Source organism: Streptomyces globisporus C-1027, assembly GCF_000261345.2.
Classification (GTDB): Bacteria; Actinomycetota; Actinomycetes; order Streptomycetales; family Streptomycetaceae; genus Streptomyces; species Streptomyces pakalii.
On record NZ_CP013738.1, the window covers coordinates 1,538,035 to 1,594,578 of the forward strand.

A 56,544-nucleotide genomic window follows, 5' to 3' on the forward strand; every position below is an offset into this window, starting at 1 on the left:
GGCGGCGCCCGGCCAGGGCCTCGCGGACCAGCTCGGACAGCTCGTCCTGGTCGGCGCCGGGCGGGACCGCGATCCCGAGGAGGCCGAGGATCTCGCCTGCGGTGCGTTCGGTGGGGACCCGCTCGCCGTCGGGGTCGGTGAGACCGGCCCGGAGCACCCCGTCGGGATAGTCGCCGGAGCCCGTGCCCGCGACGGCCCAGGGCAGGGCGCCCGTGGCGGCCCGGGCGGCCTCGGCGGCGTCGGTTCCGGTGAGCGCCCCGGCCAGCTCCTCGGCGAGTGCGCTGCGGCCGGAGCCGGGGCGGCCCGCGATGAGCAGGACCCGGGCGCGGGGGGCCTTGCGGCCGGCCAGGGTGTCCAGTCCCGCGCGCTCGATGTCCGCCCTGAGATCCTTCAACTCCCGTTCGCGGCCGAAGAATCGGGGTGGGGTCGCGCCGGACGGCTCCTCGGCCCCCGGGGCCTTCACCGGGCCGCTGGTGTCCACCGCCTGATCGGTCACGAGCCACGCTCCACTTCGCTGCACGCGATGCCCGCCGGAACTCCGGTCGGGCGCGGTTCGAGCGTAGTTCAGCGGCAGGGGCGATCACTGCGGAGCGAGGCGGGACCGCCCCCGATATCCCCCGATCGGATCAGCATCTCGTATGACCGATCAGGGGCGGAGCGGGGCCGGACGGACTGTCAGGCCTCGAAGGGCCGGGCCGGCCACGGCGCTTCGGCGGGGCGCAGCGCGTCGGCGCCGTCGCCCGCGCGGACGGCGGTGAGCGCGAGCACCCCGACGACCAGGCAGTTGTTGTGCAGGTCCCCCGCGATGACCGAGCGGACCAGCTCGTCCAGCGGCACCCGGGCCTGCTCCATGTCGGCCTCCTCCTCGGCGACCGCGTACCGCTCGCCCTCCGCCTCGGAGAGATCCCGGGCCAGGAAGATCCGCACCGCCTCGTCGCAGCCGCCGGGCGTGGTGTAGACGTCGGTCAGCACCCGCCAGTCCTCGGCCTTGACGTGCGCCTCCTCGTACAGCTCGCGCTGGGCGGCGTGCAGGGGGTTCTCGCCCGGGATGTCGAGCAGTCCGGCCGGGATCTCCCAGAGCCGGTGGCGGACCGGGTGGCGGTACTGGCGCAGCACGAGGACCCGGTCCTCGTCGTCGATCGCGAGGACGGCGACGGAGCCCGGGTGGACCTGGTAGTCACGGCCGTGGACGGAGCCGTCGGGCATCACCACCTGGTCGGTGCGGACGCTGGTCTTGTTGCCGGTGAAGGGGGTCACCGTGCCGGTGACCTGCCACTCCTCGGGCGTGTCCTGGATACCCACTGCGTCCTCCCACGTACCACGAACAAAACGAGAAACCGGGGCACGGATCCGTCAAGGATCCGTACCCCGGTCAACCGTAATGCCTCGGGACTACTCGGCCGCGCCGGTCTTGCGCGCGACGGCGGCCTTCACCAGACCCGCGAAGAGCGGGTGCGGGCGGGTCGGGCGCGAGCGCAGCTCCGGGTGCGCCTGGGTGGCGACCAGGTAGGGGTGGACCTCGCGCGGGTACTCGACGTACTCGACGAGCTTGTTGTCCGGAGAGGTGCCGGAGAAGACCAGTCCGGCCTTCTTCTCCAGCTCGGCGCGGTAGCCGTTGTTGACCTCGTAGCGGTGGCGGTGGCGCTCCTCGACGTACGGCTCGCCCGCGTAGGCCTCCCGCACGACGGAGCCCTCGGCGAGCTTGGCCGGGTAGAGGCCGAGCCGCATGGTGCCGCCGAGGTCGCCCGCGCCCTCGACGTAGGCGAGCTGCTCCTCCATCGTCGAGATGACGGGGTGGGAGGTGGCGGCGTCGAACTCGGTGGAGTTGGCGTCGGGGATCTCGGCGAGGTTGCGCGCCGCCTCGATCACGATGCACTGGAGGCCGAGGCAGAGGCCGAGCAGCGGGACCTTGTTCTCACGGGCGTAGCGGATGGCGCCGACCTTGCCGTCGACGCCGCGCTCGCCGAAGCCGCCCGGGATGAGAATCGCGTCCACGTCACCGAGGTGCTCGGCCGCTCCGGCGGCGGTGCGGCAGTCGTCGGAGGTGACCCACTTGACCTTGACCCGGGCCTTGTTGGCGAAGCCGCCGGCACGGATCGCCTCGGTGACCGAGAGGTAGGCGTCGGGCAGGTCGATGTACTTGCCGACCAGGGCGACGGTGACCTCGTGGTCGGGGTTGTGGACCCGGTCCAGCAGGTCGTCCCAGGTGGTCCAGTCGACGTCGCGGAACGGCAGGTCGAGCTTGCGCACGACGTAGGCGTCCAGGCCCTCGGTGTGCAGCACCTTGGGGATGTCGTAGATCGACTTGGCGTCGATGGCGGCGACCACGGCGGCCTCGTCGACGTCGCACATCAGCGAGATCTTGCGCTTGATGGCGGTGGGGACCTCGCGGTCGGCGCGCAGGACGATGGCGTCCGGCTGGATACCGATGTTGCGCAGGGCGGCGACCGAGTGCTGGGTGGGCTTGGTCTTCAGCTCGCCGGAGGGACCGATGTAGGGCAGCAGCGAGATGTGCACGACGAAGACGTTGTCGCGGCCGACCTCGTGGCGGACCTGGCGGACGGTCTCCAGGAACGGCAGCGACTCGATGTCGCCGACCGTGCCGCCGACCTCGGTGATGACGACGTCCACGTCGTCGGTGGCCATGCGGCGGATGCGGTGCTTGATCTCGTTGGTGATGTGCGGGATGACCTGGACGGTGTCGCCCAGGTACTCGCCGCGCCGCTCCTTGGCGATGACCTGGGAGTAGACCTGGCCGGTCGTCACGTTGGCGGAGCCGTCGAGGTCGACGTCGAGGAAGCGCTCGTAGTGGCCGATGTCCAGGTCGGTCTCGGCGCCGTCGTTGGTGACGAACACCTCACCGTGCTGGAACGGGTTCATCGTGCCGGGGTCGACGTTGAGGTAGGGGTCGAGCTTCTGCATGGTGACCCGCAGGCCCCGTGCCTTGAGCAGGGCACCCAGGCTGGAGGCAGTCAGACCCTTGCCGAGGGAGGAGGCGACACCCCCGGTGACGAAGATGTGCTTGGTCGTCGTGGATGTGGGCTGCATAGCCAAAGGGGGCTCCCGTGGTCGCGGTTCTGAGGTGCGAACGGCAGCCGAACCGGGGATTCCGGGGGTGCCGTCGCTGCGGTTCGGGGGCCTCGTCCGCTGTCAGAGACGACCACCGTCCACGGGCTACCAGGGTAACAGCGACGGCGGGAGGCTGCTTCCGGCCACACCCTGCACAGAGACCTCACACCATCACCTCAGGCATTTCACGTCCCACCCGATCAGCTCAGAGATCTTGCGGACACCGTCGCGCGGATCTTCATCGTGCGTCGTATCCTGCTCAAACACTCGCTGCCGAGACGGCCGGGCGGCGGCACCACCCAGGCCGCCCACCGGTACAGGAACTCGTCGGATCTTCCCGGGTGAAAGACCCTACGACCCCCTTGACCCGCAGTAAGCGCCCTTTGACGGGGCGACATGGCCGTTCGACTGGAGACGCACGTGGCCGGGCGCATCGAGGATTACGCACTCATCGGAGACATGCAGACCGCAGCCCTGGTCTGCCGGGACGGCACAGCGGACTGGCTGTGCCTCCCCCGCTTCGACTCGCACGCCGTCTTCGCGGGGCTGCTGGGCACCGAGGAGCACGGCTTCTGGCGCCTGGGCCCCGCGAGAGCGGAGGGAACGGAACCAGCCTCCGCCGACCGGCGGCGCTACCGCGGTGACTCCCTCATCCTGGAATCGGAGTGGGACACACCGCGCGGCACCGTACGGGTGACCGATTTCATGCCCCCGCGTGACGGCGCGCCCCAGCTCATCCGGATCGTGGAGGGTGTCAGCGGCCGGGTGCCGATGCGCTCGGAGTTGCGGATGCGGTTCAGCTACGGCCGGGTGACGCCGTGGGTGCACAAGGTCGACAACCGTACGGTCGCGGTCGCCGGGCCCGACTCGGTCTGGCTGGACACCGAAGCGGAAACGTATGGCCAGAATCTGACCACGTACTCCGACTTCACGGTGGGCCCCGGCGACCGGGTGGCGTTCACGATCAGCTGGCAGCCCTCGCACCACGAGCCGCCCGCCCTCCCCGAGCCGGAGAACTCGCTGGAGGCGACGGAGAACTTCTGGCGCGAATGGGTCGAGCAGTGTACGTACCACGGGCCCTACCGGGAAGCGGTCGTCCGCTCCCTGATCACGCTCAAAGCCCTCACGTACGCGCCGACCGGCGGTATCGTCGCCGCGCCGACGACGTCGCTGCCCGAGGAGATCGGGGGCGTACGGAACTGGGACTACCGCTACACCTGGCTGCGGGACGCCGCGATCACCCTCTCCTCGCTGCTGCGCACCGGCTACCGGGAAGAGGCCCGCGCGTGGCGCGAGTGGCTGCTGCGGGCGGTGGCGGGCGACCCGGAGAACCTCCAGATCATGTACGGCATCGCCGGCGAGCGTGAGCTCGGCGAGGCGGAGCTGGACTGGCTGCCCGGTTACGAGAACTCCACCCCGGTCCGCGTCGGCAACGGCGCCGCCAACCAGCTCCAGCTGGACGTGTACGGCGAGGTCACCGAGGCGCTGCACCTGGCGCACATGACCGGTCTGACCCGCAACGACTACGCCATGGGCCTCCAGCTGAAGCTGATCGAGTATCTGGAGAAGCACTGGGAGGAGCCCGACGAGGGCATCTGGGAGGTACGCGGGCCGCGCCGCCACTTCGTGCACTCGAAGGTGATGGCGTGGGTGGCGGTCGACCGGACGATCAAGCTGGTCGAGTCCGGTGACGTGGATGGTCCGCTGGAGCGGTGGTACGAGCTCCGCGACGACATCCACCGGGACGTCTGCGAGCGCGGTTACGACAAGGAGCGCAACACCTTCACCCAGTCCTACGGGTCGAAGGAGCTGGACGCCTCCCTGCTGCTCATCCCGCAGATGGGCTTCCTGCCGCCGGACGACAAGCGGGTCATCGGCACGATCGAGGCGATCCAGCGGGAGCTGTCCACGGAGGACGGCTTCATCCTGCGCTATCCCACCGAGGGCGAGGACGCGGGCGTCGACGGTCTGGAGGGCGACGAGGGCGCGTTCCTGGCCTGCTCGTTCTGGATGGCCGACGACCTCGCGATGATCGGCCGGGTCGACGAGGCGCGCCAGCTGTTCGAGAAGCTGCTGTCGCTCCGCAACGACCTGGGCCTGCTGGCCGAGGAGTGGGACTCGAACCTCCAGCGCCAGGTGGGGAACTTCCCGCAGGCGTTCAGCCACGTCCCGCTGATCGACACGGCCCTGCGGCTGACGGCCAGCGGCGCGTACGTGGGCTGAGGCTGAGGCGTGACCGAACCGCCCATCGCGCTCCTCAGGGCGCGGTGGGCGGTTCGGCTGTGTACGCCCGGTGCAGCGTCTGAAGGAACCGGGGCGCCGCGGGCAGGTCGGTGGAGCCGATGCGGTGGACGGGGATCCCCGGGGTCCAGGAGTTCATGACGGCCGCACCGGCGAGGGAAGGCAGGTCGGCCGGGGTGACCGGGACGACCCGCTGGCCGATGCCGAGCGCCTCCAGTTGCCTGCGGACGATGCCCAGGGTCGTACCGGTCAGGATCCGGGCCTCGGGCCACACCACCGCGTCGCCGTCCCAGAACACCAGGTTCCAGATGGTCGCCTCGCTGAACCGGCCCTCCCGGTCCAGGAAGGCGGCGTCGTCGAAGCCGTCGGCGACGGCCTGCCGGAGCAGGTGTGTCTTGGCCACCTCGCCGACGTGCTTGATGTGCGGCAGGAACCGTTCGTGTTCCACCGCTGCCAGCGCGAGCGGGCCGTCGGGGCCGGAGGACGGCGGTCCGGTCCGCACCAGCAGCGTCGGCTCCCCCTCGGCCGCGGAGAACTCGCCGGCCGTGGAGAAGACCGTGGCCGTCAGCGACAGGTCGGCCGGTCCGTCGTGAAGTGCTTTACGGAGGTGGGCGCGCACCACGTCCTCGGGCAGGGCCCGGCCGAACAGCTCCACCGACGCGGACCGCAGCCGCTCCAGATGGAGGTCCAGGCCCCGGATCCGCCCGTCGCGGATCTGTGCGGCGGTGAAGTGGGCATGGCCCGAGAAGGCGAGCGGTGCCAGGTCGTCGGTGGTCGCCGGACGGCCGTCGAGGTGCGCGATGTGCGGGGAATCTTCGTTCATGGCCCGGACGTTAGGCGTTGACACCGGTGTCAAGGTCAAGCGTCGAGGGCGGGGCAGGCATGCTGATCGGGGAGTTGTCGCGGCGGACGGGCGTCAGCGCACGCTCTTTGCGGTATTACGAGGCGCAGGGGCTGCTGGAGGCGCGGCGGGGGACGAACGGCTATCGCGCGTACGACGAGGACGCGGTCGCCTCCGTACGGAAGATCCGGGCCCTGCTGCGGGCCGGGCTCTCCACCGAGGTGATCCGTCAGGTGCTGCCGTGTGCCCGGGGCGAGCAGGCAGGCTTCGACTGGTGTGCGGAGCTGCGGGCGATCCTGGACGGGGAGCTGGCGGACCTGGACGAGCAGATCGAGGCGTTACGGCGGAGCCGGGGGGCGTTGGTGGGGCTGCTGGCCGAGCGGTGACGGCCCGGCCACGGCATCCGGGCCTCCCCTGCCATGCGCAACCGGCTCCCCGGGCGGTAGCGTCCTGAACAGGACAGTCCGGATCAGGACGACCGCCCGGGAAGCGGGCAGGGCACCAGGGGAAAGCGGGCCGGGTACGTGGAGAGCCACAGCGGAATCACCGTGCAGCGGGCGCTGGAGCTGCCGGGGCTGCGCGCCGGGCTCCCGGAAGTGGTGGCCGGCGCCGACCGGCTGAACCGTACGGTGCGCTGGGTGCACGCGGGCGAGGTCCCGAACATCGCCTCGCTCCTCAAGGGCGGCGAGCTGCTCCTGACGACCGGTCTCGGCCTGGGCACCCGCCCCGCCGAACAGCGCGCCTTCGTCCGCCGTCTCGCCGACCGGGGCATCGCGGCCCTGGTGGTGGAGCTGGGCCCGCGCTTCGGCCGGCTGCCCGCCTCCATCGTGGACGCCGCCCGCGCGGCCGGCCTTCCGCTGGTCCAGCTGCACCGCGAGGTGCCGTTCGTCGCGGTGACGGAGGAGGTGCACACCGAGATCGTCAACGGGCACTACGCGCTGCTCCAGCAGGCGGAGGAGGTGCACCGGCGCGCCACCCGGGCGCTGCTCGACGGGGGCGGGGTGCCGCAGGTCCTCGGGATCCTCGCCGACTTCACCGCCAACCCGGTCTTCCTGGAGACGCCCGACGGCCAGCTCCTGTACGCGGCGTCCACCGGGACAGGACCGGTCGGCGCGGACCCGCTCCAGGTCTGGGAGGGTATGCGCGGCGACCGGGCGGCCCGGGAGTCCCCGCCGGCCGGTGCGCTGCTGGTGGACGTGCCCGGTGGCGGGCCCGAGACCGGTTCGGTGCGGGCGCGGCTGGTGCTGCTCGCGGTGGCCGGACCGCTGGCGACCGTGCACCGGATGGCGGCGGAGCGTGCGGCGGGCCTCCTGGCGGTCGTGCTGATGCAGGCCCGGCAGGAGGAGGAGCTGGCCGCCCGGGGCCGGGGCGACTTCCTGACCGACCTGGCGGAGGGCCGGATCGCCCCGGAGGACGCCCCCGCCCAGGCCCGGGTGCTCGGCTTCCGCCCCGGCGGGACACCGCTGCTCCCGGTCGTGATGCGGCTGGCCCCCGAGCTGTCCCCGTCGGGCAACTGGGCGCTGCTGGCCCGTGCGGTCCTGGAGGAGCTGGCCTCGGTCGGGGTGCCGGTGCTGCTCGGCGTACGCCCCGTGGAGGGGCGGGTTCCGCTGCTGCTGGGGCTGCGGTCGGAGGGCGAGCGCACCGCGGTCGCGGACCGGGTGGCGGCGGCGCTGCGGGCGGGCGTGGAGCGGGCCGGTCTCGACCGGGCCGGATCGCAGCAGCCGGTGGTCGTGGTCGGCGTCGCGGGCGGCTGGGCGGCGGCGGGCGCCGGGCTGCGGCACGCGTCGGAGACGGCGACGGCCGCGCAGGGCCTGGACGACCGGCCCTGGTACGACGCCCGGCGGCTCGACATCGATCTGCTGCTGTGGCGGCTGCGGGACCATCCGGACCTGGCGGCGTTCGTGAACCGGGCGATCGGCCCGCTGCGCGAGCACGACCGCACCTCGCGCCCGCCGCTGCTGCCGACGCTCCAGGCGTATCTGGCGCACGCGGGCCGCAAGGCGGAGACCGCCCGCGAGCTGCACCTCAACCGCCAGACCCTCTACAACCGGCTGGCCCGGATCGGCGAGCTGCTGGGCACGGACCTGGACGACCCGCAGACGGTTCTGGCGCTGAGCCTGGCGCTACGGGCCCGCCGCCACACGAGCTGACGGCACCTGCCCGCCGCCACACGACCTGACGGCAACGGCGTGCCGCCCGCGCCGGGAAGCAGCAGCGGGCTCAGCCGCCTCGCCGGTCCCGTCAGCGGCCGCGCCCCGTCGCCAGCGGCTGCGCCAACTCGTCGTAGACGCTGAGCACATGGGCGATCGTGTCGTCCTCGGTGGGCCAGCCCGCCGCCTGCACCCGCCCGGCCTCGGCGAGCCGGGTCCGCTCCGCCGGATTCCCGAGCAGCCGCGCGACCGTACGGGCGAGAGCCTCGGCGTTGCCGTACGGCACCAGCTCAGCCGCCTCACCGACCAGTTCGGGCACACCACCGACCGCGGTCGCCACCAGCGGCACCCCGGACCGCAGCGCCTCCTGGGCCAGCAGGGAGCGGCCCTCCCACCGGCTCGGCAGCAGGGCCAGATCGGCGGCGGCGACCAACTCCCCCACCCCCTCGCGCGACCCGATGAGGGAGACGGGCAACTCCTCGTCCCTGATCCGTCGTTGCAGGGCCTCCCGGTCGCGCCCCTCCCCCGCGATGACGAGCAGCGGCACGGGGTCCAGCCGCCGCCAGGCGCGGGCCGCGTCCAGCAGGGTGCCGAAGCCGTGATGCGGTACGAGACTGCCGACAGCCATCAGCAACGGCCGGTCCACCGCTCCCAGTTCGGCCCGCACCTTGCCCGCGTCGACGGCTCCGTCCGGGTGCGCGGGCGGGACGGCGGCGGGGGCGAGCCGGGCGTCGCGGGCGCCCCGCTCCCGGGCCAGGTCCACCAGGTCGGAGGAGGGGGCGAGGACCACGGCCGCCGCCCGTGCGGCGCGCCGTTCCAGCAGGTGCAGGATCTGGCGGCGGGCACCTTCCGCGTACCGCCGGGTGTGCCAGGTCGTCACGAGGGGCACGGTGCGTCCGCTCAGCGCGAGGGCGGTGCGGGCGGCCGCGTGGAGCCCGTGGGCGTGGACGACGTCCGCCCCCGTGCAGGCGGCCCGCAACGCGGCGACGGCGGCCGGGTCGCTGCGGCGGGGCACCGGCAGGAAGCGGGCTCCGGTCGCCGTGAAGTCGTAGGCGCGGTCCACGGCGGCCGGCGCGCAGACGGTCACCTGCACCCCGCGCGCCACCAGCCCGGCGGCCAGCGAACCGACGTGCGCGCTGCTGCCCGCACTGCCGCCGCCCAGGACTTGGACCGTACGCAGCTGTGACACGTTGATTGGCTCCCCGGGGCTCCGGAGTCGGCGGAACAAGGACAGCGCCAAGGATGCCAGCCCGTACGCACGTTCCGGCACTGGCGGAACGTTGCTGCCGCATCCACGGCGACAACCGACCACACCGCTGCACCCTCACGGGTGAATGACGGGACGCGGGGTTGACGTCATCCGGGGAGGGGGCGGGCACCGGCGAAAGAATCCCGCCCGCACCCGCACCATCACACCGGACCGAACCGGACCGGACCGGACCGGAGCACGCCGCGCCGGACGGCACCGCGCCCCCGGACCTCACCCGTCGGTGCGCGCCGTGGCCAGCAGCTCCTCGGCGTGGGCGCGGGCCGTCTCGGAGTCCTCCTGGCCCGCCAGCATCCGGGACAGCTCCCGGACCCGGTCCTCGCCCTCCAGAACGGTGACGCCGCTGCGGGTCACCGAGCCGTCCACGGTCTTCTCGACCAGCAACTGCCGGTCGGCGAAGGCCGCGACCTGCGGCAGGTGGGTCACGACGACCACCTGCGCGGACCTGGCGAGCTTGGCGAGCCGGCGGCCGACCTCGACCGCCGCCTTGCCGCCGACGCCCGCGTCGACCTCGTCGAAGAGATACGTCGGTACGGGGTCGGAGCCCGCGAAGACGACCTCGACCGCGAGCATCACCCGGGACAGCTCACCGCCCGACGCACCCTTGGCGATCGGCCGGGGCTGCGCGCCCGGGTGCGGGGCGAGGAGCAGTTCCACCTCGTCGGCGCCCGAAGGGCCGTAGAGGACGCTCCGCCCGCCGATGTCGATGCCGGACGCCTCGTCCGCCGTCTCCGTCTGCCGGATGGCGAAGGAGACCCGGGCGTGCGGCATGGCCAGCGAGGCCAGCTCCTCGGTCACCGCATCGGCGAACCGCGCGGCGGCCTCCGTACGCGCGTCGGTCAAGGCCTGCCCGAGCACGGAGAGTTCGGCCCGCAGCGCATCGCGCTCGGCGGTCAGCTCGCCGATCCGCTCGTCGTCGCCCTCCAGCTCGGTGAGCCGGCCGGCGCCCTCCTGGGCCCAGGCCAGCACGGCCGCGATGTCCTCGCCGTACTTACGGGTCAGAGCGGTCAGAGCCGCCCGGCGCTCCTCCACGACGGCCAGCCGCACCGGGTCGGCGTCGAGCTGGTCGGCGTACCCGGCCAGCTCGCCGGAGACATCGGCGAGCAGGATCGAGATCTCCCCCACCCGGTCCGCCAGCGCGGCGAGTGCCGGGTCGTGGGCTCGGACCCCGTCCAGGGCCTGCCCGGCGGCGGCGACCACGGTGGTGGCGTCGACGCTCTCCGGGTCCTCCGGGTTCCCCGCCAGCGCGGTGTGCGCGAGGGAGGCGGCGGAGGCGAGGGCCTCGGCGTGCCCGAGCCGCTCCGCCTCGGCGGCCAGCTCGACGTCCTCCCCCGGCAACGGCTCGACGGCGGCGACCTCGTTCAGCCCGAAGCGCAGCAGGTCCGCCTCCTGGGCCCGTTCCCGGGCCCGGGTGGTCAGCTCGTCGAGCTCCGTGGCGACGGCGCGCAGCCGCCGGTAGGCCGCCGCGTACTTGGCGTGCGGGACCTCGACACCGTCCCCGGCGTACCGGTCCAGGGCGCCCCGCTGCCGGGCGGGCTTGAGCAGGCCCTGCTGGTCGGTCTGGCCGTGCACGGCGACGAGTTCGTCCGCCAGCTCGGTCAGGACCCCCACCGGCACGGATCTGCCGCCGAGGTGGGCCCGTGAGCGTCCTTCGGCGGAGACGGTACGGCTGATGAGCAGCGCACCGTCGTCGAGTTCCGCCCCGGCCTCCTCGGCCCGCAGCGCCGCCGTGTCACCCTCGGACACGGTGATCCGGCCCTCGACGACCGCGGCCTTGGCCCCGACCCGTACGAGAGCGGGGTCCGCGCGCCCGCCGAGCAGCAGCCCGAGGCTCGTGACGACCATGGTCTTGCCCGCGCCCGTCTCACCCGTGACCGCGGTGAAACCGGGTGACAGCTCCACCACCGCGTCGTCGATGACTCCGAGCGACCGTATCCGCATCTCCTCCAACACGGACATGACCTTACGAGGTCCCGGGCCGGACGCGCGACGGCCCCCGCTCCCGGATTCACTCTCCCGGGTAGGACGGGGGCCGTGGGCGCTGCTTGTGACCGTCAGTGCGGCAGCCCCCGCCACCCCGAGACGGGCAGCGCGAACTTCGCCACCAGACGGTCGGTGAACGAGGCCTGGTGCAGTCGTGCCAGCCGTACGGGCACCGCACCGCGCCGCACCTCGACGCGGGCGCCGGCGGGCAGCTCCACGGTCCGCCGGCCGTCGCACCACAGGACCCCGTGCGGGGTGTGCGGCTGGACCTCGACCGCGAGCACGGACGTGGGCGAGGTCACCAGCGGCTTGGCGAACAGCGCGTGGGCGCTGATCGGGACCATCAGCAGCGCCTCGACCTCGGGCCAGACGACGGGCCCGCCCGCCGAGAAGGCGTACGCCGTCGAACCGGTCGGGGTCGCGCAGACGATCCCGTCGCAGCCGAACCCGGTGACGGGACGCCCGTCGATCTCCAGGACGACTTCGAGCATCCGCTCGGGCGACACCTTCTGCACGGCCGCCTCGTTGAGCGCCCAGTCGCTGTGCACGACATCGCCGTTGCTGTGCACGAGGACGTCGATCGTCATGCGCTCCTCGACCTCGTAGTCGCGGGTGACGACCCGGGAGACCACCTTGTCGAGGTCGTCGCGCTCGGCCTCGGCGAGGAAGCCGACGCGTCCGAGGTTGACGCCGAGCATCGGTACCCCGGAGGCGCGGGAGAACTCCGCGCCGCGCAGCAGGGTGCCGTCACCGCCGAGGACGATCAGCAGCTCGCAGCCGTCCACGGCGGAGGGGCTGGTGTCGGTGACCGTCTCCACGGCGTCCGGCAGCGGCAGATCGGCCGCCTCGGCCGCCGAGACCCGTACGCCGAGCCCGTTGCGCAGCAGCCCCTGCACGACGAGCTCCGCGCTGCGGATCGCGGCCGGGCGGCCGGTGTGCGCCAGCAGGAAGACAGTTCGTGCCGTCTCGGTCGTCACATTCGTCGTCAACGGGGCCCCTCCGCCACTGCACGGTCGACATCCGCGGGATCCAGCTCGGGTGCGCCGGCCCGCAGCCACAGAAAGTACTCGACGTTGCCCGAAGGACCGGGCAGCGGACTCGCCGTCACCGCGCGGACGCCGAGCCCGAGCTCCCAGGCCCGCCGCGCCACTTCCCGTACGGCTTCGGCGCGCAGCTCCGGGCTCCGCACCACTCCGCCGCTGCCGAGCCGCTCCTTGCCCACCTCGAACTGCGGCTTGACCATGAGGACCAGGTCCGCGTCGGGTGCGGCACAGCGGGCGAGGGCGGGCAGCACGAGGCCCAGCGGAATGAAGGACAGATCCCCCACCACCAGGTCGACCGCCTCCCCGTCGATGTCCTCCAAGGTCAACTCCCGCACGTTGGTGCGGTCCTTGACGACGACCCGTTCATCGGACTGCAGCGACCAGGCGAGCTGCCCGTAGCCGACGTCCACGGCGACGACCTGCCGGGCGCCGGCCCGCAGCAGCACATCGGTGAACCCGCCGGTGGAGGCCCCGGCGTCCAGCGCCCGCCGCCCTTCCACCGTCAGCCCGAGCGGGACGAAGGCGGCGAGCGCCCCGGCCAGCTTGTGCCCGCCGCGCGAGACGTAGTCCGGATCGTCGTCGTCCTGGGTGACGACGATCGCGGCCGCCGTCTCGACCTGGGTGGCGGATTTGGTCGCGGTGGTCCGGCCGACGGTGACGCGCCCCGCGGCGATCAGCTGGCTCGCGTGCTCGCGCGAGCGGGCGAGCTTGCGGCGTACCAGCTCGGCGTCGAGGCGGCGACGTGCCACTCCTGCCACGTTCGGTTCAGCTCCTGTGGTCGTGCGTGTTGTCGTACGCGGATCGGGCTCCGGGTGCGGCTGCGGTCCCGGGCGGCCCGGGTGCGGCGGCCGGACGGGCGTCCAGCGAGGTCAGCTCGGCCCGCAGCCCACGGTGTACATCCTCGTACACCTCGATGTGCCCGTCCGCCGGGAGGTGGTCGGCGTCGGCGAGCCGCTCCAGCCGGGCGTCCACCGCGGCATGGCCGGTGGGGGTGCGCACGACCCCGAGGGGCGCGGGCCCGGCGGGCTCGAAGGAGGGGGCAGCGGCGGCCGGCTCCCCGCCCGCCGGCTCATCGGGCGTGCTCACGGGCGGGTTCCCCGCCTCCGGCGTCCAGTCGCTCATGCCGAAACGCTACCGCGACCGGCCGGTGTACCGTCGAGCACGATGGCGACCATGGCGGAGTGCCGCAGCGCACTCGACAAACTCTCCGACAACCTCGCAGCCGCCGAGGGCGACGTGCGCAGCGCGGCTGCCCTCGACCGCTCGCTGAGCTGTCACATCAAGGATCTCGACATCACGTTCACCGGCCGGCTGGCCGATGGCCGGATCCGGGTGGCGGACACGGTCGAGGGACCGCCCAGGGAGAAGGCCGAGATCAGGCTCGCGATGACGAGCGACGACCTGGTGGCCCTGGTGGACGGCGACCTGAACTTCGCGAAGGCGTGGGCATCGGGCCGCGTACGTTTGGAGGCGGGCTTCAGGGACCTGCTGAAACTGAGATCGCTGCTGTAGGAAGCTGCAGGAACCCAAGCCCGTCCGCCCGCGCATCAAGGACGTACGGGCGCCCCATCAAGCCCGCCCGGCGATTGAGGACAAAGCGCCCGCCGGTACGCACCCCGGCACTACGCTCACCGAGCCCTCAGGCCGCAACCTTCCGCGCCTTGCGTGCCGCCGGCACGACCAGCGGCGTCCCCGTCTCCGGATCGTCGATCACCTGGCACCGCATCCCGAACACCTGCTCCACCAGCTCCGCGTCGACGATGTCCGATGGCGCCCCCTCGGCGACGATCGCCCCGTCCCGCATCGCGATGAGATGCGTGGCGTACCGCGCGGCGTGGTTCAGATCGTGGAGCACGGCGACCAGGGTGCGTCCCTGCGTCTCGTGCAGCTCGGCGCAGAGGTCGAGGACATCGATCTGGTGCTGGATGTCGAGGTACGTCGTCGGCTCGTCGAGCAGCAGCAGCGGCGTCTGCTGGGCCAGCGCCATGGCGATCCAGACCCGCTGGCGCTGACCGCCGGACAGCTCGTCGACGTAGCGCTCCGCCAGCTCGGCGACGCCGGTGGACTCCATGGACTCGTTCACCACCCGCTCGTCCTCCGGCGACCACTGCCGCAGCAGCCCCTGGTGGGGGTAGCGGCCGCGGGCGACGAGGTCGGCGACGGTGATCCCGTCGGGGGCTATGGAGGACTGCGGCAGCAGCCCCAGCGTCCGGGCGACCTTCTTCGCGGGCAGCTGGTGGATGGTCTGCCCGTCGAGCAGCACCTGCCCCTGGCTCGGCTTCAGCATCCGGCCGAGGGCCCGCAGCAGGGTCGACTTGCCGCAGGCGTTGGGGCCGACGATCACGGTGAAGGAGTTGTCGGGAATCTCGACCGAGAGGTTCTCGGTGATGACCCGCTGGTCGTAGCCGAGGGTCACCGATTCCGCGGTGAGGCGCTGCATGGTCGTACTCCCGGAGTCGGTGAGGTGAAGCGGTACGGCGCGGGGCACGGGCGGACCACCGGGCAGCACCAGGTTAGGTCAACCTATCTTCCTCTTTGCGCCACGGGTCCCGGCGACCGCCCCACACGCTCAACGCCCTGACGAAGAAGGGCCGTCCGGTTCAGAACTGAAGGCCGGTTCAGAGCTGGAGCCCGGCGATGGCCTTCCCCGTCTCCAGCTCGCACACACCCGCACCGGCGAAGGCCCAGGCCGCCGCACAGAGTGCCCGCAGCCCGTCGAGCGCGTCGCCTTCCCCGTCCAGGGCCAACGCGTCCCCGCGCACGGCGGCCGTCCAGCCCCCGCAGCGGTACGCGTCCCCGGCCAAGGTCACCTCGGGCTGCCCGGTCAGCAGCCCCCGCAGGTCCCGGTCCACATAGGTCGGCCGGTGCTCCGGCGGGGCGGCGAGCAGCTGGGCCGCGTCGGTCACCCCGGTCAGCACGAGCAGCGAGTCCACGCCTCCGTTGAACGCCCCCTCGATGTCCGTGTCCAGCCGGTCCCCGACGACGATCGGCCGCCTCGCCCCGGTCCGCAGCACGGTCTCGCGGTGCATCGGCGGCAGCGGCTTCCCCGCCACCTGCGGCTCGGCCCCGGTGGCGATCCGGACGACCTCGACCGCGGCCCCGTTGCCGGGGGCGATGCCCCGGGCGCTCGGGATGGTCAGGTCGGTGTTGGACGCGAACCACGGCAGCCCGCGCCGAATGGCGAAACTCGCCTCGGCGAACCGCCCCCACGTCATGTCCGGCCCGCCGTACCCCTGGACCACGGCGGCCGGGTCGTCGTCCGCCGACTCCACCGGCTCAAGACCCCGCTCCCGCAGCGCGACCCGCAGCCCTTCGCCGCCGATCGCCAGCACCCGTGCCCCGGGAGGCAGTTGGTCGGCCACCAGCCGGGCGACAGCCTGGGCGGAGGTGATCACGTCGGAGGGTTCGGCGGGCACGCCCAGCTCCGTCAGGTGCTCCGCCACCGCGTCCGGCGTCCGCAGGGCGTTGTTGGTGACGTACGCGAGGTGCATGCCCCCGGCCCGCGCGGTGGCCAGCGATTCCACGGCGTGGACGATGGCCTCGCCGCCCGCGTACACCACCCCGTCGAGGTCGAGGAGAGCGGTGTCGTACGCCTCGCTCAGCGCCGTGGCACTCCCCGACGGCCGAACGCCGTCCTGCTGGTGGCTCATATGGTTCGCTCCTCTTCGCTCTGCTTCTGCCCCGATCATCGCGTATGCCCCAGGCACACATACGATGCCCTGATGAACACTTCAGGTCCCGTCGACCAGGGGCTGCGGCTGATCCCGTTCCGCGGGCTGCGTTACGTCCCCGAGCGGGTCGGCAGCCTTGCCGCCGTGACCTCGCCCCCGTACGACGTGGTCGTCCGGCCGGACGGGCTGCACCACCTGGAGTCCGCGGATCCGCACAACATCGTGCGCCTCATCCTCCCCCAGGCCGACACGGCCCAAGACCGGCACCGGCAGGCGGCCGACACGCTGGACCGCTGGCTGGCCGAGGGGGTCATCGCCCCCGACCCGGACCCGGTGCTGTACGTCTACGAGCAGCGCAACGACGAGATCCTCCAGCGGGGCCTGATCGGCGCGCTGGCCCTCTCCCCCGCCGCCGAGGGCATCGTGCTGCCCCACGAGGACGTCATGGACGACGTCGTCGCGGACCGCGCGGAGCTGATGCGTACGACAGGGGCCCATCTGGAGCCGCTGCTGCTGACGTACCGCGGCGACGGGGGTACGCCGACGGGCGCGGGCTCGGTGATCGACCGCACGGTTCTGCGGGAACCGCTGTTCGCCACGACGACGGAGGACGGCTTCCGGCACCGGCTCTGGGCGGTGACGGACCCGTCGGACCGGCGCGAGATCGAGACAGACCTGGCCGGGCACCAGGCGCTCATCGCGGACGGCCACCACCGCTGGGCCACCTATCTCCGGCTCCAGCGGGAGCAGAGCGCCCCGGGACCGTGGGACTACGGCCTGGTCCTTCTCGTCGACACGGCCCGCCACCCGCTCCAGGTCCGCGCCATCCACCGGCTCCTGCGCGGCCTGCCGGTCTCCCGGGCCCTGAAGGCGCTCACCGGCCACTTCCGCGTCCAGCGGGTCGAAGGGCCGCTCCCCCGGGCCCTCGACGCCCTGGCCGAGGCTGCGACCGCCGGCAACGCGTTCCTCCTCGCCGGCGACGGAGGCTTCCACCTGGTGGACCGCCCCGACCCGGCCCTCCTGGCCCGCACCGTCCGGGCGGACCGCCCCGACGCCTGGCGCACCCTGGACGCGACGGTCCTGCACTCCGCGCTGCTCGACGAGGTGTGGCGGATCCCCGACGCTCCCGAGCACATCGGCTACATCCACGACACGGCGGCAGCCGTCGAACAGGCGGAACGCCTCGACGCCACGGCGGTCCTGATGCATCCCGTACGCGAAGAGGTCGTCCGGGACCTGGCCCGGCAGGGCGTGACGATGCCCCGCAAGTCGACGTCGTTCGGCCCGAAGCCGGCCACGGGCCTGGTCATGCGGAGCCTCGCCCTCGACTGACCACCCGCTGACGAAGCCGACGAAGCTCACGAAGAAGGGGCGGCACTCCGGTCGGAGTGCCGCCCCTTCTTCTCATGTCAGTCTTCTCATGTCAGCGATCAGGCCTTGTCGGAACCGTCCGCGGGGCCGTCCTCGTCACGGGGCGCGGCCTCGTCGGCCGTGTCCGTCTCGTCGGCACCGAGGACGTCGACGAATTCCACGCCGTCCAGCTCGGCGAGCCGGTCCGACGCGTCCGTGGCACCGTCCTTGTCGGCCTCCAGCGCCTTCCCGAACCACTCCCGGGCCTCGTCCTCGCGTCCGGCCTCCAGCAGGGCGTCCGCGTACGCGTACCGCAGACGAGGGGTCCACGGCTGCACGGAGCTGGACGCCAGCTCGGGGCTCTGGAGCGTCACGATGGCGGCGTCGATCTGGCCCATGTCGCGTCGGGCCCCGGCGGCCACGAGCCGCATCTCGACCTGCCCGGCCTTGTCCAGCTTCTGCACCTCGGGCTCGCCGGCCATCGCCATCGCCCGCTCGGGCCGCCCGAGCCCGCGCTCGCAGTCCGCCATGACGGGCCACAGCTCCACGGACCCGGTCATCCGCCGGGCCGCCCGGAACTCGGCGAGCGCCTCGGCGTACTTCTGCGTCGCGTACGCCGCGAACCCGGCCGCCTCACGGACGGCGGCGACGCGGGACGCGAGCCGGAGGGCGATCCGGGAGTACGCGTACGCCTCCTCGGGGTCCTCGTCGATCAGCCGGGCCACCATGACGAGGTTGCGCGCGACATCCTCGGCCAGGGTCTTCGGCAGGCTCATGAGCTCCTGGCGTACGTCCTTGTCGATCTCGTCACCCGTGACGTCGTCCGGAATCGGCAGCCGCTTGATCGGCTCGCGGTCACGGTCCCGGTCATCGCGCCCCCGGAATCCGCCACGGTCCCGGTCGTCACGCTGGCCCCCGCGGTACCCACCCCGGTCGTCTCGGCGGAACCCACCGCCCCGGTTGTCGTCCCGACGGAACCCGCCACCGCGGCTGTCGTCACGGCGGAAGCCACCACCGGAACCGCCCCGGTCCCGGTCATCACGGCGGAAGCCGCCACCGGAAGGCCGGTCGTCGTCACGACGGGGACCACGCGGGCGGTCGTCACGCCGGTCGAAGCCACCACTGGGGCGGCTACCCCGGTACCCACCACGGTCGTCATCACGACGGGGCCCACGATCCCGGTCCCGATCCCGGTCGTCGCGGCGGAAGCCGCTACCGGAGGGCCGGTCGTCGTCACGACGGGGACCGCGCGGGCGGTCGTCACGGCGATCGAAGCCACCACTGGGCCGGCCACCCCGGTCGTCACGCCGGTCGAAGCCACCGCCACGGTTGTCGTCCCGACGGAACCCACCGCCGGAGCCACCGCCACGGCTGTCATCACGGCGGAAGCCGCCGCCGGAGGGCCGGTCGTCATCGCGACGGGGACCGCGCGGGCGGTCGTCACGGCGATCGAAGCCACCACTGGGCCGGCCACCCCGGTCGTCACGCCGGTCGAAGCCACCGCCACGGTTGTCGTCCCGACGGAACCCACCGCCGGAGCCACCGCCACGGCTGTCATCACGGCGGAAGCCGCCGCCGGAGGGCCGGTCGTCATCGCGACGGGGACCGCGCGGGCGGTCGTCACGCCGGTCGAAGCCACCGCCACGGTTGTCGTCCCGACGGAACCCACCGCCGGAGCCACCGCCACGGCTGTCATCACGGCGGAAGCCGCCGCCGGAGGGCCGGTCGTCATCGCGACGGGGACCGCGCGGGCGGTCGTCACGCCGGTCGAAGCCACCGCCACGGTTGTCGTCCCGACGGAACCCACCGCCGGAGCCACCGCCACGGCTGTCATCACGGCGGAAGCCGCCGCCGGAGGGCCGGTCGTCATCGCGACGGGGACCGCGCGGGCGGTCGTCACGCCGGTCGAAGCCACCGCTGGGGCGGCTACCCCGGTACCCACCACGGTCGTCATCACGACGGGGCCCACGATCCCGGTCGTCGCGGCGGAAGCCGCCACCGGAAGGCCGGGTGTCGTCCCGACGGAAGCCACCGCCGGAACCACCACCACGGTTGTCATCGCGACGGAAGCCACCGCCGGAACCACCACCACGGCTGTCATCACGGCGGAAGCCGCCACTGCTCGGCCGGCTGTCGTCACGGCGCGGGCCGCGGTCGCGATCCCGGTCATCGCGGCGGAAGCCGCCACGGTCGTTGTCGCGTCGAGGTGCGCCGGAACCGGACCGGTCGTCACGACCACCGCGGTAACCGCCCCTGTCACCGCCGTCCCGGCGACGCGGCTCGCGCTCCGGACGGTCGTCGGGAGAGTTGGTGGACATGGGTGTGACTCCTGTCTTCGGGTACCACAGACATTCTCGCGCAGCCGACCGGCCGACGCGCTTCGGAAAAAACAAAAGGACCCCTGGTCCCAGCGTGAACGCTGGGACCAGGGGTCCTTGAAAGATTGTTCGGCGACGTCCTACTCTCCCACAGGGTCCCCCCTGCAGTACCATCGGCGCTGAAAGGCTTAGCTTCCGGGTTCGGAATGTAACCGGGCGTTTCCCTAACGCAATGACCACCGAAACCCTATCGGGTTCTAGCGAACAAGCACACTCTTCAATTAAGTAGTGAAACTGTTCAACCGGTGCGATAACTGTTCGCAACCCGGGAACAACACAGTGGACGCGAGCAACTGAGGACAAGCCCTCGGCCTATTAGTACCAGTCAGCTCCACCCGTTACCGGGCTTCCACATCTGGCCTATCAACCCAGTCGTCTACTGGGAGCCTTAACCCCTCAAGAGGGTGGGAATACTCATCTCGAAGCAGGCTTCCCGCTTAGATGCTTTCAGCGGTTATCCTTTCCGAACGTAGCCAACCAGCCATGCCCTTGGCAGGACAACTGGCACACCAGAGGTTCGTCCGTCCCGGTCCTCTCGTACTAGGGACAGCCCTTCTCAATATTCCTACGCGCACAGCGGATAGGGACCGAACTGTCTCACGACGTTCTAAACCCAGCTCGCGTACCGCTTTAATGGGCGAACAGCCCAACCCTTGGGACCGACTCCAGCCCCAGGATGCGACGAGCCGACATCGAGGTGCCAAACCATCCCGTCGATATGGACTCTTGGGGAAGATCAGCCTGTTATCCCCGGGGTACCTTTTATCCGTTGAGCGACAGCGCTTCCACAAGCCACTGCCGGATCACTAGTCCCGACTTTCGTCCCTGCTCGACCCGTCGGTCTCACAGTCAAGCTCCCTTGTGCACTTACACTCAACACCTGATTACCAACCAGGCTGAGGGAACCTTTGGGCGCCTCCGTTACTCTTTAGGAGGCAACCGCCCCAGTTAAACTACCCATCAGACACTGTCCCTGATCCGGATCACGGACCCAGGTTAGACATCCAGCACGACCAGAGTGGTATTTCAACGACGACTCCACAACCACTGGCGTGGCCGCTTCAAAGTCTCCCACCTATCCTACACAAGCCGAACCGAACACCAATATCAAACTATAGTAAAGGTCCCGGGGTCTTTCCGTCCTGCTGCGCGAAACGAGCATCTTTACTCGTAGTGCAATTTCACCGGGCCTATGGTTGAGACAGTCGAGAAGTCGTTACGCCATTCGTGCAGGTCGGAACTTACCCGACAAGGAATTTCGCTACCTTAGGATGGTTATAGTTACCACCGCCGTTTACTGGCGCTTAAGTTCTCAGCTTCGCCACCCCGAAAGGCAGCTAACCGGTCCCCTTAACGTTCCAGCACCGGGCAGGCGTCAGTCCGTATACATCGCCTTACGGCTTCGCACGGACCTGTGTTTTTAGTAAACAGTCGCTTCTCGCTGGTCTCTGCGGCCACCCCCAGCTCAAGCAGCAAGTGCTATCACCGGTGATGGCCCCCCTTCTCCCGAAGTTACGGGGGCATTTTGCCGAGTTCCTTAACCATAGTTCACCCGAACGCCTCGGTATTCTCTACCTGACCACCTGAGTCGGTTTAGGGTACGGGCCGCCATGAAACTCGCTAGAGGCTTTTCTCGACAGCATAGGATCATCCACTTCACCACAATCGGCTCGGCATCAGGTCTCAGACTATATGCACGACGGATTTGCCTACCGTGCGTCCTACACCCTTACCCCGGGACAACCACCGCCCGGGCTGGACTACCTTCCTGCGTCACCCCATCGCTTACCTACTACAAGTCTGGTTCATCGGCTCCACCACTACCCTCAACTCCGAAGAGATCGGGCCGGCTTCACGGACTTAGCATCGCCTGATTCAGTACTGGGCGTTTCAAAGCGGGTACCGGAATATCAACCGGTTGTCCATCGACTACGCCTGTCGGCCTCGCCTTAGGTCCCGACTTACCCTGGGCAGATCAGCTTGACCCAGGAACCCTTAGTCAATCGGCGCACACGTTTCTCACGTGTGTATCGCTACTCATGCCTGCATTCTCACTCGTGAACCGTCCACAACTCGCTTCCGCGGCTGCTTCACCCGGCACACGACGCTCCCCTACCCATCCGTACTCCCGTTGGGGATATATGTACGAATGACACGACTTCGGCGGTACGCTTGAGCCCCGCTACATTGTCGGCGCGGAATCACTTGACCAGTGAGCTATTACGCACTCTTTCAAGGGTGGCTGCTTCTAAGCCAACCTCCTGGTTGTCTCTGCGACTCCACATCCTTTCCCACTTAGCGTACGCTTAGGGGCCTTAGTCGATGCTCTGGGCTGTTTCCCTCTCGACCATGGAGCTTATCCCCCACAGTCTCACTGCCGCGCTCTCACTTACCGGCATTCGGAGTTTGGCTAAGGTCAGTAACCCGGTAGGGCCCATCGCCTATCCAGTGCTCTACCTCCGGCAAGAAACACACGACGCTGCACCTAAATGCATTTCGGGGAGAACCAGCTATCACGGAGTTTGATTGGCCTTTCACCCCTAACCACAGGTCATCCCCCAGGTTTTCAACCCTGGTGGGTTCGGTCCTCCACGAAGTCTTACCTCCGCTTCAACCTGCCCATGGCTAGATCACTCCGCTTCGGGTCTAGAGCGTGCAACTCAAACGCCCTGTTCGGACTCGCTTTCGCTACGGCTTCCCCACACGGGTTAACCTCGCTACACACCGCTAACTCGCAGGCTCATTCTTCAAAAGGCACGCAGTCACGACTGACAGCACAAGTGCTGCCAGCGACGCTCCCACGGCTTGTAGGCACACGGTTTCAGGTACTATTTCACTCCGCTCCCGCGGTACTTTTCACCATTCCCTCACGGTACTATCCGCTATCGGTCACCAGGGAATATTTAGGCTTAGCGGGTGGTCCCGCCAGATTCACACGGGATTTCTCGGGCCCCGTGCTACTTGGGTGTCTCTCAAACGAGCCGTTAATGTTTCAGCTACGGGGGTCTTACCCTCTACGCCGGACCTTTCGCATGTCCTTCGCCTACATCAACGGTTTCTGACTCGTCTCACAGCCGGCAGACTATGAAAAAGAGATCCCACAACCCCGCATGCGCAACCCCTGCCGGGTATCACACGCATACGGTTTGGCCTCATCCAGTTTCGCTCGCCACTACTCCCGGAATCACGGTTGTTTTCTCTTCCTGAGGGTACTGAGATGTTTCACTTCCCCTCGTTCCCTCCACACTGCCTATGTGTTCAGCAGCGGGTGACAGCCCATGACGACTGCCGGGTTTCCCCATTCGGAAACCCCCGGATCAAAGCTTGGTTGACAGCTCCCCGGGGACTATCGTGGCCTCCCACGTCCTTCATCGGTTCCTGGTGCCAAGGCATCCACCGTGCGCCCTTAAAAACTTGGCCACAGATGCTCGCGTCCACTGTGCAGTTCTCAAGCAACGACCAGCCACCCATCACCTCGTCCTGGGACGAGTTCACTGGGGCCGGCGTCGAAGGCAGCCTTGTTCGGCCGTACCTTCAGACACCCAACAGCGCGCCCAGTACCCGGAATTCATTCGGTTCGTTTTCCACACTCCGAGGAGCAGTACTCACGTCCCGGTTGAACCACCAGGTACTGAATAGTCAACGTTCCACCCATGAGCTGACCACCGTCGAACATTTGCCGACGTAGTGGCTCTGGATTCCTTACGGAATCTAGATGCTCCTTAGAAAGGAGGTGATCCAGCCGCACCTTCCGGTACGGCTACCTTGTTACGACTTCGTCCCAATCGCCAGTCCCACCTTCGACAGCTCCCTCCCACAAGGGGTTGGGCCACCGGCTTCGGGTGTTACCGACTTTCGTGACGTGACGGGCGGTGTGTACAAGGCCCGGGAACGTATTCACCGCAGCAATGCTGATCTGCGATTACTAGCAACTCCGACTTCATGGGGTCGAGTTGCAGACCCCAATCCGAACTGAGACCGGCTTTTTGAGATTCGCTCCGCCTCGCGGCATCGCAGCTCATTGTACCGGCCATTGTAGCACGTGTGCAGCCCAAGACATAAGGGGCATGATGACTTGACGTCGTCCCCACCTTCCTCCGAGTTGACCCCGGCAGTCTCCTGTGAGTCCCCATCACCCCGAAGGGCATGCTGGCAACACAGAACAAGGGTTGCGCTCGTTGCGGGACTTAACCCAACATCTCACGACACGAGCTGACGACAGCCATGCACCACCTGTATACCGACCACAAGGGGGGCACCATCTCTGATGCTTTCCGGTATATGTCAAGCCTTGGTAAGGTTCTTCGCGTTGCGTCGAATTAAGCCACATGCTCCGCTGCTTGTGCGGGCCCCCGTCAATTCCTTTGAGTTTTAGCCTTGCGGCCGTACTCCCCAGGCGGGGAACTTAATGCGTTAGCTGCGGCACCGACGACGTGGAATGTCGCCAACACCTAGTTCCCAACGTTTACGGCGTGGACTACCAGGGTATCTAATCCTGTTCGCTCCCCACGCTTTCGCTCCTCAGCGTCAGTAATGGCCCAGAGATCCGCCTTCGCCACCGGTGTTCCTCCTGATATCTGCGCATTTCACCGCTACACCAGGAATTCCGATCTCCCCTACCACACTCTAGCTAGCCCGTATCGAATGCAGACCCGGGGTTAAGCCCCGGGCTTTCACATCCGACGTGACAAGCCGCCTACGAGCTCTTTACGCCCAATAATTCCGGACAACGCTTGCGCCCTACGTATTACCGCGGCTGCTGGCACGTAGTTAGCCGGCGCTTCTTCTGCAGGTACCGTCACTTTCGCTTCTTCCCTGCTGAAAGAGGTTTACAACCCGAAGGCCGTCATCCCTCACGCGGCGTCGCTGCATCAGGCTTTCGCCCATTGTGCAATATTCCCCACTGCTGCCTCCCGTAGGAGTCTGGGCCGTGTCTCAGTCCCAGTGTGGCCGGTCGCCCTCTCAGGCCGGCTACCCGTCGTCGCCTTGGTAGGCCATTACCCCACCAACAAGCTGATAGGCCGCGGGCTCATCCTTCACCGCCGGAGCTTTCAACCCCGTCCCATGCGGGACAGAGTGTTATCCGGTATTAGACCCCGTTTCCAGGGCTTGTCCCAGAGTGAAGGGCAGATTGCCCACGTGTTACTCACCCGTTCGCCACTAATCCACCCCGAAGGGCTTCATCGTTCGACTTGCATGTGTTAAGCACGCCGCCAGCGTTCGTCCTGAGCCAGGATCAAACTCTCCGTGAATGTTTACCCGTAATCGGGTGCACACACACGAGAGCGGAACAACCGGTCGGAATAAGACCCGTTGTTCACAGCGTCCTCGCTGTGTATTTCAAAAGGAACCGCGTCCCAGCGTGATGCTGGAGACGGGGTATCAACATATCTGGCGTTGACTTTTGGCACGCTGTTGAGTTCTCAAGGAACGGACGCTTCCTTCGGTCCCGTATCACCGGGGCCCTCCGGGCGCTTCCCTTCGTCTTTACTTCTTTGTCCTGCTGTCTTGCGTTTCCGACTCTATCAGACTCTTTCGTGTCCGATTCCCGGTCGAAGCGGGCCCTTCAGTTTCGCTTTCCAGGTCCTTCGCTTTCGCGTTTTCCCTTTCCGGCGGTTCCAACTTTACCAGACTCTTTTTCGTTCCGTTTCCGGTCCGAATTCGATTTCCGGTGGCCTGTGGAGTGGCCTTGCCTTTCGGCGTGTCCACTACGTTAACCGATTCTCTTGGCAGCTCATAATCGAGCCGATAGGGCGAATTACGGGCATGCCGAATTCGCACCCGCCAGGGTGAGTCGTAGGTAGTGGTGTGGCCGCTTCGAGTGGCTCGGTCCGGTCCGATGGACTGTGCCGAGAGCTGTACCCGTGTCAAGTGGCTCGGACTACATTAGGGGTCCGCCGAGGGCGCGTCAAGTCGCCTTGCGGCTCCGCCGATGGCGTGGCGCGTGGGCGCGGTACGGACTCACCGTGGGGTCCCCCTCGATCCAGAAGCGCCACGGCTGGTGGGCTCCGTCGCCGCCCACTCCGGTGCGGGGGCCGCTCCGTACGAGGTCACGGGGCGGCGGGGTGCCGTGCAGGATGGACAGCGCCGGGGTGGGACCGTCGAAGAGATCGCTGCCGTTCAGGTCGCGGTCGACGTCGAGGGCGGTGGCGAGGCGGGCCGGGCCTTTGGCCAGTTCCTTGTCGTTGCGGGCCGAGATGCGTCGGTCGCGGGCCAGGTGGGCGCCGACGTTGATCTCGCCGGCCCGGAGCAGGACTCCACTGGCACGTCCCTCCGGGCCGCAGACCAGGTTGAGGCAGTGCCACATCCCGTACGTGAAGTAGACGTACGTGTGGCCGGGTGGGCCGAACATCACGCTGTTACGTGCCGTGCGGCCGCGGAAGGCGTGCGAACCCGGGTCGATCTCGCCCGCGTACGCCTCCACCTCGGTCAGGCGCAGTTCGATCGTGCCCGTCGGCTCCCGTCGTACGAGGGTGCGGCCGAGCAGGTCCGGGGCGACCTCCAGGACATCGCGGGCGAAGAAGTCTCGCGTCAGTGGAGTGCGGTCCGGGCTTTTGGTCATGGGGTCCGAGGGTACTGGGATCGCTCCGGCGGGAACCGGCTACCGTCGTGGCGCGTATGTAGGGGTCAGGACCAAGAAGGAGTGACTATGGGCTTCAAGCGGCTGCTCGCGAGCATGGGTGCCGGCGGTGCCTCGGTGGAGACCGAGCTCACCGAGGTGAATGTCGTCCCCGGTGGGGTCGTCCAGGGCGAGGTGCGGATCCAGGGCGGTTCGGTCGCCCAGCAGATCGAGGGACTCAACGTCGGGCTCCAGGCGCGGGTCGAGGTGGAGAGCGCGGACCAGGAGACCAAGCAGGACATCGAGTTCACCAAGCTGAACCTCGGCGGCGCCTTCGAGGTGCAGGCGGGCGCGGTGCACGTGGTGCCGTTCGGTCTGGAGATCCCGTGGGAGACGCCGATCACGATGTTCGGCGGCCAGCAGCTGCGCGGGATGAATATCGGGGTGACCACCGAGCTGGAGATCGCCCGCGCGCTGGACTCCGGTGACCTGGACCCGATCAACGTGCACCCGCTGCCGGCGCAGGAGGCCATCCTCAACGCCTTCCGGCAGCTGGGCTTCGGCTTCCGCAGCGCGGACATGGAGCGCGGGCACATCCGCGGGACGCGTCAGCGGCTGCCGTTCTACCAGGAGATCGAGTTCGTCCCGCCGGCGCAGTACCGCGGGCTGAACCAGGTGGAACTGACCTTCGTCGCCGACGACCGGGAGATGGACGTCGTCCTGGAGATGGACAAGAAGCCGGGGCTGTTCAGCGAGGGCAGCGACTCCTACCGCGCGTTCAAGGTGGGGCTGCACGACTACCAGCAGACCGACTGGGCGGCGTACCTCAACCAGTGGCTCGCCCAGGTCGGCGGTCAGCGCAACTGGCTCTAGGCGGCGGTACGCCCTCCGGAACGAGGGCGGTACGCCCCCTACAGTCGGGGAAGAAGGCAGACGAACCGATCAGGAGAGGTGCGAGACGTGACCGAGCCGAACAGGGCCCCGCTGCCGCATGACTTCCATCCGGAGGTGCCGGCGTTCACCGTGGTGAGCGACGACCTCGAGCCCGGGGCCGTGCTGGGCGACGCTCAGGTGCTTGCGGCCGGGAACACTTCGCCGCAGCTGCGGTGGGAGGGTTTCCCCGAGGGGACCAAGAGCTTCGCCGTGACGTGTTTCGACCCGGACGCGCCGACGGGCAGCGGGTTCTGGCACTGGGTGCTCTTCGATCTCCCGGCCTCGGTGACCGAGCTGCCGGCCGGTGCGGGCAGCGGGGAGTTCAAGGGGCTGCCGGAGGGTGCCGTTCAGGCGCGTAACGACTACGGGTCCAAGGAGTTCGGCGGCGCCGCGCCGCCGGCCGGCGAGAATCACCGGTACGTGTTCACCGTGTACGCGGTGGACACCGAGACGCTCGGGATCGACAGTGATTCCTCGCCCGCGGTGGTCGGGTTCAACCTCCGGTTCCACACGCTCGGGCGTGCGCAGCTGATCGGTGAGTACGAGGCTCCCGCCGGCGATTAGTTCGTCTGCTGTTTGCCCTGCTCTGGTCTTGGAGAGATCAGAGCAGGGCATTTTTTATTGCGTTGTCCATCGCGGCCTGCCCAGCCAGAGTTGATCCGGGCCTGCCAGGGGGCGGGCGGCACACGGGAGGTGGGCAGGATGCGTGACACGTTGGTTCTCAACGCGAGCTTCGAGCCGCTGTCGACAGTGACGCTCAACCGTGCGGTGGTCCTGATCCTGACGGACAAGGCCGTCGTCGAGCAGTCGCATCCCGAGCTCCGTATGCGTGGTGCCGCCGTGGACATTCCGGCGCCCCGGGTGATCAGGCTCTGCCGGTACGTACGGGTGCCTTTCCGAAGACAGGCCCCGTGGTCCAGGAGGGGTGTGCTCATACGGGACCAGCACCGGTGCGCGTACTGCGGGCGGCGGGCGTCCACCGTCGACCATGTGGTGCCGCGTGCCCAGGGCGGGCAGGACACCTGGCTGAACACGGTGGCCTCCTGCGCCGAGGACAACCACCGCAAGGCGGCCCGGACGCCCGAGCAGGCGGGGATGCCGCTGCTGAAGCAGCCGTTCGTCCCCTCACCCGCCGAGGCGATGCTGCTCGCGATGGGGGCCGGCGACCGGGCGGGGCTGCCCGAGTGGCTGGACCGGGCGGCCGCGGCGGCGTAGTCGGCGTACGCCTGGTGATGGATGTACGGGCCCGTCCCCTGGAGGGGGCGGGCCCACGTGTGTCAGCGGAGCAGCAGCTGGACGATGGCCATCGTGCCGACGGCCACGATGAGGGCGCGCAGAACGGTGGGGCTCAGACGTCGGCCGACCTTGGCGCCTATCTGGCCGCCGATGGCCGAGCCGACCGCGATGAGGACGACGGCCGTCCAGTCGAAGTGGGCGACGAAGAGGAAGAACAGCGCGGCGATGCTGTTGACGATGGCGGCCAGGACGTTCTTGACGGCGTTGAGGCGCTGCATCGTGTCGTCGAGCAGCATGCCCATCAGCGAGAGGTAGATGATCCCCTGGGCGGCGGTGAAGTAGCCGCCGTAGACGCTGGCGAGCATCAGGCCGGTGAACAGGAGCGGGCCGCCGTCGGTGCGGGCCACGGTGCCGGTGTGTTCGCGGCGGCGCTGTACGGCTTTGCTGATGCGTGGTTGCAGGATGACGAGGACGAGCGCCAGGGCGACCAGGACCGGGACGATCGTCTCGAAGGCCGTGGAGGGCAGGGCGAGCAGCAGTGTGGCTCCGGTGAGACCGCCGATGGCGGCTCCGATGCCCAGTCTGATGATCCGGCGGCGCTGGCCGGCCAGTTCCTTGCGGTAGCCGATGGCTCCGCTGATGGAGCCGGGGATGAGGCCCAGCGCGTTCGAGACCGTCGCCGTGACCGGGGGGAGGCCGGTGGCGAGGAGGACGGGGAAGGTGATCAGGGTGCCCGAGCCGACGATCGTGTTGATCGTGCCCGCGCCGACTCCGGCCGCGAAGACGGCGAGTATTTCCCAGATGGACAAGGCCATCTCCTTCGGTGGTCAGTGACGCCTCCCCGCCATGAAGGTCGAGGGGCCTCACTGATCATGCACGAAGGGCATTCCGGGTCAGGAGACCGGGGGTTCCTCGCGTCGTTCCACCGCGGGGGCAGGGATGCCGCCCTTGGGTCCCCCGCCGTTGCCGCCGTCGCCGCCGGTGTTGAAGCCGGGCACGCCGCCGCCGAGGTTGCCGAAGGCTCCGCTGAGGCCCTTGAGGGCGTCGCCGATCTCGCTGGGCACGATCCAGAGCTTGTTGGCGTCACCCTCGGCGATCTTCGGGAGCATCTGGAGGTACTGGTACGAGAGGAGCTTCTGGTCCGGGTCTCCGGCGTGGATGGCCTCGAAGACCGTGCGGACGGCCTGGGCTTCACCCTCGGCGCGCAGGGCGGCGGCCTTGGCCTCACCCTCGGCGCGCAGGATCGCGGACTGCTTCTCACCCTCGGCGGTGAGGATCTGGGACTGCCGGATGCCCTCGGCGGTGAGGATCGCGGCGCGCTTGTCGCGGTCGGCGCGCATCTGCTTCTCCATCGAGTCCTGGATGGAGGTCGGCGGCTCGATCGCCTTGAGCTCGACGCGGTTGACGCGGATGCCCCACTTGCCGGTGGCCTCGTCGAGGACGCCGCGCAGGGCCGCGTTGATCTCCTCGCGGGAGGTGAGGGTCCGCTCCAGGTCCATGCCTCCGATGATGTTGCGGAGGGTGGTGACGGTGAGCTGCTCGATCGCCTGGATGTAGCTGGCCACTTCGTAGGTCGCGGCGCGGGCGTCGGTCACCTGGTAGTAGATGACGGTGTCGATGTTGACGACCAGGTTGTCCTGGGTGATCACCGGCTGCGGCGGGAAGGGCACGACCTGTTCACGGAGGTCGATCCGGTTGCGGATCGAGTCGATGAACGGGACGACGATGTTCAGGCCCGCGTTCAGGGTGCGGGTGTAGCGGCCGAATCGCTCGACGATGGCGGCGCTGGCCTGCGGGATGACCTGAATCGTCTTGATCAGGGCGATGAAGACGAGCACCACCAGAATGATCAGAACGATGATGATCGGTTGCATCGTGTCTCTCGTGCCCTTCGGTTGGCCGGTGGATCGCGGTGATCGGGGTCGGCGGTCATGTGCGGCCGGTGGTCGGCGAGTTATGGGCCGGGCCGGAGTCCCATGATGATCGACATGATCGACTTCGAGTCTGGCAGACGGGGGCCCGCGCCGTGCACGCTTCGGTCACATGACGACGGCCGTCGCTCCGTCGATGTCGATGACATCGACCTGGGTGCCGGGCTCGAAGACCTGTTCGGCGTCGTAGGAACGGGCGGACCAGACCTCGCCGGCGAGCTTGATGCGGCCGCCGTCGGCCGATACCCGTTCGAGCACGGCTGCCTGGCGGCCCTTCAGGGCGTCGATGCCGCTGGCCTGTCCGGTCTGTCCGGCCCGGTGTCTGGCGGCGATCGGGCGCACGACGGCGATCAGCGCGACCGAGACCAGGACGAAGACCAGCACCTGGGCGACGATTCCGCCGCCGAGGGCCGCGACGGCCGAGGCCGCCACCGCCCCGACGGCGAACATGCCGAATTCGGGCATCGCGGTCAGGACGAGGGGGATGCCCAGTCCCACCGCGCCGATCAGCCACCACACCCATGCATCGATGTCCACATGGTCATCGTAGGACTGTCGGTGCGTCACCGACAGGGCGCACGGAGGTCAACTCCGGTGAAATGCCTGCCGATCGGGGTGTGACGGTCAGGAGAGCGGGAGGCCGTGGGCGGTGTAGCGGTCGCCGGTGTGCTCGACGATGAGGGGCAGGCCGAAGCAGAGGGAGAGGTTGCGGGAGCTGAGCTCGGTCTCCATGGGGCCGGCCGCGAGGATCTTGCCCTGGCGGATCATCAGGACGTGGGTGAACCCGGGTGCGATCTCCTCGACATGGTGGGTGACCATGATCATGGAGGGGGCGAACGGGTCGCGGGCAAGGCGGCCGAGGCGGCGGACGAGATCCTCGCGCCCGCCGAGGTCGAGCCCGGCGGCGGGCTCGTCGAGGAGCAGCAGCTCGGGGTCGGTCATCATGGCGCGGGCGATGAGCGTGCGCTTGCGCTCTCCCTCGGAGAGCGTGCCGAACTTGCGGTCCAGGTACTCGGTCATGCCGAGGCGGTCGAGGAAGGCGCGGGCGCGCTCCTCGTCGACGGCTTCGTAGTTCTCGTGCCAGGTGGCGGTCATGCCGTACGCGGCGGTGAGGACCGTCTGCAGGACGGTCTGGCGCTTGGGCAGCTTGTCGGCCATCGCGACGCCCGCCATGCCGATGCGGGGGCGGAGCTCGAAGACGTCGGTGCCGACGCCGCCCAGCTTCTCGCCGAGGACGGTGGCCGTTCCCTTGCTCGGGAAGAGGTAGCTGGACGCGAGGTTGAGGAGGGTCGTCTTGCCGGCGCCGTTGGGGCCCAGGATGACCCAGCGCTCCCCCTCCTTGACCGACCAGGAGACGTCTTCCACCAGAGCGCGTCCGTCGCGGACCACGGATACGTCCACCAGCTCCAGTACATCGCTCATGGCGCGTTGTCTCCCCATGCAGTCTCGTCGATCGTCGCGTGCCGGTGGGCACGGCTCCCAGGGAAAACCTACGCCACCGCGTGAGTGGTTCGGGCGTGAGGTCCGGACCCCGGGCTCGGCCCGGGCGTTCCTTAGGCTGTCGGCATGCTTGTCGAACCACGTTCAGGGTTGTTGGCCGCTTGGGGAAACGCGCTTCTGGCGGGACTCGTCTCGCCGGACGAGGCGGCCCTCGCGATTGTCGGAGAGGACGCGGTGCACCGCGTCGAGGGGCTGCCGGGTGAGGCGGGGCCGGTCGGGCTCACGCTGGCGCTCGGCCGGCTGAGGGGTCTGGGGGCCACCGGTTTCCGGGTGGCGCTGCCGGTGCCGGGGCATCCTCTGGGGCTGAGCGGTCCGCCGGACTTCAACGCGCGGGCGCTGGAGGCGGAGGAGGCGGTCGTCGCGTACGGGGTGCCGTACGGGCTGGTGCCGGAGGTGAGCGAGGCCGGTCCTGAGGGGGATCTGCACATCGAGGTGGTGTGGCGGGTGCTGCCGGTGCGGGAGGCGCCGCCCGCGGATGTGCCGTCGCTGGGCGAGGCGGAGCGGGAGCTGGCGGAGGCGTTGCGGGATGCGACGGCGGTGCTGTCGCGGCTGGACGTGGCGGGTTCCGGGCCGGTGGCGGAGGCGGCGGTGGACGCGTACCGGGCGCGGGTGGAGCGGGGGCGCGAGGTGCTGGCGCCCGGGTATCCGCCGCGGGCGGTGCGGGTGCTGGAGATGGCGCAGCGGGTGGGGCTGCTGGTCTCGGTGGCGTACGAGAACGGGCACGGCGGTGCGGTGAGCTCGTCGGAGATCGCGGCGCGGGGGGAGGCGTTGCGGCCGGTGGAGCGGGTGGCTCGGCGGGCGCTTGTCGCCGCGTACAACGCGTATGTGGAGGGCGGGGAGGTGCGGCGCTAGGGGCGCGGGCCTTTTGTCCTCAAGCGCCGGACGGGCTGGGGGTGTCCGGACGGGCTGGGTGAGATGCCCTGACGGGCTGGGATGCCCCGGGCGGGGAGCCCGCTGGTGTGCGGGAGCCCCGCCTGGGCGGTTCCGTCCTCAACCGCCGGACGGGCTGAAATGTCTAAGGCTTCAGTGGTTCAGGCCCAGGTTGCCGAAGGCCGGGTTGAGCAGGCCCACGACGTTGACCGTGTTGCCGACCACGTTCACCGGGACGGCGACCGGGACCTGCACCAGGTTGCCGCTGGCGACGCCCGGGGAGCCGATGGCCGCGCCGTGGGCGTCGGCACCGCTGTGGCCGGTGGCGGAGGCGGCGCCGGCGCCGGCGGCGATGAGCCCGCCCGCGATCATCGTGACGGCGGCGGCCTTCTTCAGGTTCTTCACTTCAGGATCCTCCTAGAAAGGGCTGCGGCAGGCCGCCGCAGCACGTCCTGGAGAACGCCGTGGCGCCCGGAAGGGTGCGCCGTTCGGGTGACATACACCCGACAGTATGAATCTCAGTCCGGACGGGAACCCGCACCCGCGGCCGCGGCGTCAGCCCACCGCTCCGTGGCGTACCGCCCACAGCGCCGCCTGGGTGCGGTCGGCCAGGTCGAGCTTCATCAGGATGTTCGAGACATGGGTCTTGACCGTCTTCTCGGAGAGGACGAGGGCTCGGGCGATCTCCCGGTTCGAACGGCCGTCCGCGATGAGGCCGAGGACCTCGCGTTCCCGCTCGGTGAGGGTGCTCCCCCGGCCCGTGCCGGTGCCCGCGTCCTCCTGGGCGAGGAGGGCCCCGGCGACCTCGGGCTGGAGCAGGACGTGTCCGGCGTGGACGGAGCGGATGGCGCCGGCCAGGGCGTCCGGGTCGACGTCCTTGTAGACGTAACCGGAGGCTCCGGCGCGCAGGGCGGGGACCACGGTGCGCTGTTCGGTGAAGCTGGTGACGATGAGGACCTTGGCCGGGTTGTCGAGCTCGCGCAGGCGGCGCAGCGCCTCGATGCCGTCGGTGCCGGGCATCTTGATGTCCATCAGCACGACGTCGGGGCGCAGCTCCTCGGCCCTGGCCACGCCCTCCGCGCCGTCGGACGCCTCGCCGACGACCTCTATGTCCTCCTGGATCTCCAGGAAGGTGCGCAGTCCGCGGCGGACCACCTGATGGTCGTCGACCAGCAGCACCCTGATGATCTTGTCAGCCACCGGGGACCTCCATCTCGATCGTGGCGCCCTTGCCGGGCTCCGATGCAACGGTGAGTCGGCCGCCGACGCTGCTCGCCCGGTGGCGCATGGAGACGAGGCCGAGGTGACGGCCCGCACGCCGGACGGCGGTGGGGTCGAACCCGCCCCCGTCGTCGGTGACGCGCAGGACGGTGGCGGTGCCGCGCCGGGCCAGGGTGACGCTCACGCGCTCCGCCCCGGAGTGACGCAGGGCGTTGTGGAGGGCTTCCTGCGCGACCCGGAGCAGCGCCTCCTCCTGGGCGGCGGGCAGTGCGCGCACTCCGCAGCTCTCGAAGGCGACCTCGGCGGTGTGCGCCCGGTCCAGGACCTGGATCTGGGTGCGGAGGGTGGCGATCAGACCGTCCTCGTCGAGGGCCGCCGGACGCAGCTCCACCACCGCCGCCCGCAGTTCGTCGACGGCTTCGGCGGCGAGGACGGCGACCTGCTGGAGCTCACCCTTGGCGCGTACGGGGTCGCGGTCGACGAGTGCGGCGGCTGCCTGGGCGGTGAGGCGGAGCGAGAACAGTTTCTGGCTGACCGCGTCGTGCAGCTCGTGGGCGAGGCGGGAGCGTTCCTCGGCGATGGTCAGCTCGCGGCTGCGTTCGTAGAGGCGGGCGTTGGTGAGGGCGATAGCTGCGTGCTGGGCGAGGATCTGGAGCAGTTCCTCGTCCTCGGCGGTGAAGCCGCAGCCGCCGTCGGGCTTGGGGCACATCTTGTTGGCGAGGAAGAGCGCGCCGATGATCTCGTCGCCGTCCGTGATGGGCAGGCCGAGGAAGTCGGACATGTCGGGGTGGGCGTCGGGCCAGCCCTCGAAGCGGGGGTCCTCGCGGACGTCGGCGAGGCGTTCGGGCTTCGCCTGGTGGAGCATCGCGGCGAGGATGCCGTGCTGGCGGGGCAGCGGGCCGATGGCCTTCCACTGTTCGTCGCTGACGCCGTCGACCACGAACTGGGCGAAGCCGCCGTGGTCGTCCGGCACGCCGAGGGCCGCGTACTGGGCGTCGAGCAGCTCGCGGGCGGAGGCGACGATCGTCTTCAGGACGTCGCCCACTTCGAGGTGCCGGCTCATGGCGAGCAGCGCGGCACTCACCGCGGCGAGGCCCGACGGTGGGCGATGACTCATGGGATCACCGTACCGGCGGGGGCCGGGCGGTCGTATCGGGCCCGGGTCGGTGCTCGGCGCGCCGGGGCCTAGGCCCCGGCGGCCGGCCCCTCGGCCGGAGGTCGTAGGACTGCCCGGACCTACGCCGAAGTGCCGGGTACGGGTGCGCCTCCCGGGCGAGGCGCGGTGCGGCCGGGCCTTCCTACGGTGACATCGCCGGGGTCTCCCGGCGGACGCCGAGGGTACGAAGGGGACGGTCACCATGCCGGTCGCGATGATCACGGGTGGTTCGAAGGGGCTGGGACGGGCGTTGGCGGGGGCCCTGGCCGGGGAGGGCTGGGACCTGGTGCTGGACGCCCGGACCGCCGGGGTGCTGGAGGAGACGGCACGGGAGCTGCGCGGGCGGTACGGGACGCGGGTGGTGGCCGTGCCGGGGGACGTCACGGACGCGGCGCACCGGGCGGATCTGGTGGCGGCGGCCGGTTCGCTGGGCGGGCTCGACCTGTTGGTGAGCAACGCGAGCGTGCTGGGCGCGGAGCCGTTGGTCCGGCTGGACGCACTGCCGCTGGAGGGGCTCCGGCGGGCGCTGGAGACGAACGTGGTGGCGGCGCTCGGTCTCGTACAGGAGGCGTTGCCGTCGCTGCGGGCCTCGGAGGCGGGGGCGGTGGTGGTGATCAGCTCGGACGCGGCGGCGGAGCCGTATCCGACGTGGGGCGGTTACGGGGCGTCGAAGGCGGCGCTGGACCAGCTGGCGGCGGTGCTGGGTGAGGAGGAGCCGGGGCTGCGGGTGTGGGCGGTCGACCCGGGTGACATGGCGACGGACCTGTACGCCGCGGCGGTGCCGGAGGACGCGGACGCGGCGCGGCCGTCGCCGGAGAGCGTGGCTCCCGCGTTCCTGCGGCTGGTGCGGGAGCGGCCGGCCGGCGGCCGGTACGCGGCTCCGGCCCTGCTGGAGGGGCCGGCGAGGCAGGGCGGGGGTGCGCGATGACCGCGCGGGGGCGGTGCGAGGGAGGCGACGTGGCCCTCGCCGTGCCGGGGGCGGGCGGGGCGGAGCCGGCGACGGCCGCCGCGGATCCCCCGGCCCTGGACGAGCGCCCGGGCCGGGCCGGGACTGCCGTAGTAGCGGAGGTCACCGCCCTGGAGGCTCTGCGGGTGCCGGACGCGTTGTCGGCCCGGGTGCCGGCCGAGCAGCGCGGGGCGGGGCGTGACGACGTACGGCTGCTCGTGTCCCGGGGGCGGGCGGTCACGCACCATGCGTTCCGGGAGCTGCCGGAGCAGTTGCGGGCCGGGGACGTGCTGGTGGTGAACACGTCCATGACGCTGCCCGCCGCGGTGAACGGGCGCGTCGGCGGGGAGCGGGTCGTCGTGCACTTCTCGACGCGGGGTGCGGACGGGCGGTGGGCGGTGGAGTTGCGGGCGCCCAGGGGGGCGGGTGTCACCGGGCCGCGGCCGGGTGGTCCGGCGGGGGCCGTGGTGCGGCTGCCGGGCGGGCGGGCCCTGGTGCTGGAGGAGCCGCTGGGGCCCGCGGCCGGGGCCCGGCTGTGGTGGGCACAGGCGCCGGAGCGGGTGCCCGAGCTGTTGCGCAGGTACGGGCGGCCCATTCGGTACGGGTACACGGACCGGGATCAGCCGCTGTCGGCGTACCGCACGGTGTTCGCGGTGGACTCCCCGGACGGGAGCGGTTCGGCGGAGATGCCGAGCGCCGCGCGCCCCTTCACGGTCCCGTTGGTGGCGGAGCTGGTGCGCCGGGGGGTGCTGTTCGCCCCGCTGTCCCTGCATACGGGGGTGGCCTCGGCGGAGGCGCACGAGCCGCCGTACCCGGAGCGGTTCGCGGTACCGGCGGCGACGGCCTGGCTGGTGAACGCCGTACGGGCGGCGGGGAGCGGGCGGGTGGTCGCGGTGGGGACGACGGCCGTGCGGGCGCTGGAGTCGGCGGTGGGCGCGGACGGGGTGGTGCGGCCCGCCGAGGGGTGGACGGACCTCGTGGTGACGCCGCGGCGCGGGGTCCGGGTGGTGGACGGGCTGCTGACCGGGCTGCATGAGCCGCAGGCCTCGCACCTGCTGATGCTGGAGGCGGTGGCGGGGCGCGAGGCGCTGCGCCGCGGGTACGAGGCGGCGCTCCAGGAGCGGTACCTCTGGCATGAGTTCGGGGACGTCCACCTCATCCTGCCGGATGAGGAACGTAACGCTCCGGATTGCTTCAGCAACGAGTGGTGAGACTGTTACGTCGCCGATGTGAGCCCAGGCATAGGGTGTACATCACTTACGAACGTACCTAGTGGGCCCATAAGGGCGTTTTGAGCAGGCACACACGAGGGTCATTTCGGGCGAACGGGACCCTTCTCCACTATCTGGCTTCGTACGTCACACCTTTGCCTCAGGATTTTGCTGCCGCTAAGAATTGCTCTCGTCCCCGACGGAGGTGCGCATCACCGCCTCCGGTCTCGTCCTCCGTGAGGACACCTGAGCATTCGAAGAGGTAGCCCTACATGTCTGCGACTCGCATTCCCAGTCGTCTCCGTCGTCTGAACAAGGTCCAGAAGATCTCCGTGGCCGGTGTGTCGGCCCTGGGCGTCGCCGCCCTGACCTTCTCGCTCGTCCCGTCGAACGCCGATGCCGAGATTGCCCCGCAGGCGGCAGCCGCCGCTGCGCCCGTGGCCTTCACCAACGCCACGGGTACCGCACAGGCCAAGACCGTGCAGAACAGCATGATCGAGCAGCACTCCACCGCCGAGAAGCTCGTGAAGGCCGCCGACGCCGCCAAGGCGAAGGCCGCCGCCGAGACCAAGGCCAAGGCCGCGAAGGCGAAGGCCGCGTCCGAGGCGAAGGCCAAGGCCGCCGCCGACGCGAAGGACAAGGCCGAGAAGGCCGCCAAGGCCAAGGCGGACGCGAAGAAGCGCGCGTCCGAGAAGGCCAACCGCTCCACCCCGCGCAAGCCGGTCTACGCCAACAACCTGGACGGCTGGATCCGCGAGGCCATGTCGATCATGAAAAAGGAAGGCATCCCCGGCTCCTACGACGGGATCCACCGCAACATCATCCGTGAGTCCAGCGGTAACCGCTGGGCCATCAACAACTGGGACATCAACGCCCAGAACGGCATCCCGTCCAAGGGTCTGCTCCAGGTGATCCAGCCGACCTTCGACCGCTACCACGTGGCGGGCACCAAGAAGGACCTGTACGACCCGGTCGCCAACATCGTCGCCGCCTGCAACTACGCGGCCGACCGCTACGGCTCCATGGACAACGTGAACAGCGCGTACTGATCCGCCGGGTCTCCGCGTCTTCGAGACCAGCCGTACACACGCCGAAGGCCGGCACCCCCGCGGGGGTGCCGGCCTCGGTGTCGTACCCGGTGCTTACTTGCGCATGACCTCGGGCTCGTGGCGGCGCAGCAGGCGCGCGACCGCGACGGCGCAGACGGCGCCGATCACCAGCAGCACGAAGATGTTGATCCCCCACTGGGTCGCCGTGGCCTCCCACAACGGGTCCAGGTCGGTCGGGTTCTTCGGGTCCCACGGCGGCATCAGGTTGGCCAGGTCCAACGTGGTACCGGCCGCCGCCACGCCCCAGCGGGACGGCATCAGCCAGGTGAGCTGCTCCAGACCGGGCGTCCCGTAGACCTGGAAGAGGACGCCGGTGAACACCAGCTGGACGATCGCGAACATGACCAGCAGGGGCATGGTCATCTCGGAGGTCTTGACCATCGCGGAGATCATCAGGCCGAACATCATCGAGGTGAACCCGAGGGCCACGATCGAGATGCAGATCTCGACGGCCGGAGGCATGAACAGCCCCTCCTCCGGCAGATCACGGACAGCGAAGCAGATGCCGCAGAGGATGACGCTCTGGAAGGCCGTGATCACGCCGAGGACGATCACCTTGGACGTCAGATAGGCCGAGCGGGAGAGGCCGGTGGCCCGTTCCCGTTCGTAGATCACGCGCTCCTTGATCAGCTCTCGTACGGAGCTGGCCGACCCGGCGAGGCAGATGCCGACCGCGAGGATCAGCAGGATCATCCCGGCCTTGCCGTTGAACTGGGTCGGCGGGGTGGGCGGGGCCAGTCCGAAGTCCGCCGGGATGACCGCGGCCAGCACACCGATGACCGCGGGCAGCGCCACCATCAGGCCGAGGAAGGCCTTGTCGGAGGCGATGACGGAGGTGTACCGGCGCACCAGGGTCCACAGCTGTGTACCCCAGCTCTGCGCCTTCGGGGGCCTCATCTGCTGGGGCGGCGGCATGTTGACCGGCTGGGCCGCGACCGCGTCGATGTCGGCGGCGTACATCTGGTAGTGCTGCGAACCGCGCCAGCGGCCCGCCCAGTCGTAGTCGCGGTAGTTCTCGAAGGCGGAGAAGACGTCGGCCCAGCTGGTGTAGCCGAAGAAGTTCAGCGCCTCCTCCGGCGGACCGAAGTAGGCGACGGAACCGCCGGGCGCCATCACGAGGAGCTTGTCGCAGATCGCCAGCTCGGCGACCGAGTGCGTGACCACGAGCACCGTGCGGCCGTCGTCGGCGAGGCCGCGCAGCAGCTGCATGACGTCGCGGTCCATGCCCGGGTCGAGGCCGGAGGTCGGCTCGTCCAGGAAGATCAGCGACGGCTTGGTGAGCAGCTCCAGGGCGACCGAGACGCGCTTGCGCTGGCCGCCGGAGAGCGAGGTGATCTTCTTGTCCTTGTGGATGTCGAGCTTGAGCTCGGCGAGGACCTCGGTGATCCGGGACTGGCGCTCGGCCTCGGTGGTGTCCGCGGGGAAGCGGAGCTTGGCCGCGTACTTGAGGGCCTTGGCAACGGTCAGCTCCTTGTGCAGGATGTCGTCCTGCGGGACCAGACCGATGCGCTGGCGCAGCTCGGCGAACTGCTTGTACAGGTTCCGGTTGTCGTAGAGGACGTCACCCTGGTTGGCGGGCCGGTAGCCGGTGAGCGCCTTGAGCAGGGTGGACTTTCCGGAACCGGACGGGCCGATGACCGCGATCAGCGACTTCTCGGGGACGCCGAAGGAGACGTCCTTGAGGATCTGCTTGCCGCCGTCGACCGTCACCGTGAGGTGGCGGGCGGAGAAGGAGACCTCACCGGTGTCGACGAACTCTTCGAGCCGGCCGCCTACCAGCCGGAACGTCGAGTGGCCGACGCCGACGATGTCGTTCGGGCCGATGAGGGCCGAGCCGGACTTGTGGAGCGGCTGGCCGTTGACGTACGTGCCGTTGTGCGAGCCGAGGTCGCGGATCTCGAAGCGGCCGTCGGGCGTCGCGTGGAACTCGGCGTGGTGGCGGGAGACCTGGAGGTCGGAAACGACCAGTTCGTTCTCCAGCGCACGGCCGATGCGCATGACCCGGCCGAGGGCCAGCTGGTGGAACGTGGTGGGGCTGCGGTCGCCGTAGACCGGCGGCGCCCCCGCGGCACCGCCCTGTCCCGGTCCGCCCTGCTGCCCGGGGTTCTGCTGGTGCGGCACGTTCTGGTGCGCGGGCTGCTGGTGCGGGACCTGCTGCTGGGGCGCCTGCGGCTGCTGCCAGGCCTGCTGCTGGGCAGGGGCCTGGTGGTGCGCCGGGGCCTGGTGCTGGGCAGGGGCCTGCTGCCCGTGCCAGCCCGCGGCACCGCCCTGGGGCTGCTGGTGGGGCTGGTGCGCCGGGGCCTGCTGCGCGCCGGCTGCCTGGCCGCCGGCGACACCGGCTCCCGCGGCGGCGCTGAGGCTCACCCGGGGTCCGTCGGTGGCGTTGCCCAGGTGCAGCACCGAACCTGCGCCGAGCTCCACCTGCTGGATCCGCCGGCCCTGCACATAGGTGCCGTTGGTGCTGCCGTGGTCCTCGATGGACCAACTGCGGCCGTTCCAGCTGATCGTGGCGTGCCGCCACGACACTCTGGCGTCGTCGATCGTCAGGTCGCCCTGCGGATCACGCCCCAGGGTGTACGACCTGGACGGATCGAGCGTCCAGGTGCTGCCATTCAATTCCAGTACGAGTTCCGGCACTCCGCGCCCCACTAGTTGTCCCCCGTGATACCCCCGTCGCAGGGAGTCTAGGGATGCTGAACATCGTGGGGAACTATTCCAGGATGAGTCCCCGATCCGAAAGTCGGGCGGGTGAAGAGCGCGAGGAGACCTGCGCGAACACCCCGATACCGGGGGGCGAAACGGGAGTGGATACGGTCAAGTCCGCATGAAGGGCCGGTTACCACCCGGAAGATGTCCAGCGACGCGATATCGCCCTATACGAGACAGCCGGTGCGGCCGGGCGCAAGACGTGTACCGGCCAGATCCGGACGCGATGCCGGCGGCAGCGGTGCGATTCCGTCCGGCACTCGGGACGGACGGCCGGAGGAGGTGGCGGGACCGATACGGTGGGAACACCATGAGCGCATCTCAGCCACCTCAGCCCCCCTCCTCATCTGAGCCCTCTGAGTCTCTTGAGCCCCTCGGGCCGCCACCGGGCAGTGACGCACCCACGCTGCTGGTCAAGATCTTCGGCAAGGACCGTCCCGGCATCACGGCCGGGCTCTTCGACACCCTCGCCGCGTACGCGGTCGACGTCGTGGACATCGAGCAGGTCGTCACCCGTGGCCGCATCGTGCTGTGCGCCCTGGTCACCTCGCCCACGGCGGGCGGGATCACCGAGGGCGATCTGCGGGCGACCGTGCACAGCTGGGCCGACTCCCTGAAACTGCAGGCCGAGATCATCTCCGGCATCGGCGACAACCGGCCCCGCGGTGACGGCCGTTCCCATGTGACGGTGCTGGGGCACCCGCTCACCGCCGAGTCGACCGCCGCCATAGCGGCCACCATCACCTCGACCGGCGGGAACATCGACCGTATCTTCCGGCTGGCGAAGTACCCGGTCACCGCCGTCGAGTTCGCGGTGTCGGGGACCGGGACGGCCGAGCTGCGGACCGCGCTGGCGACCGAGGCCGCCGAGATCGGCGTGGACGTCGCGGTGGTCTCGGCCGGGCTGAGCCGGCGGGCCCAGCGGCTGGTGGTCATGGACGTCGACTCCACACTCATCCAGGACGAGGTGATCGAGCTCTTCGCGGCGCACGCGGGCTGCGAGGACAAGGTCGCCGAGGTGACCGAGCAGGCGATGCGCGGCGAGCTGGACTTCGAGCAGTCGCTGCACGCCCGGGTCGCGCTGCTGGCCGGTCTGGACGCCTCGGTGGTGGACAAGGTCCGCACCGAGGTACGGCTCACCCCCGGCGCCCGCACCCTGATCCGTACGCTGAAGCGGCTCGGCTACCAGGTCGGCGTCGTCTCCGGCGGCTTCACCCAGGTCACCGACGATCTGCAGGAGCGGCTCGGCCTCGACTTCGCCTCGGCCAACACCCTGGAGGTGGTGGACGGCAAGCTCACCGGCCGGGTCGTCGGCGAGGTGGTGGACCGGGCGGGCAAGGCCCGGCTGCTGCGCAGCTTCGCCGAGCAGGCAGGCGTACCGCTGGCCCAGACGGTGGCGATCGGGGACGGGGCGAACGATCTCGACATGCTGAACACCGCCGGGCTCGGTGTCGCGTTCAACGCCAAGCCGCTGGTCCGCGAGGCGGCGCACACCGCGGTGAACGTGCCGTTCCTGGACACCGTGCTCTATCTGCTCGGCATCACCCGGGAAGAGGTCGAGGCGGCGGACGGCCTCGTCGACTGAACCCGTCCGAGCGCACGCGCAGGGCCCCGGCACCGCGGTGGTGCCGGGGCCCTGCGCGTGCGCTCGGTCGTTCTGCGCGTGCTCAGTGGTCTGTGCGCGCGCTCAGTCGTTCGGGGTCCAGTACTCCGTGAGCCGGCCCGCTCCGTGCTCCACGCTCTTCCAGGAGCCGGGGAACTCCACCACGGCGTAGGCGGCGGTGGGGAAACCGTCCCGGGTCATCCGGGCCAGGGTGTCGCCCTCGGCCGAGCCGGAGAGGGCGTCGGCGGCCCCGTGCATCCCGGGGTTGTGACCGATGACCAGGAGGTTGCGCACCTCGTCCGGGGTCTCGTTGAACAGGGCGATCAGTTCGCCGAGGGAGGCCTCGTACAGCCTCTCCTCGTAGACGGTCCGGGGGCGCTGGGAGAATTCATGGACCGCCAGCTTCCAGGTCTCCCGTGTCCTGGCGGCACTGGAGCAGAGGGCCAGATCGAAGTCGATGCCGGAATCGGCGAGCCTGCGGCCGGCCACGGGCGCGTCCTTTCGGCCGCGCTCGGCCAACGGGCGCTCATGGTCGGAAGCCTGTGACCATTCCGCCTTGGCATGCCGGAGAAGGACGATCCTGCGAGGTGTCTCGACGCTCATACATCTCAGCTTCGCATGAAACGCGCCCTCCGGCGCAGGGTGTTGACGGGCTCGTCCGGACAGTTCACGCGCTGGTCCGGGGCGGCTTCGGCTCAGCGGAACAGCAGCTGGAAGGTGCGCTCGATCAGCTGTCCGAGCGCGGGATCGGCGGTGGCGGCCTGGGCCTGTCCGGGGCTGAGGATCATCAGCAGCAGCGCGGCGAACGCGACGGCGGGCAGAGCGACCGCCCACCAGGGCAGCCGGATCTCGACACCGTCGGCGGCCGGTCGGTGGGACGTGGTGTGCGTCGGTGCCGGCATGTCCGCCTCCGTCAAGTCATCGGTTCGTCACCGAAGAACCTACGGAACGGGGACGGCCGGTCCCATCCGGTGACCCACCCACTTCACCCTGACCCTGGCCCCCTAGGGGAAGGTGGGGCTAGCCCCACCCCTCGCAGGGTTCACGGGCGTCAGGGCGAGGCGATCGTGGCGATCACACCGATGACGACGGTGATGAGGAGCATCGCCCCGAACACGAGGAGAAGCTTCTTCTGGCCGTTCTGGGGATTCGGATCGAGCACTGGCATGAGGTCAGTGTCGCATCTCAGCACTCGTCCTCGATCGTCCGGTCCCGGCCGGCCAGGATTCCGGCCACCATCTGGGGAATCATGAGGCCCGCCATCAGGGCGATCGGCAGCCCCCAGCCGCCGCTGTGCTGGTAGAGGACACCGACGAGCAGCGGGCCGGGGATCGAGAGCAGGTAGCCGGTGGACTGGGCGAAGGCGGAGAGCCGGACCACGCCCGCGCCGGACCGGGCCCGCATGCCGATCATGGTGAGGGCGAGCGGGAAGGCGCAGTTGGCCACGCCCAGGAGCACGGCCCAGGCCCAGGCTCCGGCGGCGGGGGCGAGGTAGAGGCCGCCGTAGCCGATCAGGCCGCAGAGGCCGAGGACGACGACGATGGGGCCCTGCTGCTTGAGCCGGGAGGCGACCCGGGGGATGACGAAGGCGAGCGGGACGCCCATCGCCATGGTGACCGCGAGCAGGACCCCGGCGGTGCCGGCGGAGACCCCGGCGTCGCGGAAGATCTGCGGCATCCAGCCCATGGTGATGTACGCGGCGGTGGCCTGGAGCCCGAAGAAGCAGGCGAGGCCCCAGGCGGTGCGGCTGCGGGTGATCTTCAGGGCCGGCGCCTCGGCGGCGTTCGCGACCGCCGGGCCCGGCTGGCCGGGGGCCGGGGTGCGGTCGCGCAGGAGGACGATCCAGGGCAGCACGGCGACGGCGGCGAGCACGGCCCAGAGGGCGAGACCGGTCTGCCAGCTGCCGCCCAGCGCCCCGGTGAGGGGGACGGTGACGGCGGCGGCCAGGGCGGTGCCGAGGGCCAGGGCCATGGAGTAGAGGCCGGTCATGGTGCCGACGCGGTCGGGGAACCAGCGCTTGACGATCACCGGCATCAGGATGTTGCTGACGGCGATGCCCATCAGGGCCAGGGCGCTGGCGGCCAGGAATCCGGCGGTGGAGCCGATGTACGGGCGGATGATCAGGCCGGCCGCGATGGCGGCCATGCCCGCGCAGACGACAGTGCCCGCGCCGAAGCGGCGGGCCAGACGCGGCGCCATGACGCCGAAGACGGCGAAGCAGAGCGGCGGCACGGAGGTGAGGACCCCGGCCACGCTGCCGCTCATGTGCAGCCCTTCGCGGACCTCTTCGAGAAGGGCGCCGAGGCTGGTGATGGCGGGGCGGAGGTTGAGCGCGGCCAGGACGAGTCCCACGGCGATGAGGCGCAGCAACCACGGCGAGGGCCCTTCGGCGGCTCCGGGGAGCGGCTGGGCCCGGGTGTCGTGGGGCGTGCGCGCGATGGCCTCGCGGTTCAGGGTCGGGGTCTGCGTCTCGTCGTCCGGCATGGAGCCATCATAGAATCATGGGATGATTGATTGTCCAATCCGGTCAGGGCCCGGCATCCCCCGCACGCGTTGAGAGAATGCGGGAGAGAATGCGGCCCGGACCTCAAGCTCACGAGCAAGGAGCACCATGGCGCTGACGTCCCCTCGGCGTTCGGCACTCTCCGACCAGGTGATCGCCCAGTTGCGGAACCAGATCACCTCGGGCGAGTGGCCGGTCGGCTCGCGGATTCCGACCGAGCCCGAGCTGGTCGAGCAGCTGGGCGTGGCCCGTAACACCGTCCGCGAGGCGGTGCGGGCGCTCGCGCACAACGGGCTGCTGGACATCCGGCAGGGCTCCGGCACGTATGTGATCGCCACGAGCGAGCTGGCCGGGGTGATGCACCGCAGGTTCGCGGCGGCGGACCCCCGGCATGTCGCGGAGCTGCGCTCGACGCTGGAGTCGTCGGCGGCCCGGCTGGCGGCGGCCCGGCGCACCGAGCGGGATCTGCGGCAGCTGGACGCGTTGATGGCGCGCCGGGAGGAGGCCTGGGCGTCGGGCGACGCGGAGGCGTTCGTGGCGGCGGACGCGACGCTGCACCTGGCGGTGGTCGCCGCCTCGCACAACGACGTCCTGACCGGGCTCTACGCCGACCTCGGGGATCTGCTGCGCGACTATCTGCGCGGCGATGTGGGTCCCGAGCTGCGGCCGGAGAACCACATGGACCACGGCCGGCTGGTCGAGGCGATCCGGGCCGGGGATGCGGAGACGGCAGCGGCCGAGGCGGCGAGCCACGCGCTGAACTGCCTGACGGACCGGGTGTAGCACCGGGCGCGGCCCGGAGGCTCGCTCACAGCGGGGCGGGGCGGTGGCTGACCCAGGCGGTGGCGACCTCTTTCCAGCAGCGGTCCTCCAGCCGTACGGTCCGGCCGGGCTCCACCGCGACCACCTCGCCGTCCGCGTCGACGTCCCACCACCGGTCGCACTCGGTGTGCAGCCGGACCAGGTCGACGGAGGGGTACGGGTTGTGGCAGTACGCGACGACCCGGGAGCCCTCGACGCTCGTACGGCACTCCGAGCCGGCCGGTTCGGGCTTCGGCGGCGCCACTTCCGTACCGGAGTCGGCTCCCCTGGCGGCGTGCACCCCCAGGGGTACGGCGAGAGCCGCGGCGGCCACCGAGGCGGCCAGGAGGAGACGGGTTCGTCGGCGCGTGGGGCGCACAGCGATCTCCCTCCCGCAGCCTGACCAGAAGTCCGGTTCCTCCTCATTCTGCGGTGGATCGGCCGACTTTTCGACCGGAGCGGCCACGCACGGCGACGGCCCCCGGCCGCGCCGCCCCCGGAACGGGGTGACGCGGCCGGGGGCCGTTCAGGGCGGTGAGCGGTCAGGCGCCCATCATGTGCACGCCGCTGTCGACGTGGATGATCTCGCCGGTCGTGCGCGGGAAGAAGTCGGAGAGCAGGGCGACGATGCCGCGACCGGCCGGCTCCGGGTCGGACATGTCCCAGGCGAGCGGGGCGCGGTGGTTCCAGACGTCGGCCAGCTCCGAGAAGCCCGGGATGGACTTGGCGGCCATGGAGCCGATCGGTCCGGCGGAGATCAGGTTGCAGCGCAGCCCGTCCTTGCCCAGGTCACGGGCGAGGTAGCGGGAGGTGGCCTCCAGCGCGGCCTTGGCCGGGCCCATCCAGTCGTACTGCGGCCAGGCGTACTGGGCATCGAAGGTGAGGCCGACGATCGAGCCGCCCTCGCTCATCAGCGGCTTGCAGGCCATGGCCAGCGACTTCAGGGAGAACGCCGAGACGTGCATCGCGGTGGCGACGGACTCGAACGGGGTGTTGAGGAAGTTGCCGCCGAGCGCGTCCTGCGGCGCGAAGCCGATGGAGTGGACGACACCGTCGAGCGAGCCGAGCTCCTCGCGGACCAGGCCCGCCAGCCGGTCCAGGTGCTCCTGGTTGGTCACGTCCAGCTCGATGACCTTGGCCGGCTTCGGCAGCTTCTTGGCGATGCGCTCGGTCAGGGTGGGACGCGGGAAAGCCGTCAGGATGACCTCGGCACCCTGCTCCTGGGCCACCTTCGCGGCGTGGAACGCGATGGACGACTCCATCAGCACCCCGGTGATGAGGATGCGCTTGCCGTCGAGAATTCCGCTCATGGTGATCAGTGACCCATGCCCAATCCGCCGTCAACGGGAATGACGGCTCCAGTGATGTACGACGCGTCGTCGGAGGCGAGGAAGCGCACGGCGGCGGCGATCTCCTCGGGCCGCGCGTAGCGGCCGAGCGGCACCTGGGCCACGATGCCCTTGCGCTGCTCCTCTGGGAGCACCTGGGTCATGTCGGTGTCGACAAAACCGGGGGCGACGACGTTGAAGGTGATGTTCCGCGAACCGAGTTCACGGGCCAGCGACCGGGCGAAGCCGACCAGCCCGGCCTTGGAGGCGGCGTAGTTGGCCTGACCGGCCGAGCCGAGGAGGCCGACGACGGAGGAGATCAGGACGACCCGGCCCCTCTTGGCGCGCAGCATGCCGCGGTTGGCACGCTTGACGACCCGGAAGGTGCCGGTGAGGTTGGTGTCGAGGACGGAGGTGAAGTCCTCCTCCGACATCCGCATCAGCAACTGGTCCTTGGTGATGCCCGCGTTGGCGACGAGCACCTCCACGGGGCCGTGCTTGTCCTCGATCTCCTTGTAGGCCTGCTCCACCTGTTCGGCGTCGGTGATGTCGCAGCGGACCGCGAGGACCCCGGCTTCGGTGAGGGCCTGAGGGGGCTCGCCGGAGCGGTAGGTGATCGCGACCTGGTCGCCGTTGTCGGCGAAGGCGTGGGCGATGGCGAGGCCGATGCCCCGGTTTCCTCCGGTGACGAGAACCGAGCGGCTCAACGGATCACCCTTTCCTTGGCGGTCTGGTGCGTGGTCCCGGGCGGTCGGGTACGTCGAAAACCTATCGGTACCGTGCTCCGATCGGGGAATCGGGCCCTGACAGTGGCTTGTCCGGGGTGCTGTGGGGTTCCTACAGTCCGCGCCGATACGTGGTCGGCCCACGCGTCTGCGATATCCCCCGGTGCGGTCACCCTCCGGCGTGGTTCACTGCCGTGGTGTATCGAGAAGGGAACTCCCTGTGCCCCACGAGGTAGATCAGTCATTCCTGGCACTGCCGTCGCGCGCGCTGGCCGACGCGGCGCTCGCCCGAGCGCGGGCCCTCGGCGCGACGCACGCCGACTTCCGGCTGGAGCGGGTGCGCAGCGCCACCTGGCGGCTGCGGGACGCGCGGCCCGCCGGGGCGTCGGACAGCACGGACCTCGGGTACGCGGTACGCGTGGTGCACGGCGGGGCCTGGGGGTTCGCGTCCGGGGTGGACCTGACGATGGACGCGGCCGCGAAGGTGGCCTCGCAGGCCGTCGCGATGGCCAAGCTGTCGGCGAAGGTGATCGCGGCGGCCGGCTCGGACGAACTGGTGGAGCTGGCGGACGAGCCGTCGCACGGTGAGCGGACCTGGGTCTCGGCGTACGACGTCGACCCCTTCTCCGTACCGGACGAGGAGAAGGCGGCGCTGCTCGCCGAGTGGAGCGGGCGGCTGCTGGGCGCGGAGGGCGTCGCGCATGTGGACGCGTCCCTGATGACCGTGCACGAGAACAAGTTCTACGCGGACACGGCCGGCACGGTCACCACGCAGCAACGGGTGCGGATCCACCCGCAGTTCACCGCCGTCGCGGTGGACGGCACGACCGGCGAGTTCGACTCGATGCGCACCATCGCGCCGCCGGTGGGCCGGGGCTGGGAGTATCTGACCGGCACCGGCTGGGACTGGGACACCGAGCTGGAGCAGATCCCCGGGCTGCTGGCGGAGAAGATGCGGGCGCCGGGCGTCGAGGCGGGGGCGTACGACCTGGTCGTCGACCCGTCGAACCTGTGGCTGACGATCCACGAGTCGATCGGCCACGCCACCGAGCTGGACCGTGCGCTGGGGTACGAGGCGGCGTACGCCGGGACCTCGTTCGCCACCTTCGACCAGCTGGGCAAGCTGGCGTACGGCTCCCCCGTGATGAACGTGACCGGCGACCGCACGGCCGAGCACGGGCTCGCGACCATCGGGTACGACGACGAGGGCGTCGAGGCGCAGTCGTGGGACCTGGTGAAGGACGGCACCCTCGTCGGCTACCAGCTGGACCGCCGGATCGCGAAGCTGACGGGCCTCGGCCGTTCCAACGGCTGCGCGTTCGCGGACTCGCCGGGCCATGTCCCCGTCCAGCGCATGGCGAACGTGTCGTTGCAGCCGGATCCGGGCGGGCTCTCCACGGAGGACCTGATCGGCGGGGTCGAGCGCGGGATCTACGTGGTCGGCGACCGGTCGTGGTCCATCGACATGCAGCGCTACAACTTCCAGTTCACCGGGCAGCGGTTCTTCCGCATCGAGAACGGCAGGCTCGCCGGACAGCTGCGCGATGTGGCGTACCAGGCGACGACCACGGACTTCTGGGGCTCGATGGAGAAGGTCGGCGGCCCCCAGACGTATGTGCTCGGCGGCGCCTTCAACTGCGGCAAGGCCCAGCCGGGCCAGGTCGCGGCGGTCTCGCACGGCTGCCCCTCCGCCCTCTTCCGGGGCGTCAACATCCTCAACACGACGCAGGAGGCCGGGCGATGAGCGGCGACCACGGAACCGGCTGGGGGTCCGGGGGTCGTCCCCCGGGTAAGCGCAGTCTCAACACGACGCAGGAGGCCGGGCGATGAGCCGCGTCAGCAAGCCGTACGAGATCGTCGAGCGGGCTCTGGAGCTGTCCACCACGGACGGTCTGGTGGTCATCGCCGACGAGCAGTCCTCCGCCAATCTCCGCTGGGCGGGCAACGCGCTCACCACGAACGGGGTGACCCGGGGGCGCACCCTGACCGTCATCGCGACCGTGGACGGGGCCGAGGGGACCGCCTCCGGAGTGGTCTCCCGGTCCGCCGTGACCACCGACGACCTGGAGCCGCTGGTCCGCGCCGCCGAGGCCGCCGCCCGGGGCGCGGGTCCGGCGGAGGACGCGCAGCCCCTGGTCAGCGGGGTGCCCGCATCGCCCGACTTCACGGACGCGCCCGCCGAGACCGGCTCGGAGGTCTTCGCGGACTTCGCCCCGGCGCTCGGCGACGCCTTCGCGCGCGCCCGTTCCGGGGGCCGTGAGCTGTACGGCTTCGCCAACCACGAGCTGACCTCCACCTACGTGGGGACGTCGACGGGGCTGCGGCTGCGCCACGACCAGCCGAACGGGACGCTGGAGCTGAACGCGAAGTCGCCGGACCGGACGCGTTCGGCGTGGGCGGGCCGGGCGACCCGGGACTTCAAGGACGTCGACCCGGCGGCGATGGACGCGGAGCTGGCGCAGCGGCTGCGCTGGGCGGAGCGGCGCATCGAGCTGCCCGCAGGCCGGTACGAAACGCTGCTGCCGCCGACCGCGGTGGCGGACCTGCTGATCTACCAGCTCTGGTCGTCGACCGCGCGGGACGCGGTGGAGGGCCGGACGGTGTTCTCGACGCCGGGCGGCGGGACCCGGCTGGGCGAGCAGCTCGCTCCGCTCCCCCTCACCCTGCGCAGCGACCCGCACGCCCCGGGTCTGGAGTCTGCGCCGTTCGTGATCGCCCACTCCTCCGGCGACAGCGGTTCCGTCTTCGACAACGGGCTGCCGCTGGCCCCGACGGACTGGGTCCGGGACGGGAAGCTGGAGCGGCTGACGACCACCCGGCACTCGGCGGGCCTGACCGGCCTCCCGGTCGCCCCGGGCATCGACAACCTGCTCCTGGAGGGCGGCGGCGAGAAGTCGCTGGAGGAGATGGTCGCCGCGACGACCGGGCGGGCGCTGCTGCTGACCTGCCTCTGGTACATCCGCGAGGTGGACCCGGCGACGCTGCTGCTGACCGGGCTGACCCGGGACGGCGTCTATCTGGTCGAGGACGGCGAGGTGGTCGGCGAGGTGAACAACTTCCGGTTCAACGAGTCGCCGGTGGACCTGCTGTCGCGGGCCTCGGAGGCCGGGCGTACGGAGAAGACGCTGCCGCGCGAGTGGGGCGACTGGTTCACCCGGGCGGCGATGCCCGCGCTGCGCATCCCGGACTTCAACATGAGCTCGGTCAGCCTGGGGGTGTGACCCGCCTAGACTGACCCGTACATCTCTACCAGGCATAAGGAGCACCGGAACCGTGACGGACATCGTCGACGAGCTGAAGTGGCGCGGGCTGTTCGCCCAGTCCACTGACGAGGACGCATTGCGCAAGGCTCTCGCGGACGGTCCCGTCACCTTCTATTGCGGCTTCGACCCGACCGCGGCCAGCCTGCACGTCGGGCACCTGGTGCAGGTGCTCACCATGCGGCGGCTCCAGCAGGCCGGGCTGAAGCCGCTGGCGCTGGTCGGCGGGGCCACGGGCCAGATCGGTGACCCGCGGCCCACCGCCGAGCGCACGCTGAACGACCCGGAGACCATCGCCGCCTGGGTGCAGCGGCTGCGGGGCCAGATCGAGCCCTTCCTCACCTTCGAGGGCCCGAACGCGGCGACGATGGTCAACAACCTGGACTGGACCGCGGGCATGTCCGCGATCGAGTTCCTGCGGGACATCGGCAAGCACTTCCGGGTCAACAAGATGCTCACCAAGGACTCCGTCGCCCGCCGGCTGGAGTCGCAGGAGGGCATCAGCTACACCGAGTTCAGCTACCAGCTGCTCCAGGGCATGGACTTCCTGGAGCTGTACCGCCGGCACGGCTGCACCCTTCAGCAGGGCGGCAGCGACCAGTGGGGCAACCTCACCGCGGGCATCGACCTGATCCATCGGCTGGAGCCGGGGGCGGTCGTGCACGCTCTGGCGACGCCGCTGATGACGAAGGCGGACGGGACGAAGTTCGGCAAGTCCGAGAGCGGCGCCGTCTGGCTCGACCCGGAGATGACGACGCCGTACGCGTTCTACCAGTTCTGGCTGAACGTGGACGACCGGGACGTCTCCCGCTACCTGCGCATCCTCAGCTTCAAGAGCCGTGAGGAGCTGGAGGAGCTGGAGAAGCTGACCGAGGAGCGGCCGCAGGCGCGCAACGCGCAGCGGGCACTGGCCGAGGAGCTGACCACGCTGGTGCACGGCGGCGAGCAGTGCGCGGCCGTGATCGCGGCGTCGAAGGCACTGTTCGGCCAGGGCGACCTGGCCGAGCTGGACGAGGCGACGCTGAGCGCCGCCCTGTCCGAGGTGCCGCACGCCACGGTCGCCGAGCTGGGTCCGCTGGTGGACCTGCTGGTGGAGGTCGGTCTCGCGCCGAGCAAGTCGGGGGCCCGCCGTACGGTCAAGGAGGGCGGCGCCTACGTGAACAACGTGAAGGTCGCCGACGGCGAGGTCGCACCGGACGCCGGGGAGCTGCTGCACGGGCGGTGGCTGGTGCTGCGCCGCGGCAAGAAGAACCTGGCGGCCGTGGAGGTCAGCCCGGCGGGCTGACCCGTTCGGCACGACGCCGCGGCCGGACACGCCTTCCTCGCGTGTCCGGCCGCGGCGTTCGGTGGAGCGGTGACCGGTCAGGTTCTCTGACTGCGGCCGCCCCGGATCTTCTGCCAGGCCATGTCGCCGACGGCGACGACCGCCACGGCGCCCGCCAACTGGAGCACATGGCGGATCCAGTCGATGCCCTTGGTGTCCTCCACACCGATCCAGCCCGCCACGGCGTTGCCGAGGATGCTGCCGAGGATGCCGAACACGGCCGTCAGCCAGAGCGGGATGTCCTGCTTACCCGGCAGGATCGCTCTGGCGATGACACCGAGCACCAGTCCCACGATGATTGCCCACAACCAGCTCATTTCGCCTCCTCGTACGGCGCGGAGTGCGCGTCCGCCCAGTCTCGGCCCGCCGTCCGGGTGCCCGCATGCCCGGTTGGGCCGTCCGGGGGAGCCCGGGTCTCACCCGTCGGGCGGGCCCCGGTCGCCTGCCCGGCGGATGCCGGGCGTACCGTGGATGCGGCCCGGTCCGTGAGCGTCCGGCGACGACATCTGGTGGTGGAGCATGCTGCGGAAGAACGCGGATTCGGAGGTCATCCGGATCACGGGCGCCCGTCAGGGGCTGACGGAGGACGTCCGCGGCCGGCAGCGGCGCTATGTGATCTCGATGTCGGTGCGCACGGTGTCGGTGGTGCTGGCCGCGGTGCTGTGGAACGTGGAACGGCATGTGGCGATCGTGGCGCTCGTGCTCGGTGTCCTGCTGCCGTACGTGGCGGTGGTCATCGCCAACGCGGGCCGGGAGAACGTGACTTCGCTGCCGACGACGTTCGTGCCGATGCCGATGCGCCCGGCTCTGGAGGCCGGTTCGGCGGAGTCGGGGGACGCGCAGGGGGCGTCCGGCCGGGTTCCCCCGCCGCATGAGCCCGGCTGATCCCACGCGTTGCGCGAAGCCCAGGAAAAGCTCAGATCAATCATGACGTTCCGGTGCACCGCACCCCGGTCCCCGTGACATACTTCGAAAGCGCTCCGCATCCCCCGTCGGAGCGATGGACCGACGCCGGGCAGCTCCCCCCGTGGCTGCCCGGCGTCGCCTTTTCTCCGGCAGGGGATGCCTCGGAAGGCCTGCGATCCACCTGACTCGGCTCGCGGGCACCTGTTTTAGGCTGGGACCCGTGATCTTCCCCCAGACGTCCGCCGAGAGTCCCTCAGGTGCCCCGCTCTGTTCCGCCAAGGGCTGCCGGGCCGCCGCCGTGTGGGTGCTCGCCTGGAACAACCCGAAGCTGCACACGCCCGAGCGGCGCAAGACCTGGCTGGCCTGCGACGAGCACCGGGAGCACCTGTCCTCGTTCCTCGGTGTACGGGGTTTCCTCAAGGATGTCGTGGCGCTGAGGGACTGGGACCCGGGACCCGAGGGCTCGCGGGACGCCTGAGCAGCAGTTCCCCAGGCGTCCGGGCGTCAGCCGCCGATCGCCGACATCGGGCGGTCGGGCTGCAGGAAGGACGGGTCGTCCAGTCCGGAGCCCGCCTTCTTGCCCCACATCGCCGTCCGCCAGAGCTGCGCGATCTCCTCGTCCGGCGCGTCCCCCCGCAGCGCCCCGCGCAGATCCGTCTCCTCACGGGCGAAGAGGCAGGTGCGGACCTGGCCGTCGGCGGTGAGCCGCGTACGGTCGCAGGCGCGGCAGAACGGGCGGGTGACGGAGGCGATCACGCCGACGCGGTGCGGGCCGCCGTCGACGGTCCAGCGCTCGGCGGGGGCGGAGCCCCGGGACGCGTCGCTCTCGGGGGTGAGGGTGAAGCGGGTGCGCAGCGAGGTGAGGATGTCCCCGGCGGTGATCATGCCGTCGCGCTTCCAGCCGTGCTGGGCGTCGAGCGGCATCTGCTCGATGAAGCGGAGCTCGTAGTCGTGGGCCACGGCCCAGGCGAGCAGCTCGGGGGCCTCGTCTTCGTTGAGTCCCGGCATCAGGACGGAGTTGACCTTCACCGGGGTGAGCCCGGCCTCGTGGGCGGCCTCCAGGCCGTCCAGCACGTCCCTGTGGCGGTCACGGCGGGTGAGGGTCTTGAAGACGTCGGGCCGCAGGGTGTCCAGCGAGACGTTGACCCGGTCGAGACCGGCGGCCTTGAGGGCCGTGGCGGTCCGCTTGAGTCCGATGCCGTTGGTCGTGAGGGACATCCGGGGGCGGGGGGTGAGCGCGGCGCACTGCTCGACGATGGAGACGAGGCCGGGGCGCAGCAGCGGCTCGCCGCCGGTGAAGCGGACCTCGGTGATGCCGAGCGAGGTGACGGCGATCCGGATCAGGCGCACGATCTCGTCGTCGGAGAGCAGCTCGCTCTTGCCGAGCCACTGAAGGCCCTCTTCCGGCATGCAGTAGGTACAGCGGAGATTGCACTTGTCGGTGAGTGACACGCGCAGGTCGGTGGCGACCCGGTCGTAGGTGTCGATGAGCACGGTGGGTCCCTCCCCCGGTGGTGCGATCGCTCTTCTTCGCTTCTGGTACTTCCGAGCCTACGTGAGACATGTGACAACGGCGTGGCCCGTTTGCCACGAGGTGCGGCCGGGCCGCGTCGTAGGACTCTACGACGCGGCCCGGCCGCAGGGGGTGGGCGATGGGCCGAACGGGCCCGCCCGGTCCGGTGCGCTCAGTGGGCTCCGACGCCGGTGAGGGACTTGACCTCCAGCTCGGCGTACTTGTCGGAGTCGGCCTTCTCCTTGGAGACCAGCGAGCCGATCCAGCCGAGCAGGAAGCCCAGCGGGATCGAGATCAGGCCGGGGTTCTCCAGCGGGAACCAGGCGAAGTCGACGTCCGGGAACATCGAGGTCGGCTTGGAGGAGACGACCGGCGAGAACAGCACCAGCAGGACGGAGGAGGCGAGACCTCCGTAGATGGACCAGAGGGCCCCCTGCGTGGTGAAGCGCTTCCAGAAGAGGCTGTAGAGGATCGTCGGCAGGTTGGCGGAGGCCGCGACCGCGAAGGCCAGGGCGACGAGTCCGGCGACGTTCAGGTCGCGGGCGAGTGCGCCGAGCGCGATGGAGACGATGCCGATCGCGACGGTGGCCCAGCGCGCCGCGCGGACCTCCTCCTTCTCGGTGGCCTGCCCCTTGCGGATGACGTTGGCGTAGATGTCGTGCGCGAAGGACGAGGAGGAGGCGAGGGTCAGTCCGGCGACGACGGCCAGGATGGTGGCGAAGGCGACCGCGGAGATGACCGCGAGGAGGATGGCTCCGCCGGTGGACCCGGAGCCGCCGCCGATCTCCAGTGCGGCGAGTGGCGCCGCGGTGTTGCCGGCCTTGTTTGAGGCGATGATGTCGTCCGGCTTGAGGATCGCGGCGGCGCCGAAGCCGAGCACGATCGTCATCAGGTAGAAGGCGCCGATGATGCCGATCGCCCAGTTCACGGACTTACGGGCGGCCTTCGCGGTGGGCACGGTGTAGAAGCGGATCAGGATGTGCGGCAGGCCGGCGGTGCCGAGGACCAGGGCGATGCCGAGCGAGATGAAGTCCAGCTTCGAGACCCCGGTGGCGCCGTACTTCAGGCCGGGCTCCAGGAAGGCCCCGCCCTTGCCGCTGTTGCTGGCGGCGGTGCCGAGCAGGTCGGAGATGTTGAAGTTGAACTTCAGCAGGATCAGGAAGGTGATGAGCAGGGTGCCCGCGATGAGCAGGACGGCCTTGACCATCTG

The 56,544-nt window shown here is 70.1% G+C and carries 51 protein-coding genes and 3 rRNA genes (2 of these 54 cut by a window edge); 19 read left to right on the forward strand and 35 right to left on the reverse strand.

The features are described from left to right. From WQO_RS06690 to WQO_RS06700, 3 genes are all read right to left on the reverse strand, one after another. Positions 1-496, reverse strand: partial view of an ATP-binding protein gene (locus WQO_RS06690; protein WP_010056933.1) — the 5' end (the start) only. 1,637 nt of this gene lie to the left of the window's left edge; only the first 496 of its 2,133 coding nucleotides appear in the window; it begins with the start codon at positions 494-496; the stop codon falls past the left edge of the window. Positions 497-675: 179 nt separating this feature from the next. Continuing rightward, positions 676-1,302 (reverse strand): NUDIX domain-containing protein, encoded by a 627-nt coding sequence (locus WQO_RS06695; protein ID WP_010056932.1) that lies wholly within the window; start codon positions 1,300-1,302, stop codon positions 676-678. Between the two features lie 90 nt (positions 1,303-1,392). Then, complete coding sequence (locus tag WQO_RS06700; RefSeq protein WP_010056931.1) at positions 1,393-3,048, reverse strand: CTP synthase; 1,656 nt, start codon at positions 3,046-3,048, stop codon at positions 1,393-1,395. Between the two features lie 417 nt (positions 3,049-3,465). Here WQO_RS06700 and WQO_RS06705 point away from each other — a divergent pair, with 417 nt between their 5' ends. Further along, positions 3,466-5,292, forward strand: a complete 1,827-nt coding sequence (locus WQO_RS06705; RefSeq protein WP_097886335.1) for a glycoside hydrolase family 15 protein — start codon at positions 3,466-3,468, stop codon at positions 5,290-5,292. A gap of 34 nt (positions 5,293-5,326) precedes the next feature. Here the strand turns inward: WQO_RS06705 and WQO_RS06710 are convergent, their stop codons facing one another. Next, complete coding sequence (locus WQO_RS06710; RefSeq protein WP_010056929.1) at positions 5,327-6,133, reverse strand: aminotransferase class IV family protein; 807 nt, start codon at positions 6,131-6,133, stop codon at positions 5,327-5,329. Between the two features lie 59 nt (positions 6,134-6,192). Between WQO_RS06710 and WQO_RS06715 the strand changes: the two genes are divergently transcribed. Continuing rightward, positions 6,193-6,537, forward strand: a complete 345-nt coding sequence (locus WQO_RS06715) for a MerR family transcriptional regulator (protein WP_010056928.1) — start codon at positions 6,193-6,195, stop codon at positions 6,535-6,537. A gap of 138 nt (positions 6,538-6,675) precedes the next feature. Then, positions 6,676-8,301, forward strand: a complete 1,626-nt coding sequence (locus WQO_RS06720) for a PucR family transcriptional regulator (protein WP_010056927.1) — start codon at positions 6,676-6,678, stop codon at positions 8,299-8,301. Between the two features lie 91 nt (positions 8,302-8,392). Here the strand turns inward: WQO_RS06720 and WQO_RS06725 are convergent, their stop codons facing one another. From WQO_RS06725 to WQO_RS06745, 5 genes are all read right to left on the reverse strand, one after another. Continuing rightward, entirely contained in the window at positions 8,393-9,490 is a 1,098-nt protein-coding gene (locus WQO_RS06725) for a glycosyltransferase family 4 protein (protein WP_010056925.1), read from the reverse strand. 291 nt (positions 9,491-9,781) lie between these two features. Then, positions 9,782-11,527 (reverse strand): DNA repair protein RecN, encoded by a 1,746-nt coding sequence (gene recN, locus WQO_RS06730; protein ID WP_010056923.1) that lies wholly within the window; start codon positions 11,525-11,527, stop codon positions 9,782-9,784. 95 nt (positions 11,528-11,622) lie between these two features. Beyond that, on the reverse strand, positions 11,623-12,528 hold the full coding sequence (locus WQO_RS06735) for an NAD kinase (RefSeq protein WP_010056921.1): 906 nt from the start codon (positions 12,526-12,528) through the stop codon (positions 11,623-11,625). 8 nt (positions 12,529-12,536) lie between these two features. Then, complete coding sequence (locus WQO_RS06740) at positions 12,537-13,352, reverse strand: TlyA family RNA methyltransferase (RefSeq protein ID WP_010056920.1); 816 nt, start codon at positions 13,350-13,352, stop codon at positions 12,537-12,539. A gap of 7 nt (positions 13,353-13,359) precedes the next feature. Beyond that, the gene (locus tag WQO_RS06745) at positions 13,360-13,716 is read right to left on the reverse strand and encodes a hypothetical protein (RefSeq protein WP_010056919.1); all 357 of its coding nucleotides are present in this window, start codon (positions 13,714-13,716) and stop codon (positions 13,360-13,362) included. A 42-nt stretch (positions 13,717-13,758) separates the two neighbouring features. Here WQO_RS06745 and WQO_RS06750 point away from each other — a divergent pair, with 42 nt between their 5' ends. After that, positions 13,759-14,106, forward strand: a complete 348-nt coding sequence (locus tag WQO_RS06750) for an SCP2 sterol-binding domain-containing protein (RefSeq protein ID WP_010056918.1) — start codon at positions 13,759-13,761, stop codon at positions 14,104-14,106. Positions 14,107-14,233: 127 nt separating this feature from the next. Here the strand turns inward: WQO_RS06750 and WQO_RS06755 are convergent, their stop codons facing one another. Both WQO_RS06755 and WQO_RS06760 read right to left on the reverse strand, forming a co-directional pair. Beyond that, positions 14,234-15,034, reverse strand: a complete 801-nt coding sequence (locus WQO_RS06755; protein ID WP_010056917.1) for an ABC transporter ATP-binding protein — start codon at positions 15,032-15,034, stop codon at positions 14,234-14,236. A 178-nt stretch (positions 15,035-15,212) separates the two neighbouring features. Then, complete coding sequence (locus tag WQO_RS06760; RefSeq protein ID WP_010056916.1) at positions 15,213-16,244, reverse strand: HAD-IIA family hydrolase; 1,032 nt, start codon at positions 16,242-16,244, stop codon at positions 15,213-15,215. Between the two features lie 72 nt (positions 16,245-16,316). On the opposite strand from WQO_RS06760, the gene WQO_RS06765 reads away from it, so the two are divergent. Then, positions 16,317-17,597, forward strand: coding sequence for a DUF1015 domain-containing protein (locus WQO_RS06765; protein WP_010056915.1), 1,281 nt, complete (start codon positions 16,317-16,319; stop codon positions 17,595-17,597). 98 nt (positions 17,598-17,695) lie between these two features. Here the strand turns inward: WQO_RS06765 and WQO_RS06770 are convergent, their stop codons facing one another. The 6 genes from WQO_RS06770 to WQO_RS06795 form a co-directional block, all read right to left on the reverse strand. Then, positions 17,696-18,391 (reverse strand): tetratricopeptide repeat protein, encoded by a 696-nt coding sequence (locus WQO_RS06770; protein ID WP_010056913.1) that lies wholly within the window; start codon positions 18,389-18,391, stop codon positions 17,696-17,698. Beyond that, entirely contained in the window at positions 18,388-19,848 is a 1,461-nt protein-coding gene (locus WQO_RS36530; protein WP_237274109.1) for a ribonuclease E domain-containing protein, read from the reverse strand. The genes WQO_RS06770 and WQO_RS36530 overlap by 4 nt, the downstream gene beginning before the upstream one ends. Before the next feature lie 212 nt (positions 19,849-20,060). After that, positions 20,061-20,177 (reverse strand): 5S ribosomal RNA (gene rrf / locus WQO_RS06780). A gap of 111 nt (positions 20,178-20,288) precedes the next feature. Next, positions 20,289-23,413, reverse strand: a 23S ribosomal RNA gene (locus tag WQO_RS06785). A 306-nt stretch (positions 23,414-23,719) separates the two neighbouring features. Continuing rightward, positions 23,720-25,245: ribosomal RNA gene (locus WQO_RS06790) — 16S ribosomal RNA — on the reverse strand. Together the 16S, 23S and 5S rRNA genes form the textbook arrangement of a ribosomal RNA operon. A 656-nt stretch (positions 25,246-25,901) precedes the next feature. After that, on the reverse strand, positions 25,902-26,555 hold the full coding sequence (locus tag WQO_RS06795) for a DNA-3-methyladenine glycosylase (protein ID WP_010061449.1): 654 nt from the start codon (positions 26,553-26,555) through the stop codon (positions 25,902-25,904). An 87-nt stretch (positions 26,556-26,642) separates the two neighbouring features. Here WQO_RS06795 and WQO_RS06800 point away from each other — a divergent pair, with 87 nt between their 5' ends. The 3 genes from WQO_RS06800 to WQO_RS06810 all read left to right on the forward strand — a co-directional run bounded on the left by WQO_RS06800 (position 26,643) and on the right by WQO_RS06810 (position 28,700). Continuing rightward, the gene (locus tag WQO_RS06800; RefSeq protein WP_010061447.1) at positions 26,643-27,425 is read left to right on the forward strand and encodes a sporulation protein; all 783 of its coding nucleotides are present in this window, start codon (positions 26,643-26,645) and stop codon (positions 27,423-27,425) included. An 87-nt stretch (positions 27,426-27,512) separates the two neighbouring features. After that, positions 27,513-28,049 (forward strand): YbhB/YbcL family Raf kinase inhibitor-like protein, encoded by a 537-nt coding sequence (locus tag WQO_RS06805; protein WP_010061446.1) that lies wholly within the window; start codon positions 27,513-27,515, stop codon positions 28,047-28,049. Positions 28,050-28,187: 138 nt separating this feature from the next. Then, complete coding sequence (locus tag WQO_RS06810) at positions 28,188-28,700, forward strand: HNH endonuclease (protein ID WP_010061445.1); 513 nt, start codon at positions 28,188-28,190, stop codon at positions 28,698-28,700. A 62-nt stretch (positions 28,701-28,762) separates the two neighbouring features. Here WQO_RS06810 and WQO_RS06815 read toward each other — a convergent pair whose 3' ends face one another. The 4 genes from WQO_RS06815 to WQO_RS06830 form a co-directional block, all read right to left on the reverse strand. Further along, a complete protein-coding gene (locus tag WQO_RS06815; protein ID WP_193407173.1) occupies positions 28,763-29,536 on the reverse strand; it encodes a sulfite exporter TauE/SafE family protein in 774 nt (257 codons plus the stop codon). A 78-nt stretch (positions 29,537-29,614) separates the two neighbouring features. After that, entirely contained in the window at positions 29,615-30,595 is a 981-nt protein-coding gene (locus tag WQO_RS06820) for an SPFH domain-containing protein (RefSeq protein WP_010061443.1), read from the reverse strand. Between the two features lie 165 nt (positions 30,596-30,760). Beyond that, entirely contained in the window at positions 30,761-31,189 is a 429-nt protein-coding gene (locus WQO_RS06825) for an NfeD family protein (RefSeq protein ID WP_010061442.1), read from the reverse strand. An 87-nt stretch (positions 31,190-31,276) separates the two neighbouring features. Next, positions 31,277-32,074, reverse strand: a complete 798-nt coding sequence (locus WQO_RS06830) for an ABC transporter ATP-binding protein (protein ID WP_010061441.1) — start codon at positions 32,072-32,074, stop codon at positions 31,277-31,279. A gap of 144 nt (positions 32,075-32,218) precedes the next feature. Between WQO_RS06830 and WQO_RS06835 the strand changes: the two genes are divergently transcribed. Next, a complete protein-coding gene (locus WQO_RS06835) occupies positions 32,219-33,004 on the forward strand; it encodes a hypothetical protein (RefSeq protein WP_029182357.1) in 786 nt (261 codons plus the stop codon). A gap of 171 nt (positions 33,005-33,175) precedes the next feature. Here WQO_RS06835 and WQO_RS06840 read toward each other — a convergent pair whose 3' ends face one another. From WQO_RS06840 to WQO_RS06850, 3 genes are all read right to left on the reverse strand, one after another. Then, a complete protein-coding gene (locus tag WQO_RS06840; RefSeq protein WP_006123559.1) occupies positions 33,176-33,427 on the reverse strand; it encodes a chaplin family protein in 252 nt (83 codons plus the stop codon). 150 nt (positions 33,428-33,577) lie between these two features. Continuing rightward, complete coding sequence (locus WQO_RS06845; protein WP_010061438.1) at positions 33,578-34,222, reverse strand: response regulator; 645 nt, start codon at positions 34,220-34,222, stop codon at positions 33,578-33,580. Then, positions 34,215-35,360 (reverse strand): GAF domain-containing sensor histidine kinase, encoded by a 1,146-nt coding sequence (locus WQO_RS06850; protein WP_029182356.1) that lies wholly within the window; start codon positions 35,358-35,360, stop codon positions 34,215-34,217. The genes WQO_RS06845 and WQO_RS06850 overlap by 8 nt, the downstream gene beginning before the upstream one ends. Before the next feature lie 241 nt (positions 35,361-35,601). Here WQO_RS06850 and WQO_RS06855 point away from each other — a divergent pair, with 241 nt between their 5' ends. From WQO_RS06855 to WQO_RS06865, 3 genes are all read left to right on the forward strand, one after another. Next, entirely contained in the window at positions 35,602-36,327 is a 726-nt protein-coding gene (locus WQO_RS06855; protein ID WP_010061436.1) for an SDR family NAD(P)-dependent oxidoreductase, read from the forward strand. Then, positions 36,324-37,556, forward strand: a complete 1,233-nt coding sequence (locus WQO_RS06860; RefSeq protein WP_029182355.1) for an S-adenosylmethionine:tRNA ribosyltransferase-isomerase — start codon at positions 36,324-36,326, stop codon at positions 37,554-37,556. The genes WQO_RS06855 and WQO_RS06860 overlap by 4 nt, the downstream gene beginning before the upstream one ends. Before the next feature lie 272 nt (positions 37,557-37,828). Continuing rightward, positions 37,829-38,605 (forward strand): transglycosylase SLT domain-containing protein, encoded by a 777-nt coding sequence (locus tag WQO_RS06865; protein ID WP_032748602.1) that lies wholly within the window; start codon positions 37,829-37,831, stop codon positions 38,603-38,605. Positions 38,606-38,698: 93 nt separating this feature from the next. Here the strand turns inward: WQO_RS06865 and WQO_RS06870 are convergent, their stop codons facing one another. Further along, a complete protein-coding gene (locus tag WQO_RS06870; RefSeq protein ID WP_029182354.1) occupies positions 38,699-41,314 on the reverse strand; it encodes an ABC transporter ATP-binding protein/permease in 2,616 nt (871 codons plus the stop codon). A gap of 367 nt (positions 41,315-41,681) precedes the next feature. On the opposite strand from WQO_RS06870, the gene serB reads away from it, so the two are divergent. Beyond that, positions 41,682-42,956: a phosphoserine phosphatase SerB gene (gene serB / locus WQO_RS06875; RefSeq protein WP_010061431.1), complete on the forward strand. Its 1,275-nt coding sequence runs from the start codon at positions 41,682-41,684 to the stop codon at positions 42,954-42,956. 102 nt (positions 42,957-43,058) lie between these two features. On the opposite strand, the gene WQO_RS06880 is transcribed toward serB, so the two are convergent. From WQO_RS06880 to WQO_RS06890, 4 genes are all read right to left on the reverse strand, one after another. Then, positions 43,059-43,577 (reverse strand): SixA phosphatase family protein, encoded by a 519-nt coding sequence (locus WQO_RS06880; protein WP_010061430.1) that lies wholly within the window; start codon positions 43,575-43,577, stop codon positions 43,059-43,061. 92 nt (positions 43,578-43,669) lie between these two features. Continuing rightward, positions 43,670-43,876: a hypothetical protein gene (locus tag WQO_RS06885; protein WP_010061429.1), complete on the reverse strand. Its 207-nt coding sequence runs from the start codon at positions 43,874-43,876 to the stop codon at positions 43,670-43,672. Between the two features lie 149 nt (positions 43,877-44,025). Then, positions 44,026-44,142, reverse strand: coding sequence for an SGM_5486 family transporter-associated protein (locus WQO_RS37090; protein ID WP_007446146.1), 117 nt, complete (start codon positions 44,140-44,142; stop codon positions 44,026-44,028). 17 nt (positions 44,143-44,159) lie between these two features. After that, positions 44,160-45,458 (reverse strand): CynX/NimT family MFS transporter, encoded by a 1,299-nt coding sequence (locus WQO_RS06890; RefSeq protein ID WP_010061427.1) that lies wholly within the window; start codon positions 45,456-45,458, stop codon positions 44,160-44,162. 127 nt (positions 45,459-45,585) lie between these two features. Between WQO_RS06890 and WQO_RS06895 the strand changes: the two genes are divergently transcribed. Then, positions 45,586-46,260: a FadR/GntR family transcriptional regulator gene (locus WQO_RS06895; protein ID WP_010061426.1), complete on the forward strand. Its 675-nt coding sequence runs from the start codon at positions 45,586-45,588 to the stop codon at positions 46,258-46,260. A 25-nt stretch (positions 46,261-46,285) separates the two neighbouring features. Here WQO_RS06895 and WQO_RS06900 read toward each other — a convergent pair whose 3' ends face one another. The 3 genes from WQO_RS06900 to fabG form a co-directional block, all read right to left on the reverse strand. Continuing rightward, positions 46,286-46,657, reverse strand: a complete 372-nt coding sequence (locus tag WQO_RS06900) for a hypothetical protein (RefSeq protein ID WP_010061425.1) — start codon at positions 46,655-46,657, stop codon at positions 46,286-46,288. A gap of 163 nt (positions 46,658-46,820) precedes the next feature. Beyond that, a complete protein-coding gene (fabI, locus tag WQO_RS06905) occupies positions 46,821-47,588 on the reverse strand; it encodes an enoyl-ACP reductase FabI (RefSeq protein WP_010061423.1) in 768 nt (255 codons plus the stop codon). 5 nt (positions 47,589-47,593) lie between these two features. Next, complete coding sequence (fabG, locus tag WQO_RS06910; RefSeq protein WP_010061422.1) at positions 47,594-48,313, reverse strand: 3-oxoacyl-[acyl-carrier-protein] reductase; 720 nt, start codon at positions 48,311-48,313, stop codon at positions 47,594-47,596. Positions 48,314-48,551: 238 nt separating this feature from the next. Here fabG and WQO_RS06915 point away from each other — a divergent pair, with 238 nt between their 5' ends. The 3 genes from WQO_RS06915 (at position 48,552) to tyrS (ending at position 52,876) form a co-directional block, all read left to right on the forward strand. Then, positions 48,552-50,075 carry a TldD/PmbA family protein gene (locus WQO_RS06915; RefSeq protein WP_010061421.1) on the forward strand — a complete coding sequence of 508 codons (1,524 nt, stop codon included), beginning with the start codon at positions 48,552-48,554 and terminating at the stop codon, positions 50,073-50,075. An 82-nt stretch (positions 50,076-50,157) separates the two neighbouring features. Beyond that, positions 50,158-51,552, forward strand: a complete 1,395-nt coding sequence (locus WQO_RS06920; RefSeq protein WP_010061420.1) for a metallopeptidase TldD-related protein — start codon at positions 50,158-50,160, stop codon at positions 51,550-51,552. 52 nt (positions 51,553-51,604) lie between these two features. Next, on the forward strand, positions 51,605-52,876 hold the full coding sequence (gene tyrS / locus WQO_RS06925; RefSeq protein ID WP_010061419.1) for a tyrosine--tRNA ligase: 1,272 nt from the start codon (positions 51,605-51,607) through the stop codon (positions 52,874-52,876). 77 nt (positions 52,877-52,953) lie between these two features. Here the strand turns inward: tyrS and WQO_RS06930 are convergent, their stop codons facing one another. Continuing rightward, complete coding sequence (locus tag WQO_RS06930) at positions 52,954-53,232, reverse strand: GlsB/YeaQ/YmgE family stress response membrane protein (RefSeq protein WP_006123578.1); 279 nt, start codon at positions 53,230-53,232, stop codon at positions 52,954-52,956. Positions 53,233-53,434: 202 nt separating this feature from the next. Here WQO_RS06930 and WQO_RS06935 point away from each other — a divergent pair, with 202 nt between their 5' ends. Next, positions 53,435-53,800 (forward strand): DUF3099 domain-containing protein, encoded by a 366-nt coding sequence (locus tag WQO_RS06935; protein WP_010061418.1) that lies wholly within the window; start codon positions 53,435-53,437, stop codon positions 53,798-53,800. A 241-nt stretch (positions 53,801-54,041) separates the two neighbouring features. Continuing rightward, positions 54,042-54,299, forward strand: a complete 258-nt coding sequence (locus tag WQO_RS06940; RefSeq protein WP_010061417.1) for a hypothetical protein — start codon at positions 54,042-54,044, stop codon at positions 54,297-54,299. A gap of 26 nt (positions 54,300-54,325) precedes the next feature. Here WQO_RS06940 and moaA read toward each other — a convergent pair whose 3' ends face one another. Both moaA and WQO_RS06950 read right to left on the reverse strand, forming a co-directional pair. After that, positions 54,326-55,315 (reverse strand): GTP 3',8-cyclase MoaA, encoded by a 990-nt coding sequence (moaA, locus tag WQO_RS06945; protein WP_058953896.1) that lies wholly within the window; start codon positions 55,313-55,315, stop codon positions 54,326-54,328. Between the two features lie 191 nt (positions 55,316-55,506). Continuing rightward, on the reverse strand, positions 55,507-56,544 hold the 3' portion of the coding sequence (locus WQO_RS06950) for a solute symporter family protein (protein ID WP_010061413.1). Its footprint extends 606 nt past the window's final position; the window shows 1,038 of its 1,644 coding nt (coding positions 607-1,644); the start codon falls outside the window, past its right edge; the stop codon is at positions 55,507-55,509.

Excerpts from the sequence above, each read along its gene's own strand:
- WQO_RS06700 (WP_010056931.1), bottom strand. The coding sequence starts at position 3,048 with ATGCAGCCCACATCCACGACGACCAAGCACATCTTCGTCACCGGGGGT.
- WQO_RS06705 (WP_097886335.1), top strand. The coding sequence starts at position 3,466 with ATGGCCGTTCGACTGGAGACGCACGTGGCCGGGCGCATCGAGGATTAC.
- WQO_RS06710 (WP_010056929.1), bottom strand. The coding sequence starts at position 6,133 with ATGAACGAAGATTCCCCGCACATCGCGCACCTCGACGGCCGTCCGGCG.
- WQO_RS06715 (WP_010056928.1), top strand. The coding sequence starts at position 6,193 with ATGCTGATCGGGGAGTTGTCGCGGCGGACGGGCGTCAGCGCACGCTCT.
- recN (WP_010056923.1), bottom strand. The coding sequence starts at position 11,527 with ATGTCCGTGTTGGAGGAGATGCGGATACGGTCGCTCGGAGTCATCGAC.
- WQO_RS06745 (WP_010056919.1), bottom strand. The coding sequence starts at position 13,716 with ATGAGCGACTGGACGCCGGAGGCGGGGAACCCGCCCGTGAGCACGCCC.
- WQO_RS06750 (WP_010056918.1), top strand. The coding sequence starts at position 13,759 with ATGGCGACCATGGCGGAGTGCCGCAGCGCACTCGACAAACTCTCCGAC.
- WQO_RS06755 (WP_010056917.1), bottom strand. The coding sequence starts at position 15,034 with ATGCAGCGCCTCACCGCGGAATCGGTGACCCTCGGCTACGACCAGCGG.
- WQO_RS06760 (WP_010056916.1), bottom strand. The coding sequence starts at position 16,244 with ATGAGCCACCAGCAGGACGGCGTTCGGCCGTCGGGGAGTGCCACGGCG.
- WQO_RS06765 (WP_010056915.1), top strand. The coding sequence starts at position 16,317 with ATGAACACTTCAGGTCCCGTCGACCAGGGGCTGCGGCTGATCCCGTTC.
- WQO_RS06770 (WP_010056913.1), bottom strand. The coding sequence starts at position 18,391 with ATGAGCCTGCCGAAGACCCTGGCCGAGGATGTCGCGCGCAACCTCGTC.
- WQO_RS06795 (WP_010061449.1), bottom strand. The coding sequence starts at position 26,555 with ATGACCAAAAGCCCGGACCGCACTCCACTGACGCGAGACTTCTTCGCC.
- WQO_RS06800 (WP_010061447.1), top strand. The coding sequence starts at position 26,643 with ATGGGCTTCAAGCGGCTGCTCGCGAGCATGGGTGCCGGCGGTGCCTCG.
- WQO_RS06810 (WP_010061445.1), top strand. The coding sequence starts at position 28,188 with ATGCGTGACACGTTGGTTCTCAACGCGAGCTTCGAGCCGCTGTCGACA.
- WQO_RS06815 (WP_193407173.1), bottom strand. The coding sequence starts at position 29,536 with ATGGCCTTGTCCATCTGGGAAATACTCGCCGTCTTCGCGGCCGGAGTC.
- WQO_RS06820 (WP_010061443.1), bottom strand. The coding sequence starts at position 30,595 with ATGCAACCGATCATCATCGTTCTGATCATTCTGGTGGTGCTCGTCTTC.
- WQO_RS06830 (WP_010061441.1), bottom strand. The coding sequence starts at position 32,074 with ATGAGCGATGTACTGGAGCTGGTGGACGTATCCGTGGTCCGCGACGGA.
- WQO_RS06835 (WP_029182357.1), top strand. The coding sequence starts at position 32,219 with ATGCTTGTCGAACCACGTTCAGGGTTGTTGGCCGCTTGGGGAAACGCG.
- WQO_RS06850 (WP_029182356.1), bottom strand. The coding sequence starts at position 35,360 with ATGAGTCATCGCCCACCGTCGGGCCTCGCCGCGGTGAGTGCCGCGCTG.
- WQO_RS06855 (WP_010061436.1), top strand. The coding sequence starts at position 35,602 with ATGCCGGTCGCGATGATCACGGGTGGTTCGAAGGGGCTGGGACGGGCG.
- WQO_RS06860 (WP_029182355.1), top strand. The coding sequence starts at position 36,324 with ATGACCGCGCGGGGGCGGTGCGAGGGAGGCGACGTGGCCCTCGCCGTG.
- WQO_RS06865 (WP_032748602.1), top strand. The coding sequence starts at position 37,829 with ATGTCTGCGACTCGCATTCCCAGTCGTCTCCGTCGTCTGAACAAGGTC.
- serB (WP_010061431.1), top strand. The coding sequence starts at position 41,682 with ATGAGCGCATCTCAGCCACCTCAGCCCCCCTCCTCATCTGAGCCCTCT.
- WQO_RS06880 (WP_010061430.1), bottom strand. The coding sequence starts at position 43,577 with ATGAGCGTCGAGACACCTCGCAGGATCGTCCTTCTCCGGCATGCCAAG.
- WQO_RS06885 (WP_010061429.1), bottom strand. The coding sequence starts at position 43,876 with ATGCCGGCACCGACGCACACCACGTCCCACCGACCGGCCGCCGACGGT.
- WQO_RS37090 (WP_007446146.1), bottom strand. The coding sequence starts at position 44,142 with ATGCCAGTGCTCGATCCGAATCCCCAGAACGGCCAGAAGAAGCTTCTC.
- WQO_RS06890 (WP_010061427.1), bottom strand. The coding sequence starts at position 45,458 with ATGCCGGACGACGAGACGCAGACCCCGACCCTGAACCGCGAGGCCATC.
- WQO_RS06895 (WP_010061426.1), top strand. The coding sequence starts at position 45,586 with ATGGCGCTGACGTCCCCTCGGCGTTCGGCACTCTCCGACCAGGTGATC.
- fabI (WP_010061423.1), bottom strand. The coding sequence starts at position 47,588 with ATGAGCGGAATTCTCGACGGCAAGCGCATCCTCATCACCGGGGTGCTG.
- WQO_RS06920 (WP_010061420.1), top strand. The coding sequence starts at position 50,158 with ATGAGCCGCGTCAGCAAGCCGTACGAGATCGTCGAGCGGGCTCTGGAG.
- WQO_RS06930 (WP_006123578.1), bottom strand. The coding sequence starts at position 53,232 with ATGAGCTGGTTGTGGGCAATCATCGTGGGACTGGTGCTCGGTGTCATC.
- WQO_RS06935 (WP_010061418.1), top strand. The coding sequence starts at position 53,435 with ATGCTGCGGAAGAACGCGGATTCGGAGGTCATCCGGATCACGGGCGCC.